This window comes from Serratia sp. CY52157 (genome assembly GCF_052168495.1).
GTDB lineage: Bacteria > Pseudomonadota > Gammaproteobacteria > Enterobacterales > Enterobacteriaceae > Serratia > Serratia ureilytica.
Genome location: NZ_JBJNMO010000005.1, coordinates 396097 through 439898 on the forward strand (window position 1 = coordinate 396097; position 43802 = coordinate 439898).

General features: G+C 61.8%; 29 protein-coding genes, 1 tRNA gene, 2 rRNA genes and 1 riboswitch (1 of these 33 running past the window's edge). Of the genes, 15 read left to right on the top strand and 17 right to left on the bottom strand.

The genetic code is table 11. The features are described from left to right. Positions 1-322: the 5' end (the start) of an alpha-amylase family glycosyl hydrolase gene (locus tag ACJ8IP_RS18490; protein WP_033651344.1), read on the bottom strand. Its footprint begins 650 nt before the window's first position; the window shows 322 of its 972 coding nt (coding positions 1-322); it begins with the start codon at positions 320-322; its stop codon lies beyond the left edge, outside the window. 358 nt (positions 323-680) lie between these two features. On the opposite strand from ACJ8IP_RS18490, the gene malE reads away from it, so the two are divergent. The 3 genes from malE to malG are packed head-to-tail and all read left to right on the top strand — an operon-like array spanning position 681 to position 4411. Further along, on the top strand, positions 681-1874 hold the full coding sequence (malE, locus tag ACJ8IP_RS18495) for a maltose/maltodextrin ABC transporter substrate-binding protein MalE (protein ID WP_033651209.1): 1194 nt from the start codon (positions 681-683) through the stop codon (positions 1872-1874). 57 nt (positions 1875-1931) lie between these two features. Then, a complete protein-coding gene (gene malF / locus ACJ8IP_RS18500) occupies positions 1932-3509 on the top strand; it encodes a maltose ABC transporter permease MalF (RefSeq protein ID WP_042785469.1) in 1578 nt (525 codons plus the stop codon). 11 nt (positions 3510-3520) lie between these two features. Further along, entirely contained in the window at positions 3521-4411 is an 891-nt protein-coding gene (malG, locus tag ACJ8IP_RS18505; RefSeq protein WP_033651207.1) for a maltose ABC transporter permease MalG, read from the top strand. A gap of 208 nt (positions 4412-4619) precedes the next feature. On the opposite strand, the gene psiE is transcribed toward malG, so the two are convergent. Next, positions 4620-5027 (bottom strand): phosphate-starvation-inducible protein PsiE, encoded by a 408-nt coding sequence (gene psiE, locus ACJ8IP_RS18510; RefSeq protein ID WP_273974400.1) that lies wholly within the window; start codon positions 5025-5027, stop codon positions 4620-4622. A gap of 225 nt (positions 5028-5252) precedes the next feature. Here psiE and ACJ8IP_RS18515 point away from each other — a divergent pair, with 225 nt between their 5' ends. Continuing rightward, positions 5253-6686: a capsule assembly Wzi family protein gene (locus tag ACJ8IP_RS18515; protein WP_273974399.1), complete on the top strand. Its 1434-nt coding sequence runs from the start codon at positions 5253-5255 to the stop codon at positions 6684-6686. A 61-nt stretch (positions 6687-6747) separates the two neighbouring features. Here ACJ8IP_RS18515 and pgi read toward each other — a convergent pair whose 3' ends face one another. Next, positions 6748-8394 carry a glucose-6-phosphate isomerase gene (gene pgi / locus ACJ8IP_RS18520; protein WP_273974398.1) on the bottom strand — a complete coding sequence of 549 codons (1647 nt, stop codon included), beginning with the start codon at positions 8392-8394 and terminating at the stop codon, positions 6748-6750. A 229-nt stretch (positions 8395-8623) separates the two neighbouring features. On the opposite strand from pgi, the gene ACJ8IP_RS18525 reads away from it, so the two are divergent. From ACJ8IP_RS18525 to ACJ8IP_RS18545, 5 genes are all read left to right on the top strand, one after another. Then, complete coding sequence (locus tag ACJ8IP_RS18525; RefSeq protein ID WP_004936687.1) at positions 8624-10432, top strand: cation:proton antiporter; 1809 nt, start codon at positions 8624-8626, stop codon at positions 10430-10432. A 52-nt stretch (positions 10433-10484) separates the two neighbouring features. Then, a riboswitch (Lysine riboswitch) is annotated at positions 10485-10679 on the top strand. Positions 10680-10787: 108 nt separating this feature from the next. Further along, positions 10788-12155: a lysine-sensitive aspartokinase 3 gene (gene lysC / locus ACJ8IP_RS18530; RefSeq protein ID WP_042785471.1), complete on the top strand. Its 1368-nt coding sequence runs from the start codon at positions 10788-10790 to the stop codon at positions 12153-12155. 143 nt (positions 12156-12298) lie between these two features. Next, the gene (gene panS / locus ACJ8IP_RS18535) at positions 12299-13216 is read left to right on the top strand and encodes a ketopantoate/pantoate/pantothenate transporter PanS (protein ID WP_033644388.1); all 918 of its coding nucleotides are present in this window, start codon (positions 12299-12301) and stop codon (positions 13214-13216) included. A gap of 385 nt (positions 13217-13601) precedes the next feature. Further along, positions 13602-15281: a ShlB/FhaC/HecB family hemolysin secretion/activation protein gene (locus ACJ8IP_RS18540; RefSeq protein ID WP_033651202.1), complete on the top strand. Its 1680-nt coding sequence runs from the start codon at positions 13602-13604 to the stop codon at positions 15279-15281. Between the two features lie 45 nt (positions 15282-15326). Next, positions 15327-20153, top strand: a complete 4827-nt coding sequence (locus tag ACJ8IP_RS18545; protein WP_442524485.1) for a hemagglutinin repeat-containing protein — start codon at positions 15327-15329, stop codon at positions 20151-20153. A 45-nt stretch (positions 20154-20198) separates the two neighbouring features. On the opposite strand, the gene ACJ8IP_RS18550 is transcribed toward ACJ8IP_RS18545, so the two are convergent. The 6 genes from ACJ8IP_RS18550 to ACJ8IP_RS18575 all read right to left on the bottom strand — a co-directional run bounded on the left by ACJ8IP_RS18550 (position 20199) and on the right by ACJ8IP_RS18575 (position 26580). After that, positions 20199-21848, bottom strand: a complete 1650-nt coding sequence (locus tag ACJ8IP_RS18550) for a Na/Pi cotransporter family protein (RefSeq protein ID WP_047573490.1) — start codon at positions 21846-21848, stop codon at positions 20199-20201. A gap of 207 nt (positions 21849-22055) precedes the next feature. After that, a complete protein-coding gene (locus tag ACJ8IP_RS18555; RefSeq protein ID WP_033651200.1) occupies positions 22056-23048 on the bottom strand; it encodes an ABC transporter ATP-binding protein in 993 nt (330 codons plus the stop codon). A gap of 4 nt (positions 23049-23052) precedes the next feature. After that, a complete protein-coding gene (locus tag ACJ8IP_RS18560; protein ID WP_033644383.1) occupies positions 23053-23838 on the bottom strand; it encodes an ABC transporter permease in 786 nt (261 codons plus the stop codon). Positions 23839-23855: 17 nt separating this feature from the next. Next, on the bottom strand, positions 23856-24701 hold the full coding sequence (locus ACJ8IP_RS18565; RefSeq protein ID WP_033651199.1) for an ABC transporter permease: 846 nt from the start codon (positions 24699-24701) through the stop codon (positions 23856-23858). Continuing rightward, the gene (locus ACJ8IP_RS18570) at positions 24698-25507 is read right to left on the bottom strand and encodes an alkaline phosphatase family protein (protein ID WP_016930299.1); all 810 of its coding nucleotides are present in this window, start codon (positions 25505-25507) and stop codon (positions 24698-24700) included. Before ACJ8IP_RS18570 ends, ACJ8IP_RS18565 begins: the two co-directional genes overlap by 4 nt. 11 nt (positions 25508-25518) lie before the next feature. Continuing rightward, positions 25519-26580: an ABC transporter substrate-binding protein gene (locus ACJ8IP_RS18575; protein ID WP_033644381.1), complete on the bottom strand. Its 1062-nt coding sequence runs from the start codon at positions 26578-26580 to the stop codon at positions 25519-25521. Positions 26581-26773: 193 nt separating this feature from the next. On the opposite strand from ACJ8IP_RS18575, the gene ACJ8IP_RS18580 reads away from it, so the two are divergent. Continuing rightward, positions 26774-27484 (top strand): UTRA domain-containing protein, encoded by a 711-nt coding sequence (locus ACJ8IP_RS18580; protein WP_015379250.1) that lies wholly within the window; start codon positions 26774-26776, stop codon positions 27482-27484. A gap of 38 nt (positions 27485-27522) precedes the next feature. Here the strand turns inward: ACJ8IP_RS18580 and metH are convergent, their stop codons facing one another. Beyond that, entirely contained in the window at positions 27523-31218 is a 3696-nt protein-coding gene (metH, locus tag ACJ8IP_RS18585; RefSeq protein WP_442524486.1) for a methionine synthase, read from the bottom strand. Between the two features lie 196 nt (positions 31219-31414). Here metH and iclR point away from each other — a divergent pair, with 196 nt between their 5' ends. From iclR to ACJ8IP_RS18610, 5 genes are all read left to right on the top strand, one after another. Then, positions 31415-32245 carry a glyoxylate bypass operon transcriptional repressor IclR gene (gene iclR / locus ACJ8IP_RS18590; RefSeq protein ID WP_004936648.1) on the top strand — a complete coding sequence of 277 codons (831 nt, stop codon included), beginning with the start codon at positions 31415-31417 and terminating at the stop codon, positions 32243-32245. Positions 32246-32497: 252 nt separating this feature from the next. Continuing rightward, positions 32498-33037: a gluconokinase gene (gene gntK, locus ACJ8IP_RS18595; protein ID WP_004936645.1), complete on the top strand. Its 540-nt coding sequence runs from the start codon at positions 32498-32500 to the stop codon at positions 33035-33037. Then, the gene (gntU, locus tag ACJ8IP_RS18600) at positions 33034-34371 is read left to right on the top strand and encodes a gluconate transporter (RefSeq protein WP_042785806.1); all 1338 of its coding nucleotides are present in this window, start codon (positions 33034-33036) and stop codon (positions 34369-34371) included. Before gntK ends, gntU begins: the two co-directional genes overlap by 4 nt. Before the next feature lie 98 nt (positions 34372-34469). Then, positions 34470-36284: a phosphogluconate dehydratase gene (gene edd / locus ACJ8IP_RS18605; RefSeq protein ID WP_442524487.1), complete on the top strand. Its 1815-nt coding sequence runs from the start codon at positions 34470-34472 to the stop codon at positions 36282-36284. Positions 36285-36338: 54 nt separating this feature from the next. Then, complete coding sequence (locus ACJ8IP_RS18610) at positions 36339-36980, top strand: bifunctional 4-hydroxy-2-oxoglutarate aldolase/2-dehydro-3-deoxy-phosphogluconate aldolase (protein ID WP_187048443.1); 642 nt, start codon at positions 36339-36341, stop codon at positions 36978-36980. Between the two features lies 1 nt (position 36981). Here ACJ8IP_RS18610 and aceK read toward each other — a convergent pair whose 3' ends face one another. The 7 genes from aceK to rrf (ACJ8IP_RS18645) form a co-directional block, all read right to left on the bottom strand. Continuing rightward, positions 36982-38736: a bifunctional isocitrate dehydrogenase kinase/phosphatase gene (gene aceK, locus ACJ8IP_RS18615; protein WP_033651196.1), complete on the bottom strand. Its 1755-nt coding sequence runs from the start codon at positions 38734-38736 to the stop codon at positions 36982-36984. 69 nt (positions 38737-38805) lie between these two features. Next, positions 38806-40113: an isocitrate lyase gene (gene aceA / locus ACJ8IP_RS18620; protein ID WP_033639246.1), complete on the bottom strand. Its 1308-nt coding sequence runs from the start codon at positions 40111-40113 to the stop codon at positions 38806-38808. Positions 40114-40154: 41 nt separating this feature from the next. Then, positions 40155-41753, bottom strand: coding sequence for a malate synthase A (gene aceB / locus ACJ8IP_RS18625; RefSeq protein WP_187048445.1), 1599 nt, complete (start codon positions 41751-41753; stop codon positions 40155-40157). A gap of 374 nt (positions 41754-42127) precedes the next feature. After that, complete coding sequence (gene metA, locus ACJ8IP_RS18630) at positions 42128-43057, bottom strand: homoserine O-succinyltransferase MetA (RefSeq protein ID WP_442524488.1); 930 nt, start codon at positions 43055-43057, stop codon at positions 42128-42130. 382 nt (positions 43058-43439) lie between these two features. Further along, positions 43440-43555 (bottom strand): 5S ribosomal RNA (gene rrf, locus ACJ8IP_RS18635). A gap of 45 nt (positions 43556-43600) precedes the next feature. Beyond that, positions 43601-43676: transfer RNA gene (locus tag ACJ8IP_RS18640), tRNA-Thr, on the bottom strand. Positions 43677-43690: 14 nt separating this feature from the next. Then, positions 43691-43802 (bottom strand): 5S ribosomal RNA (gene rrf, locus ACJ8IP_RS18645); the annotation flags it as partial.

The window sequence follows — 43802 nt, forward strand, 5'->3', positions numbered from 1 at the left end:
CCGCCACCAGCTTTTCCGCGCTGAACGGCATCACGTCGAGCGCCAGCGCGCCGTGGGCGAACCGCTGCACGTCGGCGGCATGACGAACGCGATGGGCTTCGTCGGCGTACCACAGCGTCAGCCCTTCGCCCGTCACCGCCGTTTCGGCCTCCGGCGCCAGCGTCTGCGGCAGCAACAGACCGTCGATCGACAGCGCTTTCAGGTACGGCAGCGCCGCCAGCATGCCGTGCGCGTCGCCCACGCCGTCCCCGTTTCCGTCACGGAAACTGGCCGGATGGATCCGGTACAGGGTGGGCTGAGTGGCGATAGGCATTGACGACATAAATCCGGTATCCCTGCTGCGCGTGGCGTTAAAAATCAATGGGCCGATAGTGCGGGAGTCGCCGGAAAGGGTAATCATCCGTAACAGGATTTTTCATGGGGGAGGAGACGGGAGGATGAGAGAACGACCGCGGCGATGAGAAGTTCCGCGCTTAAGGCAAATCTGTGATCAAGCCGGCAAAAATCGCCCCCCTATTTTGTGCCTGACGCCACAGAATAGAGCGCAACGTTAACTGGATCACACTCCTCATCTCAGGGGCGTAGAGGGGGGGAGGATGAGAATATGTCGCGTTGTGACCCACTATGATCGCGAAACGTCTCTCCTTGATTTATGTGCCCACAAAAAGAAGGACTGGATTATGACTCGCAGCATTACCCTCGCCCGTACGCTGGCGCTCTCGGCACTGGCTACTCTGGTGCTCTCTTCTTCCGCCTTCGCCAAGATAGAGGAAGGCAAACTGGTTATCTGGATCAACGGCGACAAGGGCTATAACGGCCTGGCCGAAGTCGGCAAGAAATTCGAAAAAGACACCGGCATCAAAGTCACCGTCGAGCATCCCGACAAGCTGGAAGAGAAATATCCGCAGGTGGCCGCCACCGGCGACGGCCCAGACATCATCCTCTGGGCCCACGATCGCTTCGGCGGCTATGCGCAGTCCGGCCTGCTGGCCGAAGTCCACCCGTCCAAAGCCTTCCAGGACAAGCTGTTCCCGTTCACCTGGGACGCCGTGCGCTATGACGGCAAGCTGATCGGCTACCCGATCGCCGTCGAAGCGCTGTCGCTGATTTACAATAAAGACCTGGTCAAACAGCCGCCGAAGACCTGGGAAGAGATCCCGGCGCTGGACAAACAGCTGCGCGCCAGCGGCAAAAGCGCCATCATGTGGAACCTGCAGGAACCCTACTTCACCTGGCCTATCATCGCCGCCGACGGCGGTTATGCCTTCAAGTATGAGAACGGCAAATACAACATCAAGGATGTCGGCGTCGCCAACGCCGGTTCGCAGGCCGGCCTGCAGTTCATCGTCGATCTGGTGAAAAACAAACACATCAACGCCGATACCGATTACTCGATCGCCGAAGCCGCGTTCAACAAAGGCCAGACCGCGATGACCATCAACGGCCCGTGGGCCTGGAACAACATCGAGCAGAGCAAAATCAACTACGGCGTGACGCTGCTACCGACCTTCAAAGGCAAACCGTCCAAACCGTTCGTCGGCGTGCTGACCGCCGGTATCAACGCCGCCAGCCCGAATAAAGAACTGGCGACCGAGTTCCTCGAGAACTATCTGCTGACCAACGAAGGGCTGGCGGACGTCAACAAAGACAAACCGCTGGGCGCGGTGGCGCTGAAGTCCTACCAGGAAACGCTGGCCAAAGATCCGAAGATCGCCGCCACCATGCAGAACTCGCAAAACGGGGAGATCATGCCGAACATTCCGCAGATGAGCGCTTTCTGGTACGCCGAACGCAGCGCGGTGCTCAACGCCGTCAGCGGCCGCCAAACGGTGAAAGCCGCGTTGGACGATGTGCAGACCCGTATCACCAAGTAATGTCGTCGTGCGGGGCGCCGTGGCGCCCCGCCGTTGCTTCACAGAAAGGAACGCCCTATGCAATTCGCTCACGCCGGGACGCCCGCGCGTAAAAAATCGAAGTGGTGGCAAAGCGACGCGCTGAAATGGCTGGTGGTCGGCCTGTTCAGCCTGGTGACCTGCTACCTGATTGTGTTGATGTATGCACAGGGTGAATACCTGTTCGCCATCCTGACGCTGATCCTGGTCAGCGCCGGGCTTTACGTCTTCGCCAACCGCCGCGCCTACGCCTGGCGCTATGTGTATCCCGGCGTCGCCGGCATGGGATTGTTCGTCCTGTTCCCGCTGATCTGCACCATCGCCATCGCCTTTACCAACTACAGCAGCACCAACCAGCTGACGTTTGAGCGCGCGCAATCGGTATTGATGCAGCGTCAGTTCCAAAGCGGCAAAACGTTCACCTTCGGCCTCTACCCGGCGGAAAACCAGCAGTGGCGCCTGCAGCTGACCTCGCCGGACAGTGAACAGCCGCTGATTTCCGAGCCTTTCCGCCTCGACGCGACGCCGCCGCTCCCCCTGAAATTGACGGCCCAGAGCGCCGCGCCGCAGGGCGAACCCGCCACGCTGCGGGTGATCACCCAGAACCGGCAGGCGCTGAGCCAACTGGTGGCGCAGCTGCCGGACGGCGATGAATTGCGCATGAGCTCCCTGCGCCAGTTCTCCGGCACCCGCCCGCTGTATGCGCTGGACCAAGACGGCAGCACGCTGACCAATAACCAGACTCAGGTGCGCTACCGGCCGAACGGCGACATCGGCTTCTATCAGGCGATCAACGCCGACGGCGGCTGGGCGCAGGAAACCCTGAGCCCAGGCTATACCGTCACCACCGGCTGGAAAAACTTCCTGCGGGTGCTGCAGGACGAGGGCATCAAAAAACCGTTCGTGTCGATCTTCATCTGGACCCTCGTGTTCTCGGTGATGACGGTGATCCTTACCGTGGCGGTCGGCATGGTGCTGGCCTGCGTGGTGCAGTGGGAGGCGCTGAAAGGCAAGGCTATCTACCGCGTGCTGCTGATCCTGCCCTATGCGGTACCGTCGTTCATCTCGATCCTGATCTTCAAAGGCTTGTTCAACCAGAGCTTCGGCGAGATCAACATGATGCTCAGCCACCTGTTCGGCATCAAACCGGCCTGGTTCAGCGATCCGCTCACCGCCAAGAGCATGATCCTGATCGTCAACACCTGGCTCGGCTACCCGTACATGATGATCCTGTGCATGGGGCTGCTGAAGGCAATCCCGGACGATCTGTACGAGGCCTCGGCGATGGACGGCGCCAACCCGTGGCAAAACTTCTTCCGCATCACCTTCCCGCTGCTGATCAAGCCGCTGACGCCGCTGATGATCGCCAGCTTCGCCTTCAACTTTAACAACTTCGTGCTGATCCAGCTGCTGACCAACGGCGGCCCGGACATGATCGGCACCACCACGCCGGCCGGCTATACCGATCTGCTGGTCAGCTACACCTACCGCATCGCCTTCGAAGGCGGCGGCGGGCAAGACTTCGGGCTGGCGGCCGCCATCGCCACGTTGATCTTCCTGTTGGTGGGCGCGCTGGCGATCCTGAATTTGAAAGCCAGCAAGATGAACTTCGATTAGGGAGAATAACGATGGCCATGGTTCAACCCAAATCCCAGCGCCTGCGCCTGTGGATGACCCACATTTTGATGCTGTGCTTTATCGCCCTGATCATGTTCCCGCTGCTGATGGTGGTGGCCATCTCGCTGCGCGCCGGCAACTTCGCCACCGGCAGCCTGATACCGGAAACCCTCTCCTGGGATCACTGGCGGCTGGCGCTCGGCTTCAGCGTCACCCACGCCGACGGCAGCGTGACGCCGCCGCCGTTCCCGGTGCTGCTGTGGCTGTGGAACTCAGTCAAGATCGCGGCGATCACCGCCATCGGCATCGTGACGCTGTCCACCACCTGCGCCTACGCCTTCGCCCGCATGCGTTTTCGCGGCAAGAGCACGCTGCTGAAAAGCATGCTGATCTTCCAGATGTTTCCAGCGGTGCTGTCGCTGGTGGCGCTGTACGCCTTGTTCGATCGCCTGGGCCAGTACATTCCGTTTATCGGCCTCAACACCCACGGCGGCGTGATCTTCGCCTATATGGGCGGCATCGCGCTGCATGTCTGGACCATCAAGGGCTATTTCGAAACCATCGACAATTCGCTGGAAGAGGCGGCGGCGCTGGACGGCGCCACGCCGTGGCAGGCGTTCCGGCTGGTGCTCCTGCCGCTGTCGGTGCCGATTCTGGCGGTGGTGTTCATTCTGTCGTTTATCGCCGCCATCACCGAGGTGCCGGTGGCGTCGCTGCTGCTGCGCGATGTAAACAGCTACACGCTGGCGGTGGGCATGCAGCAATATCTCAACCCGCAGAACTACCTGTGGGGCGATTTCGCCGCCGCCGCGGTGCTGTCGGCGATACCGATTACCGCCGTGTTCCTGCTGGCGCAGCGCTGGTTGGTGGGCGGCCTGACGGCCGGCGGCGTGAAGGGGTAATTTGTGCCACTGCAGTGCGTTTGATGTTTTTCCTTATCTTTTACCCTATGGATTTCAAGTTACAGCCAGGCGACCAGCTCGCTAAGCCCAGGCGCTTACTTCAGTAAGTAACTGGGGTTAGCGAGTGCAGTCAACAACGCTGTCGCTTGAAAGACGACGGGTAATGATATCCTGTGTCTTTGGCGGCCTTTGGCCGCCATTTTTATCGCTACTCCCGTTTCAGCCGATCGGTGTTGGCCAGATAGAGCGTCACCACCAGCACCAATATCGCCGCCGAGTAGATCAGGGTGTCGATGGGATTTTTGTGATCCACGATAATCAAACGAATAATCGCGGTAATGCCGATATAAATAAAATAGCGCAGCGGGAAATGATAACCCGACTCAAAATACTTGACGATCAAGGCGATAAATTCAAAGTACAGAAAATAAATCACGATGCCTTCAATCAACAGGTAAGAGGACGACTCTTCACTGTTGATAAATAACACCTTCGCCAGATGGATGGTTTCCTTAACCAGAAACACCACCAGAATTGCCGCCAGCAGCAACAGGCCCACGTTCAGCACTCGCTGCAGCCCTTTCGCTATCATTATCGAACGCGACGTTTTTGCCATAAAACCTCTCTCTGAATACCGCTTATATGATTCAACCTTGCCAATATAGGCATTGTCCTAAAAATTACGCCCTTCGCGAAAGCACTTTAAACCCCATTTAATTCATAAAGTTATAATAAGATGTTTCTGGCTTATAGATTTGTAGCAAATCGAAATGTCAACTATCATGGGTCACAGAGATCTTTACATAAAACCAATAACCTCGAATTAACAAGGGAATTCTTTATGCGCGCTAAACTTAACGGACTGGTCGCTGCGGGCCTGTTTACCTGTGCATTGTCCGGCCACGCCGCCGGCCTGGTAGCCCCTGACAACGATCTGCGTAACGATCTCGCCTGGTTGTCTGACCGCGGCGTCATCAACGTCAGCCTGTCCACCTGGCCGCTGAGTCAGGAAGAGATCAGTTCCGTTATCGCGCAGGCCAAACCGGTCACCAATACCGAGAAAAACGTCATCGACCGCGTGCAACGCCGCGTTGACGCCCTCAAAGCCAACATCCGCGTCAGCGGTTACGCCTCGACCGATAAACCCGGCACCCCGCAGGGCTTCGGCCAAAACGAGTACGCCGACGATCGCCTGACCATCGGCGCCGGCGCCAACGGCGAGTTCTGGGACGTGCGTCTGCAGGGCTCGGTGGAAGGCGACCAGCGCGTCAGCGACGGCTCCAAATTCAATATGAACGGCTCCTACGGCGCGGTGAAAATCTGGAACCAATGGCTCTCCTTCGGCGAGGTCTCCCAGTGGTGGGGCCCGGGTTACGACGGCAGCCTGATCCGCTCCGACGCCGCGCGCCCGGTCGCCGGCTTTATGCTGCAGCGCGCCGACCAATCGCCGTTTGAAACGCCGTGGCTGTCGTGGATCGGCCGCTGGCAATACCAGTTGTCCGCCGGTCAGCTGTCGCAGTACGCTGCCGTGCCGGATACCAAACTGATCGGCGGTCGCCTGACCATGATGCCGACCGATTTCCTGGAGCTGGGCGCTTCGCGCGTCATGATGTGGGGCGGTGATGGCCGTCCGCACTCCTGGCGTTCCTTCTGGGATGGCGTAACCGGCAACGACAATACCGGCGATCCGAAAAACGATCCGGGCAACCAGTTGGGCGGTTTTGACTTCAAACTCAAACTGCAGCCGCTAGTCGGCATGCCGGTCAGCCTTTATGGCCAAATCACCGGCGAAGATGAAGCCGGCATGTTGCCTTCGCATAATGCCTATATGTTGGGGCTTGAAGGCCATCCGGAATGGGGTCCGACCACCATCAACTGGCATATCGAAGGTTCTGATACCCGTTCTAACGGCAACGCCAACAACGTGATGTACAACCACTACGTCTATCGGGGCGGTTACTACCAGCAAGGTTACCCGCTGGGCCATGCGATGGGCGGCGACGGCCAGATGCTGTCCGGTCGCGTCGAGCTGGTGCTGGACGACAGCCAGCGTTGGAGCACCCGCTTGGTATACGCCAAGGTGAATCCGAACAACCAAACCATCAACCGGGCATTCCCGCGTTCCGATACGCTGAAAGGCATTCAGCTCGGCTGGGGTTACACCTTCCCGTCACAGGTTAAGTTCGACACCAGCCTGTGGTACACCGACAGCGATCACAGCACCGCCGATGACGTGGGCGCCGGCGTCAGCTTCGAAGTGCCGATCAACCTGTAACTTTTCGCAGACGTAAAAAAACCCGCCGCGGCGGGTTTTTTTATTGGCTCAGATCAGGCGATTAGCGCCATTCCTTGAAGCGGTTGATCAGCGCATTGGTCGAGCTGTCGTGGCTGCTGATTTTCTCGCTGCCCGCCAGTTCCGGCAGGATGCGGTTGGCCAGCTGTTTGCCCAACTCCACGCCCCACTGATCGAAGGTGAAGATGTTCAGGATTGCGCCCTGGGTGAAGATCTTGTGCTCGTACAACGCAATCAGGCTGCCCAGGCTGAACGGGGTGATTTCACGCAGCAGGATCGAGTTGGTCGGACGGTTGCCTTCAAACACTTTGAACGGCGCCACGTGTTTGACCTGCTCAGGGGTTTTACCCTGCGCCGCGAACTCGGCTTCCACCACTTCCAGCGACTTGCCGAACGCCAACGCTTCGGTCTGGGCGAAGAAGTTGGACAGCAGTTTGGCGTGGTGATCGCCCAGCGGGTTATGGCTGATGGCCGGCGCGATGAAATCGCACGGCACCAGCTTGGTGCCCTGGTGGATCAGTTGGTAGAACGCGTGCTGACCGTTAGTGCCCGGCTCGCCCCAGATGATCGGGCCGGTCTGGTAATCCACCGGATTGCCGTTGCGATCGACATACTTGCCGTTGGATTCCATGTTGCCCTGCTGGAAGTAAGCGGCAAAACGGTGCATGTACTGATCGTACGGCAGAATGGCTTCGGTTTCGGCGCCGAAGAAGTTGTTGTACCAAATACCGATCAGCGCCAGCAGCACCGGCAGGTTTTTCTCCGCCGGCGTTTCGGCGAAGTGCTTATCCATGGCGTGCGCGCCGCTCAGCAGCTGCTCGAAGTTGTCGTAACCGATGGACAACGCGATCGACAGACCGATCGCCGACCACAGCGAGTAACGGCCGCCGACCCAGTCCCAGAATTCGAACATGTTGTCGGTATCGATGCCGAACTCGGCCACCGCTTTGCCGTTGGTGGACAACGCAGCGAAGTGCTTGGCCACGTGTTGTTGATCGACGGCGCTGCTCAGGAACCAGTCGCGCGCGCTGTGGGCGTTGGTCATGGTTTCCTGAGTGGTGAAGGTTTTGGACGCCACCAGGAACAGCGTGGTTTCCGGGTTCAGCGGCTGCAGCGTTTCGGCGATGTGGGTGCCGTCAACGTTGGAGACGAAGTGCATGTTCAGGCGGTTTTTATAAGGGCGCAGCGCTTCGGTCACCATGTAAGGGCCGAGATCCGAACCGCCGATGCCGATGTTCACCACGTCGGTGATCGGCTTGCCGGTGTAGCCTTTCCACTCGCCGCCGATGACGCGCGCGCAGAACTGTTTGATCTTGGCCAGCACCGCGTTCACTTCCGGCATCACGTCTTTGCCGTCGACCAGGATCGGGCTGTTGCTGCGGTTGCGCAGGGCAATGTGCAGCACCGCGCGATCTTCGGTGCGGTTGATCTTCTCACCGGCGAACATCGATTTGATGGCGCCTTGCAGATCGGTTTCTTTCGCCAACGCCTGCAGCTTCTCCAGGGTTTCCTGCGTGATGCGGTTCTTGGAATAGTCCACCAACATTTGATCGTTGAAGGTCGCGGAGAACCTGGAGAAACGATCGCTGTCCTCGGCGAACAGGTCGGCGATCCGTACGTCTTTCATCTGTGCATAATGTTGCTGCAGGGCTTGCCAAGCAGCGGTTTGACTAGGATTGATATTTTTCATAGCAACACTCTTAGGCTTGAGAATAAAAATGACGCGTTTGTCCGATTGTAGCCTGTTCGACTGTGATTATGATCGCTTTTCTTGCGATAGGCGCTAACTGTCAACGCATTGCCGCCTCGTTTCAGCTTTCACTCTATACTTTTGGCTAACGGCCTGTTATCGGGGTTGCCGAATTGTCATCAGGCTGTGTCATCGTCGCTTATTTCGTCATTTGAAAGGGATCTCGCTTATGGAATTATCCGCCCCACTCATGTTGGTGCTTATCGGCCTGGCGTCGCTGCTGGCGCAGTGGCTGGCCTGGCTGCTGCGCCTGCCGGCCATCTTGCCGCTGCTGCTGTTCGGCATCGTGCTCGGCCCGACGGTGCATCTGGTGCAGCCGGATCTGCTGTTTGGCGATCTGCTGTTTCCGCTGGTGTCGCTGTCGGTGGCGATCATCCTGTTCGAAGGGGCGCTGACGCTGCGTTTCGAGGAAATTCGCGGCCTTGGCGGCGTGGTGCGCAATCTGGTCACCGTCGGCATGCTGGTCACCTTTCTGGTCATCAGCCTCGCCAGCTGGTGGCTGCTGGATTTCCCGCCGGAGCTGGCGGCGTTGATCGGCGCGGTGACAGTGGTGACCGGGCCGACGGTGATCGCCCCGCTGATGCGCGTCGTGCGGCCGAACGCCAATATCAACCAGGTGCTGCGCTGGGAAGGGATCGTCATCGATCCGGTCGGCGCCATCTTCACCCTGCTGGTGTTCGAGTTCATCGTGCTGAAGCAGAATGCGGAATCCTATACCCACCTGTTTTGGACGCTGGGCGTGACCGCCGCCGTCGGCCTGATCGCCGGCGCGCTGTTCGGCTACCTGCTCGGCCTGGCGCTGCGCCGCGTCTGGCTGCCGCGCTACCTGCAGAACCTGGCGGTGCTGGCTATTATGCTGACCGCCTTCGGCGTGTCCAACGCCATCGCCGACGAATCCGGTTTGCTGACCGTCACGGTCATGGGCATCTGGCTGGCCAACATGCGCGACGTGGACACCAGCGATATTCTGGCGTTCAAAGAGGAGCTGTCGGCGATCCTGATCTCGGCGCTGTTCATCATTCTGGCGGCGCGGCTCGACATCCAGGCGCTGTGGAACATGGGCTGGCCGCTGCTCCTGCTGCTGCTGGCGGTGCAGTTCATCGCCCGGCCGCTGTGCATCGCGGTGTCGACCTGGCGCTCTTCCCTGCACTGGCGCGATCGGCTGCTGCTGTGCTGGATCGCCCCGCGCGGCATCGTCGCCGCGGCGGTCAGCTCGCTGTTCGCGCTGACGCTGCAGCGCAGCGGTTATCAAGGCGCCGACCGGCTGGTGACCGTGGTGTTCGCCATCATCATCGGCACCGTGGTGCTGCAAAGCCTGACCAGCGGCATGATGGCGCGCTGGCTGCGGGTGCAGCAGCAGAAACCGCGCGGCGTGCTGATCGTCGGCGCCAACAGCGTAGCGCGCATGCTGGCGCAGGCGCTGATCAAGCTGAACGTGCCGGTGATCGTCACCGACAGCAGCTGGGAATACTACCGTCAGGCGCGCATGGACGGCATTCCAGCCTACTATGGCCACGCCTACTCCGAACACGCCGAGAACTATCTTGACCTGAGCAATATCGCCCAGGTGCTGGCGCTGTCGCCCAATCGTCACCAAAACGCGCTGGCCGTCTATCACTTCGGCCACCTCTTCGGCGAGGATCACGTGTTCGCCATCCGTTCGGGGGCGCCATTGAAAGGACGCGGCGCCAGCGCGGAAAGTTCGCGTTTCCGCCGACATGAAATTTTATTTAATCAGGAAGCCACCTACGGCCGCCTGAGCAGCCTGCTCGCCAGAGGCGCCACCATCAAGGCAACCAAATTGAACGAAAATTTCGGTTGGTTGGAGTATTTGGAAAAACATCAGGGCGTTATCCCGTTATTCAGCCAAAAGGAAGACGGTTCTCTGCAACCGATTGGCGCCGGTTCCACGCCCGCGATGCCCTGTACGCTTATCGCGCTGGTGCAAGATGAAAATCCCTCACCGTCTGTACGTTGACAGAATGACGATAACCGGCTATTCCTAACAGCCTACTTGCGCACCCGGTGCGCAAGCCAGAAGAGGCGCGTCGCCCAGGTAGAGTGTCAGAGGAGCCGTTTCTCCGTTGACGGCACCCGAGGGGGAGCGACGCCGAGGTAGGGTAATGGCCGGCCATTATCGTATCGACTACAGGGGCTGAATCCCCTGGGTTGTCACCAGGGGATCGCCCGCAGGGCGATCGACAAGGTGGGGCGCTTCTGGGTGTATCGTAGCCTGACCTCTACGCCTGCCCCCTGTTTACCGCTCTCCCCTTGTGCCAAGGCTATGGAATTACAGTGCCCCCAAACGGGCATCCCTGACACGAGGTTTCTACATGAACCAAGCAGTACCCCAGAATTCCACCGTGGTAGCCAAGTTCGGCGGCACCAGCGTCGCCGACTTTGAAGCCATGAACCGCAGCGCCGACGTCGTGCTGGCCAACCCGCAGGTCCGCCTGGTGGTGTTGTCCGCCTCGGCGGGCGTCACCAACCTGTTGGTCGCCCTGGCCGAAGGTTGCGAGGCCGAGAAGCGCAACTACCAGCTTGATGAAATTCGCCGCATTCAGTACGCCATCCTCGATCGCCTCGCGGCACCTGCGGTGATCCGCGACGAGATAGACCGCCTGCTGGAAAACATCGCCATGCTGTCGGAGGCCGCGTCGCTGGCCACCTCGACGGCGTTGACCGACGAGCTGGTCAGCCATGGGGAGCTGATGTCCACCCTGCTGTTCGTTGAAATCCTGCGCGCCCGCAACGTGCAGGCCGAATGGTTCGACGTGCGTAAAGTGATGCGCACCGACGATCACTTCGGCCGCGCCGTGCCGGACAGCGCCGCGCTCAGCGAACTGGCGCAGGCGCAGTTGCGGCCGCGTCTGCAAGAGGCGCTGGTGGTCACCCAGGGCTTTATCGGCAGCGAACCGAAAGGCCGCACCACCACGCTCGGCCGCGGCGGCAGCGACTATACCGCCGCGCTGCTCGGCGAGGCGCTCGGCGTCGGCCGGGTGGATATCTGGACCGACGTGCCGGGCATCTACACCACCGATCCGCGCGTGGTGCCGGCAGCCAAGCGCATCGATAAAATCGGTTTCGAAGAGGCGGCGGAAATGGCCACCTTCGGCGCCAAAGTGCTGCATCCGGCCACCCTGCTGCCGGCAGTGCGCAGCGATATTCCGGTGTTCGTCGGCTCCAGCAAGGATCCGGCGGCCGGCGGCACGCTGGTGTGCAACACCACCGAGAACCCGCCGCTGTTCCGCGCGCTGGCGCTGCGCCGCAAGCAAACGCTGCTGACGCTGCACAGCCTGAACATGTTGCACGCGCGCGGCTTCCTGGCCGAGGTGTTCAATATTCTGGCGCGCCACAATATCTCCGTCGATCTGATCACCACCTCGGAAGTCAGCATCGCGCTGACCATGGACACCACCGGCGCCACCTCCGTCGGCGGCAGCCTGCTGACCACCTCGCTGTTGACCGAGCTGTCGTCGCTGTGCCGGGTGGAGGTGGAAGAAAACCTGGCGCTGGTGGCGATCATCGGCAACCAGCTGTCGCGGGCCTGCGGCGTGGGCAAAGAGGTGTTCGGCGTGCTCGATCCGTTCAACATCCGCCTGATCTGCTACGGCGCCAGCAGCTATAACCTGTGCTTCCTGGTGCCGGGCGAAGAAGCCGAGCAGGTGGTGCGCACCCTGCACCACAACCTGTTCGAATAAGTCATTATCCCTGATTGCGGGCGCAGCATGCTGCGCCCCTGCGTCTAAAAAATCCGTTCAAAACCGGCAGGGGTTCAGCTTGTTGAACCCGCAAAAAAACACAACCACACCCACCGTTCTCAATCTGGCTAAGGAAAACCTGCATGCTGGCAATACTCACGCGCTTATTCCCCCTCTGGGCGATACTGCTGTCCGTCGCCGCCTATTACACGCCGAGCACCTTTACCGGCATCGGCCCCTACGTCAGCCCGCTGCTGATGCTGATCATGTTCGCCATGGGCGTCACGCTGCGGCTCGACGACTTCAAACGCGTGCTGGCGCGCCCCGGCCCGGTGGCGGCAGGCATCTTCCTGCATTATCTGATCATGCCGCTGGCGGCCTGGATCCTGGCGATGCTGTTCCGCATGCCGCCGGATCTGTCCGCCGGCATGGTGCTGGTGGGCAGCGTGGCCAGCGGCACCGCGTCCAACGTGATGATCTACCTGGCCAAGGGGGACGTGGCGCTGTCGGTGACCATCTCGGCGGTCTCGACGCTGGTGGGGGTGTTCGCCACGCCGCTGTTGACCCGCCTGTACGTCGATGCCGAAATCAGCGTCGATATCATGGGCATGCTGCTCAGCATCCTGCAGATCGTGGTGATCCCGATCGGCCTGGGCCTGATCGTCCACCATACCCTGACCCAAACGGTGAAGCGCATTGAGCCGCTGCTGCCGGCGCTGTCGATGGTGTGCATCCTGGCGATCATCAGCGCGGTGGTGGCGGGCAGCCAAAGCCACATCGCCTCGGTCGGCCTGGTGGTGATCGTCGCGGTGATCCTGCACAACGGCATCGGTCTGTTGAGCGGCTACTGGGGCGGCAAGCTGTTCGGCTTCGACGAATCCACCTGCCGCACGCTGGCGATTGAAGTCGGCATGCAGAACTCCGGGCTGGCGGCCACGCTGGGCAAAATCTACTTCTCGCCGCTGGCCGCGCTGCCGGGCGCGCTGTTCTCGGTCTGGCACAATCTCTCCGGCTCGCTGCTGGCGGGTTATTGGTCCGGACGCCCCATCAAGAAAAAATAAACCGCCTGCGGGGACGCAAACATTTGCGTCCCCGTTCTTCTCTGCGAAATTTCGTATTTCCCACTGGTCGGATTGTCATAATTCCCCCCATCCTCTATCATCCGTGAAAAATAAAAATTCAGATTCTTCCTATCCATGCCGATAATGTTGGCAAGGGGGAGAGACGCTCCACTTTTTTTAATTAATTAAGTCACCAGGGTTGCCCGCCAAAAAAGAAGCAGCCTAATTATTATTTAGATCTATACCCACCGTCTTATTTGCTGCGGCAAATCGAGATACCTCGCAATGTGCATGTCGCTCATTATTTCGGGCCGGCCGTCGGTCGCCCGTGGTTAACCTCATGGGTTGGGCTGGCTGCCCCGGCAGCCTCTCATAATGGATTACAATGATAAAAAAAATCACCGCCTTGATGCTGCTGGTCAGCACGGCCCTTTCCGCTGAAACCCTGCCGGATTCCCACATGATGCGGGATATGTCGATGGGGGAATCACGCCGCGCGCTGCAAGACAGCACGCGTGAAGTCAACCAGCTGATTGAACAGCGCCGCTATCAGCAACTGAAGCAACAGCGCCTGCTGGCGGAACCGGAACCGGCCGCGCCCGCCCTGCCGCAATCCGCGCAGTGCCTGCCGATCGCCGGCGTTTACCTGCAAGGCATTACCCTGCTCTCGCCGGCCGATTTGTCGGCCCTGAGCGCGCTGCCGGAAAACTGCATCAGCAGCAACGATATCAATCGCCTGACCCGCGAATTAACGCGCCTTTATGTGCAAAAAGGCTATATCACCGCGCGCGTGCAAATTGTTCGCCCTAATTCGCAGGGGGAATTGGGGCTGAGCGTGACCGAAGGATTTATCGAGAAAATAGAAGGCGGCGATCGCTGGGTCAACAGCCGATTATTATTTCCTGGGCTGGAAGGCAAGCCGCTGAAATTAACCGAACTCGATCAAGGATTGGATCAGGCCAATCGTTTGCAATCGAATACCACCAAGCTGGATATATTACCCGGCCGCCAGGTTGGCGGTTCGGTCATTCGTTTGCGCAATCAGCACGCCAAGCCCTGGCTGATTACCGCCGGCACGGATAATTACGGCCAGAAAAGCACCGGCCAGTGGCTGGCGCGCGCCACCGCCACGCTGGACAGCCCGTTCGGCCTGTCGGACTTCGTCAGCCTGAACGCCAACAGCACGTTGGAAAACCCGGCTCACCGCTACAATCGCGCCTACACCCTGCTCTATTCGCTGCCGTACGGCGCGTTCACCTTCAGCGGGTTCGCCAGCTTCTCGTCCTATGAGAACCACCAGCAGTTGCCGCATAACGTGGTCAAACTGCACGGTCAGACTCAACAGTACGGGCTGCGCAGCGACTACGTGTTTTATCGCGACCACGATCAGATAGACAGCCTGAGCGGCCAGTTGACCTACAAGCGCATCGACAACTACTTCGAAAGCGTGCGTCTTGAGGTCAGCAGCCCAACGCTGACCCTGGCCGAGCTGAGCGCCAGCCACCTGCAAATTCTGCCCCATGGGGTATTCAGCGCCAACCTCAGCGTCGAGCAGGGCCTGCCCTGGCTGGGCGCCGATCGCCACCCGAGTTCGGTGCACCTCGACAGTCAATTCACCAAGGGCAAGCTGTTCGCCAACCTGAGCCAGCGCCTCAAGCTGGGTGACGCCACCTATCAGCTCAACAACCTGTTCTACGGCCAATACAGCCGCGACCCGCTGCCTGGCGTGGAGTGGCTTAGCCTTACCGATCGCAGCGCCGTGCGCGGCTTCAGCCGCAGCACCCAGTCCGGCGACAACGGCTGGTATCTGCAGAACACGCTGTCGCGCAGCTTCAATTTAGGCGCCGCCACGCTGACGCCGCGCCTTGGCGCCGACGTCGGCCGCATTCTGCCGCGTCAGGACAACTCGGGCTGGCGCAGCAGCGCCGGGGTGAGCAGCGGCGCCACGTTACGCTACCGGCAGGCGCTGGTCGATCTGGAGGTCAGCCGCGGCTGGATTTTGTCGAACCACGCCACGCCTGAAGATCCCGTTCAGGTGCTGGCGCGCTTTTCTTACACCTTTTAATCAGCAGTTTTGCAGGACCCCACGGCAATATACGGAGATACATGGATGAAAAATAATAACTTCAGACTTTCGGCGGCAGGCAAACTGGCCGCCGCGCTGGCGATAATTCTCGCCGCTTCCGCCGGCGCCTACGCCGGTGAGATCGTCGCGGCCAACGGCGCCAACGGCCCCGGCGTTTCCACCGCCGCCACCGGCGCCCAGGTGGTCGACATCGTCGCGCCGAACGGCAACGGGCTGTCGCATAACCAATATCAGGACTTCAACGTCAACCAGCCCGGCGCGGTGCTGAACAACTCCCGCGAGGCGGGGCTGTCGCAGTTGGCCGGCCAACTGGGCGCCAACCCCAATCTGGGCGGGCGCGAAGCCAGCGTGATCCTCAATGAAGTGATCGGCCGCAATCCGTCGCTGTTGCACGGCCAGCAAGAGATCTTCGGCATGGCGGCCGACTACGTGCTGGCCAACCCGAACGGCATCAGTTGCCAGGGCTGCGGGTTCATCAACACCAGCCGCTCCTCGCTGGTGGTCGGCAACCCGCTGGTGGAAAACGGCCTGCTGCAGGGCTACAGCACCCTGGGCAACCGCAATACCCTGAGCCTCAACGGCACCCTGAACGCCGGCGGCGTGCTGGATCTGATCGCGCCGAAGATAGACAGCCGCGGCGACGTCATCGTACAAGACTTCACCCACCGCAACGGCAAAGTGACGCCGGCGGCGATCAACGCCATCAGCGGCCTTAACCGCGTGGCGCGCGACGGCAAGGTGCTGGCCAGCGAGCAACCAACGACCGCGCTGGACAGCTACTACCTCGGCAGCATGCAGGCCGGGCGCATCAACATCATCAACACCGCGCAAGGCAGCGGCGTGAAGCTGGCCGGCTCGTTGAACGCCGGCGATGAACTCAAGGTGAAAGCCTATGATATCCGCAGCGAAAGCCGCGTCGACGACGCCAGCAGCAACAAAAACGGCGGCGATAACTATCAAAATTACCGCGGCGGCATCTACGTCAACGATCGCAGCAGCAGCCAGAAGCTGACCCGCACCGAGCTGAAAGGCAAGAACATCAGCCTGGTGGCGGATAATCACGCGCACCTTACCGCCACCGATATTCGCGGCGAAGACATTACGCTGCAGGGCGGCAAGCTGACGCTCGACGGCCAACAGCTGAAGCAAACCCAAGGTCACACCGACAACCGCTGGTTCTACTCCTGGCAATACGACGTCACCCGCGAGCGCGAGCAGCAGCAGCAGGCGGGCAGCACCGTCGCCGCCAGCGGCAACGCCAAACTCGTCAGCACACGGGAGGACGTGACGCTGCTGGGCGCCAACGTCAGCGCCGACCACGCGCTGAGCGTCAAAGCGGCGCGCGACGCGCACCTCGCCGGGCTGGTGGAGAAGGATAAGTCCAGCGAACGCGGCTACCAGCGCAACCACACCTCCAGCCTGCGCACCGGCAGTTGGAGCAGCAGCGACGAAAGCGAAAGCCTGAAGGCCAGCGAACTGCGCAGCCAGGGCGAACTGACGTTGAAAGCCGGCCGCAATGTCGCAACCCAGGGCGCCAGGGTCCACGCCCAGCGCGATCTGACGATCGACGCAGACAACCAGATCCAGATCGGGGTGCAGAAAACCGCCAACGCCAAAGCGGTGCGCGATGACAAAACCTCCTGGGGCGGCATCGGCGGCGGCGACAACAAGAACAACAGCAACCGCCGCGAAGTCAGCCACGCTTCCGAACTGACCAGCGGCGGCACGCTGCGCCTGAACGGCCAGCAGGGCGTTACCATCACCGGCAGCAAGGCGCGCGGCCAGAAAGGCGGCGAAGTCACCGCCACCCACGGCGGCCTGCGCATCGACAACGCGCTGAGCACCACCGTGGACAAAATCGACGCGCGCACCGGCACCGTGTTCAACATCACCAGCAGCTCGCACAAGGCCGACAACAGCTACCAGAGCAGCACCGCCAGCGAGCTGAAGTCCGACACCAACCTGAAGCTGGTCAGCCGTAAGGATACCGACGTGATCGGCAGCCAGGTCGCCAGCGGCGGCGAACTGAACGTCACCTCACAGACCGGCAACATCAACGTGAAGGCCGCCGAGCAGCGGCAGAACATCGACGAGCAGAAGACCGCGCTTACCGTCAACGGCTACGCCAAAGAAGCCGGCGACAAGCAATACCGCGCCGGTGTACGCATCGAACACACCCGCGACAGCGAGAAAACTACCCGCACCGAGAACCGCGGCGCCACCCTCAGCGGCGGCAGCGTGAAGCTCGAAGCGGATAAGGACGTGACCTTCAGCGGCTCCAAATTGGTCGCCGACAAAGGCGACGCCAGCGTCAGCGGCAATAAGGTTTCGTTCCTGGCGGCCGACGACAAAACCACCTCGAACACCGAGCAGACCAAGGTCGGCGGCGGTTTCTACTACACCGGCGGCATCGACAAGCTCGGCAGCGGCGTAGAGGCCGGTTACGAGAACAGCAAAACGCAGGCGCAGAGCAGCAAGGCCGTCACCTCCGGCAGCGACGTCAAAGGCAACCTGACTGTCAACGCCCGTGACAAATTGACCCAGCAAGGCGCGCAACACAGCGTCGGCGGCGCCTATCAAGAAAACGCCGCGGGCGTCGATCATCTGGCCGCCGCCGACACTACCAGCAGCAGCACCACCAAAACCGACGTCGGCGTGAACATCGGCGCCAACGTCGATTACAGCGCCGTCACTCGTCCGGTCGAGCGTGCGGTCGGCAAGGCGGCCAAGCTGGACGCCACCGGCGTCATCAACGACATCGGCGGCATCGGCGCGCCTAACGTCGGCCTGGATATCGGCGCACAGGGCGGCAGCAGCGAAAAACGCAGCAGCAGCTCGCAGGCGGTGGTCAGCTCGGTGAAAGCCGGCAGCATCGACATCAACGCCAAAGGCGAAGTGCGCGATCAGGGCACGCAATATCAAGCTGACAAAGGCGCGGTCACGCTGACGGCGGACAGCCACCGCAGCGAAGCCGCGGCGAACCGTCAGGACGAGCAGAGCCGCGACACCCGCGGCAGCGCCGGCGTGCGCGTCTACACCACCACCGGCAGCGATCTGACCGTGGACGCCAAGGGCGAAGGCGGCACTCAGCGCAGCAACAGCAGCGCGAGTCAGGCGGTGACCGGCTCGATCGACGCGGCCAACGGCATCAACGTCAACGTGAAAAAAGACGCGGTCTATCAGGGCACCGCGCTGAACGGGGGCAGCGGTAAAACCGCCGTCAACGCCGGCGGCGATATCCGTCTTGATCAGGCCAGCGACAAACAGAGCGAAAGCCACAGCGGCTTTAACGTCAAAGCCTCCGCCAAGGGCGGTTTCACCGCCGACAGTAAAAACTTCGGCGCCGGGTTCGGCGGCGGCACCCACAACAGCGAAAGCAGCAGCAGCACCGCGCAGGTCGGCAACGTCAGCGGCCAACAGGGCGTTGAGCTGAAGGCGGGCCGCGATCTGACGCTGCAGGGCACCGACGTCAAGAGCCGGGGCGACGTCACTCTGAGCGCGGGCAACCAGGTCGCGCTGCGGGCGGCGGAATCGACCCAAACGCGTAAGGAGAGCAAGCTGTCCGGCAATATCGATCTGGGCGCCGGCAGCAGCGACAGCAAGGAAAAAACCGGCGGCAGCCTCTCCGCCGGCGGCGCGTTCGACATCGCCAAGGTGAATGAGTCCGCGACAGAACGCCAGGGCGCCACTCTCGCCTCAGACGGCAAGGTCACCCTGTCCGCCAACGGCAAAGGCGATGACGCGCTGCATCTGCAGGGCGCCAAAGTCAGCGGCGGCAGCGCCGCGCTCGAGGCGAAAAACGGCGGCATCCTGCTGGGATCCGCCAAAAACGAGCAGCATAAGGACAACTGGAGCCTGGGCATCAAAGCCAACGCCAAAGGCGGCCAAACCTTCAACAAGGACGCCGGCGGCAAGGTCGATCCGAACACCGGCAAAGATACCCACACGCTGGGCGCCGGTCTGAAAGTCGGCGTGGAGCAGCAGGATAAAACCACCCACGCCAACGCCGGCATCACCGCGGGCGACGTGGCGATCAACAGCGGCAAGGACACCCGTCTCGCCGGGGCGCGCGTCGATGCCGACAGCGTCCAGGGCAAGGTGGGCGGCGATCTGCGCATTGAAAGCCGCAAAGACGTTGAGAAAGGCGTGAAGGTGGATGTGGATGCCGGCCTGAGCCACAGCAACGATCCGGGCAGCAGCGTCACCTCCAAGCTGTCGAAGGTGGGCACGCCGCGCTACGCCGGTAAGGTGAAAGAGAAACTGGAGGCCGGGGTAAACAAAGTGGCCGACGCCACCACCGACAAGTACAACAGCGTGGCGCGTCGCCTCGATCCGCAGCAGGACACCACCGGCGCGGTCAGCTTCAGCAAGGCCGACGGCAAAGTCACGCTGCCGGCAACGCCGGCCGGTGAAAAACCGCAAGGCCCGCTGTGGGATCGCGGCGCACGCACCGTCGGCGGCGCGGTGAAAGACAGCATCACCGGTCCGGCCGGTCGCCAGGGGCACCTCAAGGTCAATGCCGACGTGGTGAACAACAACGCGGTTGGCGAGCAGTCGGCGATTACCGGCAAGAACGGCGTGGCGCTGCAGGTCGGCGGCCAAACCCAACTGACCGGCGGCGAGATCCGCAGCCAGCAGGGCAAGGTGGAACTGGGCGGCGGCAAGGTCAGCCAGCAGGACGTCAGCGGCCAGCGCTATCAGGGCGGCGGCCGCGTCGATGCGGCCGCCACGATCGGCGGGCTGTTAGGCGGCGCGGCGAAGCAAAGCGTCGGCGGCAACGTGCCGATCGCCAGCGGCCATGCTTCAACTCAGCAAGCGGACGCCAAAGCCGGGGTGTTCAGCGGCAAATAACACTCCCCAACGCAACGCCCCCGGTTAAAACCGGGGGCGTTTTTTTTACAGCGTGCTCGGGGTGTCTTCCCAGTCGCGATCGTCGTCCTTGGCATCCTGATCCAACACGTTGTAAGCCACTGCGCAGAACAGCGAGTTCAGGCGCTTCATGTCCCCCAACAATCCCAAATGCAACGAACTGGTCTCGATGCTCTGCACGTTTTGCTGGTGCAAACGATCGACGTGCGCGTGCGCGTAGCGGCGATCCAAAATGCGGAAGCGGTGCTTGGAACGGCGCAGGCGCTTGGCGCTGGTGACGTCGCCGGACAGGAACACCGACAGCCCCAGGCGCAGATTGCCGATCAGCCGTTCGTGCAGCCCGTCCAGCTCCGCCAACCCTTCCGCCGAGAAGGCGCGGCGCGCGGCGTGCGACTTGGCGCCCACGTCGCCGGCCATTCGCTCGATGATGTCGCCCGCCTGTTCCAGGTTGAGCGCCATTTCGATGATCTCCGCCCAGCGGCGCGAGTCTTCCTCGCCCAGATCTTCCTTCTGGATCTGCGCCAGATACAGCTTGATGGCGGTGTACAGCACGTCGACGTCATCGTCGAGGCGCCGCACCTCTTTATCGCCCCCCTGCTTACCGTGCAGCACCTCACGTTGCAGGATCATCATGTGTTCCACCACGTCGCCCATGCGCAGCGTTTCGCGCGCCGCGTTGGCCAACGCCAGCGTCGGCGTGTCCAGCGCGCTGGCGTCCAGATGGCGCGGCCGCATGCGCGGATCGTCGGCCGCTTCGTCGACGATCAGCCGTTCGCACAGCGTCGCCATCGGCCCGGCCAGCGGGATCATCACCAGGCAGCGGATCAGGTTGTAGAACACGTGGAAATAGATCACCAGCTCTTCGCTGCCGCCCGGCAGTTGAGCCATCAAATCCGCCAGATAGGAGACGAACGGCAGCACCAGTATGCAGCCCACCAGCTTGAACAGCAGGCTGCCGAGCGCCACGCGCCGCCCCGCGGCGTTCTGGCCGCTGGCGTTGATCATCGCCAGCAGGCCGCTGCCGAGGTTGGCGCCGATCACCAGACAGAGCGCCACCTTCAGCGAAATCACGCCGGATGCGGTCAGGGTGGCGGTCAGCAGCACCGCCGCCAGGCTGGAATAGCTGACGATGGCGAACAGCGCGCCGGTCAGGGCATCCAGCATCACGTCGCCGGTCAGCGACGAGAACAGCACTTTCACCCCGGCCGCCTGGGTGATCGGCGTGGCGGCGGCGACGATCAGCTCCAGCGCCAGCACGATCAGCCCAAGGCCGATCAGGACGCGCCCGATCTGGCCGATCCGCATCTGTTTGCGGCTGAGGAACAGGAAGACGCCGACCAGGATCAGCAGCGGCGACAGCCAGGAAAGATCGAAGGTCAGCACGCGCGCCATCAGCGCGGTGCCGACGTCGGCGCCCAGCATGATCACCAGCGCAGGCGCCAGCCCCACCAGCCCCTGCGCGACGAAAGAGGTCACCAGCAGCGCGGTGGCGTTGCTGCTTTGCACCAGCGCGGTCACGCCGATGCCGGAAACGAACGCCAGCGGTTTTTTCTCAACGCTGTCGCTCAACACGCGCCGCAGATTGGCGCCGTAAACCCGCATGATCCCGGTGCGCACGATGTGGGTGCCCCACACCAACAGCGCCACGGACGAAAGCAGGTGAAGAAGGGTCAGCACGGAAGATACGCTCCATTAACGCCCGGCCAAAGGAGGCTGATACCCGATGCTTGTCACGCGACGCAGAGAGGCGAGCCAAAGGATGACGGATACAGCGCGCGGTCCCGCCTGCCGGGCGTGGGTCTGGCAGGACAGCGGGCGGGCGGCAGACCGCAGAAGAGAAGGGTTAATGCGGCGGCGGGAAGGCCCCGGCGCCGCGCTGCGAAGTCATGCAACTTCCCGCAATACAACAGGTTCCAAGTGTAGCCCAATTTCCGCGCCGTCGGGCCGCAGGTCGGCCACCGAACGGTTGAGCACGTCAACCAGCAATTCTACCTCGCAAACCTGAATCCGATACCGTACCACATTCCCGAGCAAACTGTGACCCAGGATCACCCCGCCGATCCCCTGTCCGGCCGGCAACAGGCCGATCGATTCGGGGCGGATCGCCACCTTGCCGACATAGCTGCGCCCGGTCAAGCGGCCGGCCTGTTCGGCGCTCAGCAGGTTGTAGTTGCCGATAAACCCGGCGGCGAAGGCATCCGCCGGCTGGGTATACAGGGTTTCCGCATCGCCGCTCTGCACGATCTGCCCCTTGTTCATCAGCACGATGCGATCCGACAGGGTCAGCGCCTCTTCCTGATCGTGGGTGACGAAGATCGCCGTCAGGTTCAGCTCGCGCTGAATGCGCCGGATCTGCTCGCGCAGGTGTTTGCGAATACGCGCATCCAGCGCCGACAGCGGTTCGTCGAGCAGCAGCAGACGCGGGCGAGTGACCAGCGATCGCGCCAACGCTACGCGCTGACACTGGCCGCCCGACAGCTGATGCGGATAGCGCTTCGCCAAATCGCTCAGCTCCACCAGCGCCAGCGCCTCCTGCACCCGCTGTCCGATCTGTCCGGCCGCCAGCTTCTGCATTTTCAGGCCGAAGGCCACGTTGCCTTCCACCGTCATATTGGGAAACAGCGCATAACTTTGAAACACCATGCCGATGCCGCGCTTTTGCGGCGCCAGCGGCACCAGATCCTGGCCCTGCAGCAAAATTTGCCCGCTGTCGACCGGGGTCAGGCCGGCCAGACAGCGCAGCAGCGTCGATTTGCCGCAGCCGCTAGGCCCCAGCAGGGTGACGAACTCCCCCTCTTCGGCGGTGAAATCGATATCCTGAAACACTTGGGTCTGGCCATAGTGTTTGTTCAGGCGGGTGACGTTGAGATAAGCCATCGGGTTAGCCCTTGTTTTTATTCAGCAGGTTCGCCAGCCAGGTGACGAGCAGCACCACGGCGAAATAGGAGATGACCAGCGCGCTGGTAAAATGCCCGCTGCCGTTGCGCATATTGAACAGATAGACCTGCAGCGTTTCATACTGGCTGCCCACCAGCAGGTTGGCGAACACGAACTCGCCGATCAGGAACGAAAACGACAGCAGCACGGCGATCGTTCCGCCCTTGCGCAGGTTCGGCAGCACCACCCACAGCGCCGCCTGCCAGGTGCTGGCGCCGAGCAGGTGCGCGGCGTCCATCAGATCGCGCAGGTTGATCGCCTGCATGTTGTTGCTGATGGCGCGGTAGATAAACGGCAGCGCGATGGTGAAATAGCAGCCCACCAAAATCCAGGGGGTGCCGAGCAGCGGCAGCGGATCGGCGGCGAACAGCTGCATCAGCCCCACCGCCGACACCACCGGCGGCACGGCGAACGGCAGCAGGATCAGCACGTTCATCACCGCGTCCAGCTTGGGGAAGTAGTAAGCGATCACAAACATCGCCGGCAGGATCACCACCACCGACAGCAGCAACGTGCCAAAGCAGATCAGCAGCGAGTGCCACAGCGCCAGCAAAAAGCGCGAATCGCTCCACAACGCCGTCAGCCATTTCAGGGTAAAACCGTCCGGCAAAATGGTGGCGCCCCACTGGGTGGCCAGCGCGTAAACCAGCGTCGCCGCCAGCGGCAGCAGCAGAATCAACAGCAGCAGGCCGGTCACCGTGCGGTGGTACAGGCGTTCAACACGCGACATGAGCATTCTCCATCCGATTATGAGCGCGCATTGAGGTAGCTCCTGCGCAGCATCCATTGGTGGATCACCGTGATAAACGCCATCATCGCCACCAGCAGCATCGCCAACGCGCTGGCCAGGTTCGGATCGAGGGAGATGTCCCCCGCCACCAGCGCCGAGATGCGGATCGGGATCACGTTGAAGTTGCCGGTGGTCAGCGCGTACACCGTGGCGTAGGCGCCCAGCGCGTTGGCCAGCAGGATGACGAAGGTGCCCATCAGCGCCGGCGCCAACACCGGCAGGCCGATATGCCGCCAGTAGCGCCAGGGGCCGGCGCCGAGCAGCGCCGCCGACTCGCGCCAATCGGCGCGCAGCGCATCGAACGCCGGATACAGCAACAGCACGCCCAACGGGATCTGGAAGTAGGTATACAGCACGATCAGGCCGCTCTTGGAATAGAGGTTGAAGCTCTCCATCAAACCGTATTTGCGCAGCAGCAGCGTCAGGCAGCCGTTCAACCCCAACAGAATGACGAAGGCGAACGCCAGCGGCACCCCGGCGAAGTTGCTGGTCATGTTGGTGAACGACATCACGAAGTCATGAAAGCGGGTCTGGCCGAGCTGGCGAAGTGAGTAACTGCCCACTAATGCAATCAGCAAGCCGTAGACGCTCGACCACAGCGAGATCTCCAGCGAGAACTGAAAGGCCTGCAGGTAGAACGGCGACGTAAGGATATCGACATAGTTGCCCCATCCCCAGCCGCTGCTCTCGCTGAAAAAGCTGTGAACCGCGATCCACACCAGCGGGGCGATCTGAAACGCGCCGAACAGCACGATAAACGGCAGCAGGCACAGCGCGGCGATCCATTTGGTTTTGCTGTTCATCGCGCATCCTGCGCCAGAAGCGCCCGACAGCGCGGCTTGTCGTGCGGCGCCTGCAGCAGATCGCAGATCGTGCCGCACAGCTCGGTTTGCTGCGGATCGGCGTCGTCCAGGCTGAAGCCCGCGCCGAACACGAACAGCGGCACCTGGCGCTCTTCCGGCAACACCCCGCCGTGGCTGCGATCGTCGTTCATGCCGTGGTCGGCGGTGACCAGCACCTGATAACCGGCCGCCAGCCACTCGGGCAGGTAGCGCGACAGCGAGCCGTCGGCGCGGCGCGCCGCGTTGCGGTACTGCGGCGAAGAGAGGCCGAAGCGGTGCCCGGCGTCGTCGATGTTCATCGGGTGGATCAGCAGGAAATCCGGCTGATGACGCTGGCGCAGGCTTTCGGCGTCGTCGAACAGATGGCTGTCGGGATAGCCGTCGTCGTAATAGAAATGGCCGTGCTGAATCGGCAGCTCGGGAGCGTCGGTGTGGCGGTCGCGCGCGGCGTCGAACGGCGTGCGGTTATACAATTCGCTGAACCAATGATACGCGGCGGCGGCGGTGGTCAGCCCGGCGGCGCGCGCGTAATGAAACACGCTTTGTTGATGAGAAAGGCGCGAGACGTGGTTGTGCACCACACCGCTCTCCACCGGCGTGACGCCGGTGAGGATGCATTCATACAGCGGCCGGGAGAGCGAGGGCAACTCGCTCTCCAGCAGGTACAACCGCCCGCGTCCCGCCGCGCATTCGGCCTGCAGATACCCCATGGCGTCATGCGCCACCCGGTAGTTGAGGCCGTCCAGCAGCACGAGGATCGTTTTCATGGTGCGTTAACTCACTGCTGCATAAACATAATGACGTTTTCCTGCCACAAACGCGGCAGCGCTTTGGCGCTCTGTTCCCAGGCCGCCGGATCGGCGATCGGGTGCGCGTTCTTGTACTGCTCGGCCGGCAGCAGCTTGGCCTTGACGTCGTCCGGCAGCGTCAGATGTTCGGCGCGGATCGGGCGGGCATAGCCGCGCGCCAGGTTGATCTGGCCGGCGTCGGAGAAGATGTATTCGCGCGCCAGCTTGGCGGCGTTCGGGTGCTTGGCGTATTTGTTGATGATGGTGGTGTAGCCGGAGGTGATCGAGCCGTCCGACGGGATCAGCACTTCAAAACGGGTTTTGTCGATCTGATCGCGATAGTTCAGGCCGTTGAAGTCCCACACCACGCCAACCTGCACTTCCCCTTTCTCCAACGATGCGATCACCGGGTTACTCAGGCTCAGGCGGCCGGCCTTGGCCAGCTTGCCGAAGAATTCCAGGCCCGGCTTGAGGTTTTTCTCGTTGCCGCCCATGGCGTAGGTCGCCGCCAGCACGCCGCTGGCCGCCTGCGACGCGGTGCCGACGTCGCCGATGGTGACCTGATAGCTGCCCTTGAGCAGATCGGCCCAGCTGCGCGGGATGTCTTTCACCTGCTGCTTGTTGATGATGAAGGCGATGGTGCCGGTGTAAGCCAGCGCCCAGTGCCCGTCTTTGTCTTTCGCCCACTCCGGCACCTGATCCCAGGTAGACGGTTTGTACGGCTGCGTTACACCCTTCTGCACCGCCACCGGGCCGAAGGCCGCGCCGACGTCACCGATGTCCGCCGTGGCGTTGTTCTTTTCCGCATCAAATTTGGCGATCTCCTGCGCGGAGCTCATGTCGGTATCGACATGCTTCAGGCCGTACTTGCTCAACAGATCTTGCCAGGTGCCTTTCCAGTTGGCCCAGCTGTCCGGCATGCCGACGCTGTTGACTTCGCCTTCTTTCTTCGCGGCCTGCTCCAGCGCCGCCAGATCGGTATCCGCGGCCCAGCTCATCTGGCTGGATAACACGATGGCACTGGTTAACACAGAAGCGCACAAACGTTTCATAACTGATGCTCCAGGTGGTAGTGTGGGGATGGCTGGACTAGTCCAGCAAGGACCAAACCAATCTAACGGACGAATGTGATAATTATATGTCAGCTTAAAAAAGCGACAGTTTTATCACCCATTGCAACGGCGAAAACGCGACGCTGGTCTACCTTAAGGAAGGCCAAACGCACTGAAACGGGACACCCGCTGTATGAGTGAAGCACCGACGACCGTCGCCACCATCTGCCAAACGCTGAGCGCCCGCATCACCGCCGGCGAGTTCGCCGCGGGCGGCAAGCTGCCCTCCGAACGCGCCCTGAGCGAGCAATTCGCCACCACCCGCATTACCTTGCAGGAGGCGCTCGGCCAGTTGGAGGCGCAGGGCGTCATCTACCGCCAGGTGCGGCGCGGCTGGTTCATCTCGCCGCCACGTTTGATCTACAACCCGCTGCAGCGCAGCCATTTTCACGCCATGGCGCAGCAGCAGGGGCGCGCCGCGCATACCGAAGCGATCGACAGCGCGGTCGTCACGCTCGACGCGCCGCTCGCCGGCCGCCTGGCGCTGCCTCCCGGCGCGCAGGCCTATCGCATTCGCCGGCTGCGCTACATCGACGGACGCGCGGTGCTGTACTGCGAGCACTACCTCAATCCGGCCTATTTCCCCGGCATTCTGGACGAAGATCTCACCCAGTCGCTGACCGCGCTGTACGCCGCGCGCTACGGCATTCACTACGGCCGGGTGCGTTTCGACATGCTGCCCACCCTGCTGCCGCAGCAGGCCGCCGCCATGCTGAAGGTGACCTACGGCAGCCCGGCGCTGTTCATTACGCGGGTGAATCGCGATCAGCACGACAGGGTGATCGATTGCGACCTGGAGTATTGGCGGTACGACGCGCTGCACATCGATGTGGAAGCGCTGTAAATGACAAGGGCGCATCGCTGCGCCCTTAAAGAGGAAAGTCAGTCGGCGTCGTAGCCGAGGTTTGGCGCCAGCCAGCGCTCGACCTCGCTCACGCTCATCCCTTTACGCGCCGCGTAGTCTTCCACCTGATCGCGCTGGATCTGCGCCACCGCGAAGTACTTGCTCTCGGGGTGGCTGAAGTACCAGCCGGACACCGCCGCCCCCGGCCACATGGCGAAGGACTCCGTCAGTTCCATACCGGTGTGGCGGTTGACGTCCAACAGCTGCCAGATGGTCGCTTTTTCGGTGTGCTCCGGGCAGGCCGGGTAACCCGGCGCCGGCCGGATGCCCTGATAGTTTTCCCGGATCAGCTCCTCGTTGCTCAGGCTCTCGTCGGCGGCATAGCCCCAGTGCAGCTTGCGCACCTGTTCGTGCAGGTATTCGGCGAAGGCCTCCGCCAAACGATCCGCCAGCGCCTTGACCATGATTTTGTTGTAATCGTCATGCTGCGCGTCGTACGCCGCCGCCAGCGCGTCTTCCTCCAGCCCGCCGGTCACCGCGAAGGCGCCGAAGTAGTCGGCTTTGCCGCTGCTTTTCGGCGCCACAAAGTCCGCCAGGCAGTAGTTCGGGAAGTCGGTTTTTTCCGTCTGTTGCCGCAGGTGGCGGCTCACCGCCAGCACCTCGTCACGCCGTTCGTCGCGGTATACCTCCACGTCGTCGCCGACGCGGTTGGCCGGGAACAGGCCGTAAACGCCGCGCGGGTTAAGGCTGCGCTCGGCGGCCAACCGATCCAGCATCTGATTGGCGTCATGGAACAGGCGCTTGGCCTCTTCCCCCACCACCTCATCCTCGAGGATGCGCGGGTATTTGCCCGCCAGCGACCAGGTCATGAAGAACGGCGTCCAGTCGATATAGTGGCGCAGCGTCTCGATGCCGGCCGACACCGGAAACACGCCAAGCTGCCGCGGCGCCGGCGGCTGATAGTCGGCCCAGTTCAGCGCCATGGCGTTGGCGCGCGCCTTGTGCAAATCGACCGGCGGCGTGCGCGGCTTTTTGCGCGCGTGTTGAATGCGCACCGTTTCATACTCTTTGCGGGTGCGCGCCACAAACTCGTCGCGCTGGGTGGCGGACAGCAGCGCCGACACCACGCCCACGGTGCGCGAGGCGTTTTGCACGTAGGTGGTCGGGCCGCTGTAGTTCTGCTCGATTTTCACCGCGGTGTGCGCCTTGGAGGTGGTGGCGCCGCCGATTAGCAGCGGCAGCGTAAAGCCCTGGCGCTCCATCTCTTTGGCCACGTTGACCATCTCGTCGAGCGACGGCGTGATCAGCCCCGACAGGCCGATGATGTCGACATTCTCCTCGCGCGCGGTGCGCAGGATTTTCTCCGTCGGCACCATCACGCCAAGATCGACGATTTCATAGTTGTTGCACTGCAGCACCACGCCGACGATGTTCTTGCCGATGTCGTGCACGTCGCCTTTCACCGTCGCCAACAGGATTTTCCCCGCGGAGGTGCCCTGCTGCTTGCTGGCCTCGATGTACGGTTCCAGGTAGGCCACCGCCTGCTTCATCACGCGGGCGGATTTCACCACCTGCGGCAGGAACATCTTGCCCTCGCCGAACAGATCGCCGACCACGTTCATCCCGGCCATCAGCGGCCCTTCGATCACTTCGATCGGGCGTTCGGCCTGCTGCCGCGCTTCTTCGGTGTCCAGTTCGATAAACTCGGTGATGCCCTTCACCAGCGAGTATTCCAGCCGCTTCTCCACCGGCCAGCCGCGCCATTCCGCCTGCTGCACCGCCGCTTCGCCGTCTTTGCTGCCGCGGTACTTTTCCGCCAGTTCCAGCAGGCGTTCGGTGCCGTCCTCGCGACGGTTGAGGATCACGTCTTCTACCGCCTCGCGCAGCTCGCCAGGCAGATCGTCGTAAATCGCCAGCTGCCCGGCGTTGACGATGCCCATGTCCATGCCGTTGCGAATGGCGTGATACAGGAATACCGCGTGGATCGCTTCACGCACCGGATCGTTGCCGCGGAACGAGAACGACACGTTGGACACCCCGCCGGAGATCATCGCGTGCGGCAGGTGGGTTTTGATGTCGGCGCAGGCTTCGATAAAGTCGACGGCGTAGTTGTTGTGCTCGTCGATGCCGGTGGCGACGGCGAAGATGTTCGGGTCGAAAATGATGTCTTCCGGCGGGAAACCGACGCGTTCGGTCAAAATTTTATAGGCGCGGCGACAGATCTCGAACTTGCGCTCGCGGGTGTCCGCCTGGCCCACTTCGTCGAACGCCATCACCACCACCGCGGCGCCATAGCGGCGCACCAGCCTGGCGTGGTGGATAAAGGCCTCTTCGCCCTCCTTCATCGAGATCGAGTTGACGATGCCCTTGCCCTGAATGCACTTCAGGCCTTTCTCGATAACGGACCACTTGGAGGAGTCGATCATGATCGGCACCCGGGCGATATCCGGCTCGCCGGCGATCAGGTTGAGGAAGCGCACCATCGCCGCTTCGGCGTCGAGCATCCCCTCATCCATGTTGATGTCGATGATCTGCGCGCCGCTCTCGACCTGCTGACGCGCCACCTCGAGCGCCTCGTTGTATTTCTCTTCTTTGATCAAGCGTTTGAAACGCGCCGAGCCGGTGACGTTGGTGCGCTCGCCGACGTTGACGAACAGGGTGTTGGCGTCGATGGTCAACGGCTCCAGACCGGCCAGGCGGCAGGCGACCGGGATATCCGGCAGCCGGCGCGGCGGCACGCCCTCGACCGCCTTGGCCATCGCGGCGATATGTTCCGGCGTGGTGCCGCAGCAGCCGCCGATAATATTGAGGAAGCCGGCCTGCGCCCACTCCCCGACCTGGCGCGCCATCTCGGCCGCATCCAGATCGTACTCGCCAAAGGCGTTCGGCAAACCGGCGTTCGGGTGTGCGGTGACGTAGGTCTCCGAGATGCGCGCCAGCTCGGCGACGTACTGACGCAGCTCATCCGGCCCCAGGGCGCAGTTCAGGCCGAAGGTCAGCGGCTTGACGTGGCGCAGCGAATTGTAAAACGCTTCGGTGGTCTGGCCGGACAGGGTGCGGCCGGAAGCGTCGGTGATGGTGCCGGAAATCATGATCGGCAGTTCCACCCCCAGCGCTTCGAATTCGGTTTCCACCGCAAAAGCGGCGGCCTTGGCGTTGAGGGTGTCGAAGATGGTTTCGATCATGATCAGATCGACGCCGCCTTCCACCAGCGCGCGGGTCGATTCGCGGTAAGCCGCCACCAGTTCATCGAACGAGATGTTGCGGAACGCCGGATCGTTGACGTTCGGCGAGATGGACGCGGTGCGGTTGGTCGGCCCCAACACCCCGGCGACGTAGCGCGGTTTTTCCGGCGTGCGCGCCGTCCATTCGTCGGCGCTGGCGCGCGCCAGGCAGGCGGCCTGATAGTTAATCTCGGCGGACAGCGACTCCATATGGTAGTCGGCCATGGCGATGGAGGTGGAGTTGAAGGTATTGGTCTCAAGGATATCGGCGCCCGCCTCGAGATAGGCGTAATGAATGGCGGTGATCACTTCCGGCTTGGTCAGCACCAGCAGATCGTTATTGCCTTTCAGATCGCTGCGCCAGTCGGCGAAACGCTCACCGCGGAAATCGCGCTCATCCAGACGGTAGCTCTGGATCATGGTGCCCATGCCGCCGTCCAACACCAAAATGCGCTGCGCTAACTGGCGGCGCAGTTGTTCTACTCGATTCGTCACTGTAACCCCTTCCATTGCCATCCAGCCCATTGCTCAACTGCCGCAAAAACCAACGAGTCATCCTAGCACAGCTTGTAAGGACAAAGGGCCAGGCGACAATTGAGAGTTTTTCAGGTTGTGCGCCAACACCTCCGATGAGCTGACGGCGGCTTGCAATTCATCGACAAAAAACGAAAATGAATTCCATCATACGGAAAAAGGAATCTCACCCATGGCCACCCCTGCTCCCGCCAAGCGCGGCAAGAAGCCCCGCGCAGCAGCCCCCGCCGCCAGTGCGGCGACCGGTCAGGTACAATCGTTGACCCGTGGCCTGAAACTGTTGGAATACATTTCGGAAGCCCAGGGCAACGTGGCGCTGACCGATCTGGCCCAGCAGGCCGGCCTGCCGAACTCCACCACTCACCGCCTGCTCACCACCATGCAGCAGCAGGGATTCGTGCGCCAGGTCGGCGATCTCGGCCTGTGGACCATCGGCTCGCACGCCTTTGTGGTCGGCAGCAGCTTCCTGCAAAGCCGCAACCTGCTGGCGATGGTGCATCCAACGCTGCGCCGCCTGATGGAGGAGTCCGGCGAAACCGTCAACCTGGCGGTGCTGGATACCAGCGAGTACCAGGCGATCATCATCGATCAGGTGCAGTGCACGGCGCTGATGCGCATGTCGGCGCCGATCGGCGGCAAACTGCCGATGCACGCCTCCGGCGCCGGCAAAGCGTTCCTCGCCACCCTGCCGGACGATCAGGTGACCAAACTGCTGCACAAGAAAGGCATGCACACCTACACGCCGCATACCCTGACGCCGCACAACCTGAAAGAGGGGCTGGCGCAGATCCGCAAACAGGGCTTCTCCTTTGACGACGAAGAGCACGCGCTCGGCCTGCGCTGCGTGGCGGCCTGCATCTTCGACGAGCACCGCGAAGCCTTCGCCGCCATTTCCATCTCCGGCCCGGTGTCGCGCATCACCGACGATCGCGTGATCGAGCTGGGCGCGCTGGTGATCCACGCGGCGAAAGAGATCAGCCTGGCCTACGGCGGCGTGCGCTAATCCTGCTCATCCGAGGGGCGCCCCAGTGCGCCCCTGCTCCCCTGCCATGCTCTGTTGTCAGCATGTAACAGGCTGTCGGCATCCTGTTTAGCGCACAGGAAAAAAGCTTGAAGCCGATCACAGTTAACGATCCTCACGGCGAAAGCCCATTGCAACCGCTCAAACTTCCTTCGACAATGTTACCGATAACATGTTACCGGTAACAATCAAACTGAACGAAGGTAACGTCACCCGGTGTTTTGGAGCCAAGCCATGACCAACAATCAAAATCGCATTTACGTCGTTATGGGCGTTTCCGGCAGCGGCAAGTCCGCCGTCGCCGCCGCCGCGGCCCGCCAACTCTCCGCCGGCTTCCTCGACGGCGACTTCCTGCACCCGCGCAGCAACATCCTGAAGATGGCCGCCGGCGAAGCGTTGAACGACGACGATCGCGCGCCGTGGCTAGCCGCGCTCAACGACGCCGCCTTCGCCATGCAGCGCACCAACAACGTGTCGATCATCGTCTGCTCGGCGTTGAAAAAGCAGTATCGCGACCGCCTGCGCGCCGGCAACGGCAACCTGTCATTCATCTATCTGCACGGTGAGTTCCCGGTGATCGAATCCCGCCTGGCGGCGCGCAACGGCCACTTCTTCAAGCCGCAGATGCTGGTCACCCAGTTCGCCGCGCTGGAGCAACCGGGCGCCGACGAGAACGACGTGATGGCGATCGACATCAATCAGCCGCTGGACGCGGTGATCGCCGATACCGTGCGCCATATCCAGAGCTTCCTGCCGCAGGACGTGTGCGCGTGAGTACCGTAACGCTGGTCGGTACCGCAGTCGGCTCGGTTTTACTGCTGTTATTCCTGGTGATGAAGGCGCGCATGCACGCCTTCGTCGCGCTGATGCTGGTGTCCATCGCCGCCGGCATTTTCTCCGGCATGCCGCTGGAACACATCGCCGACACCATGCAAAAAGGCATGGGCGACACGCTGGGCTTCCTGGCGATCGTGGTGGCGCTCGGGGCGATGTTCGGCAAGATCCTGCATGAGGTCGGCGCGCTCGATCAAATTGCGGCGCAATTGCTGAAACGATTCGGACAAAGCAAGGCGCACTACGCGCTCGGCATCGCCGGGCTGATCTGCGCACTGCCGCTGTTCTTCGACGTGGCGGTGGTGCTGCTGATCGGCATCGTGTTCGCCGTGGCGCGCCGCACCGACGGCAATATCGTCAAGCTGGCGATCCCGCTGTTCGCCGGCGTGGCCGCCGCCGCCTCCTTCCTGCTGCCGGGGCCGGTGCCGATGCTGCTGGCGTCGCAGATGAAGGCCGATTTCGGCTGGATGATCGCCATCGGCCTGGTGGCGGCGGTGATCGGCATGCTGATCGCCGGCCCGCTGTACGGCAGCTTTATCAGCCGTTTCGTCAACTGGCCGATGCCGCCGGAAGAGAATGAGCCGACGCTGACCAAGGGCAATCTGCCGTCGTTCGGCTTCAGCCTGGCGCTGGTGCTGTGCCCGCTGGTGCTGGTCGGCATGAAAACCATCGGCGCGCGGCTGGTCCCCCCCGGCTCGCAGCTGCAGCAGTGGCTGGAGTTTATCGGCCACCCGTTCACCGCCATCCTGCTGGCCTGCCTGATCGTGATTTACGGTCTGGCGAAACCGCGCGGCATGAGCAACGAACAGACCCTGGCCATCTGTTCCGCTGCGGTGCAGCCGGCCGGGATCATCCTGCTGATGACCGGCGCCGGCGGGGTGTTCAAGCAGATCCTGGTGGATTCCGGCGTCGGGCCGGCGCTGGGTGACGCCATGATCGGCGCCGGCCTGCCGATCGCCGTGGCCGCCTTCGCGCTGTCCGCCATGGTGCGGGTGATTCAGGGCTCGGCCACCGTCGCCTGCCTGACCACCGTCGGTCTGGTGCTGCCGGTCACCAGTCAGCTCGGTCTGAACGGCGGGCAACTGGCCGCGCTGGCCATCTGCATCGCCGGCGGCTCCATCGTGCTGAGCCACGTCAACGACGCCGGCTTCTGGCTGTTCGGCAAATTCACCGGCGCCAACGAACTGCAAACGCTGAAAACCTGGACGGTGATGGAAACCATTCTGGGCAGCGTCGGCGGCGCCATCGGTATGATTGCATTCACGATGTTTTAAATCCTAAATCGCCCCCGGCCTTGCACACCAGGGCTGCAAATCACCCCCGGGGGCACCGCCACAGGCGGCGACTATAACAACAGCAATGTGAGGAAGGCATGATTAATCCAACCTTGTCCCGTGTCACACAGCGCATCATCGACCGTTCCCAGGCCAGCCGCGCCGCCTATCTGGCGCGTATCGAGGCGGCCCGCTCCCAAACCGTCCACCGCGCGCAGCTCGCCTGCGGCAACCTGGCCCACGGCTTCGCCGCCTGTCAGCCCGATGACAAGGCGTCGCTGAAAAACATGGTGCGCAGCGATATCGCCATCATCACCGCTTACAATGACATGCTGTCGGCCCACCAGCCGTACGAACACTACCCGCAGCGGCTGAAGCAGGCGCTGAAGGCGGTCGGCGCCGTGGGCCAGGTGGCCGGCGGCGTGCCGGCGATGTGCGACGGGGTGACGCAGGGGCAGGACGGCATGGAGCTGTCGCTGATGAGCCGCGACGTGATCGCCATGTCGGCCGCCGTCGGCCTGTCGCACAATATGTTCGACGGCGCGCTGTTCCTCGGCATCTGCGACAAGATCGTGCCGGGGCTGGTGATGGCCGCCCTCTCCTTCGGCCACCTGCCCGCGCTGTTCGTGCCGGCCGGCCCGATGAGCAGCGGCCTGCCGAACAAGGAAAAAGTGCGCGTACGCCAGCTGTACGCCGAGGGCAAAGCCGACCGTTTGGCGCTGCTGGAGGCCGAGGCGGCCTCTTATCACGGCATCGGCACCTGCACCTTCTACGGCACCGCCAACACCAACCAGATGGTGATGGAAGTGATGGGTCTGCATCTGCCGGGCGCCTCCTTCGTCCATCCGGACACGCCGCTGCGCGACGCGCTGAACGACGCCGCCGCGCGCCAGGTGACCCGACTGACCGATACCGCCGGCAACTACCTGCCGATCGGCCGCCTGGTGGACGAGAAAGTGGTGGTGAACGGCATCGTCTCGCTGCTGGCCACCGGCGGCTCCACCAACCTGACCATGCATCTGGTGGCGATGGCGCGGGCGGCGGGTATCATCATCACCTGGGACGATTTCTCGGAGCTGTCGGAGGCGGTGCCGCTGCTGTGCCGCATCTACCCGAACGGCCCGGCCGACATCAACCAATTCCAGGCCGCCGGCGGCGTGCCGCTGGTGGTGCGCGAGCTGCTGCAACACGGCCTGCTGCACGAAGACGTGCACACCGTGGCCGGTTTCGGCCTGCGCCGCTACACCCAGGAACCGTGGCTGGACAACGGCCAATTGGTATGGCGCGAAGGCGTGGCCGGCTCGCTCGACGCCAGCGTGATCGCCAGCGTGGCCCAGCCGTTCGAACATCATGGCGGCACCAAAGTGATGGCCGGCAATCTGGGCCGCGCGGTGATGAAAACCTCGGCGGTGCCCGCCGATAACCAGATCATCGAAGCGCCGGCGGTGGTGTTCGACAGCCAGCACGATATCGTGCCGGCGTTCGAAGCCGGCAAGCTGGATCGCGATTGCGTGGTGGTGGTGCGCTTCCAGGGGCCGCAGGCCAACGGCATGCCGGAGCTGCATAAGCTGATGCCGCCGCTGGGCGTGCTGATGGATCGCGGCTTCAAAGTGGCGCTGGTGACCGACGGCCGCCTGTCCGGCGCCTCCGGCAAGGTGCCTTCCGCCATTCACGTCACCCCGGAAGCCTATACCGGCGGCCTGCTGGCGAAAGTGCGCGACGGCGATCCGATCCGCGTCAACGGCCGCAACGGCGAGCTGCAGGTGCTGGTCGACGCCGACGAGTTGGCGCAGCGCACGCCTTGCCAACCCGATCTGAGCGCCGAACACATCGGCTGCGGCCGCGAGCTGTTCGGCGCGCTGCGCAGCCAGCTGTCAGGCGCCGAGCAGGGCGCCTGCTGCATCAAATTTTAATCGATAGCCTGGCCGCATCGCCGCCTGGCGGCGGCCACAGAGGAGAACGTCAGCATGAACAAGTGGACAACAAGCGCCGAGCATATCCTGACGGCGGGGCCGGTGGTGCCGGTCATCGTGATCAACAAGCTGGAACATGCGGTGCCGTTGGCGAAAGCGCTGGTCGCCGGCGGCGTGCGGGTGCTGGAGGTGACGCTGCGCACCGCCTGCGCCATGGACGCCATTCGCGCCATCGCCCAAGAGGTGCCGGAAGCGATCATCGGCGCCGGTACGGTGATCAATCCGCAGCAGCTGCGGGAAGTGACCGAGGCCGGCGCGCAGTTCGCCATCAGCCCGGGGTTGACCGACGAGCTGCTCAAAGCCGCCACCGCCGGTTCCATTCCCCTTATACCGGGCATCAGCACCGTTTCCGAGCTGATGCAGGGCATGGATTACGGCCTGCGCGAATTTAAATTCTTCCCGGCGGAAGCCAACGGCGGCGTAAAAGCGCTGCAGGCGATCGGCGGCCCATTCCCGCAGGTGCGTTTCTGCCCGACCGGCGGCATCTCGCCGGACAATTACCGCAGCTATCTGGCGCTGAAAAGCGTGCTGTGCATCGGCGGCTCCTGGCTGGTGCCGGCGGACGCGCTCGAAAGCGGCGACTACGCGCGCATTACCGAACTGGCGCGCGCCGCCGTCGCGGGCGCCCAGGCCTGATTTACATCGCAGCGGTGGCGGCCGGCAGCGCCGCCCCGCTGCGCTGGCTGAACCGCTGCTTCTTGCGATAAGCGAACACGTCTTCCACATGCCCCTCGCGGATGCGCTGCTGCAACCCGCGCCAATACTCCGCAGTAAACAGATCGCTGTGCAACTCTTCAAACACCTGTCGAATGCGCCGATCGCCGCACAGGAAGTGGCGGAACTCTTCCGGGAACACATCGTTGGGCGCGATGCTGTACCACGGCTCGCTGGCCAGCTCGTCCTCCGGATAACGCGGCGGCGGAATGTCGCGGAAGTTGACCTCGGTCATGTAGCAAATCTCGTCGTAGTCGTAGAACACCACACGCCCGTGGCGCGTCACGCCGAAGTTCTTGAACAGCATATCGCCGGGGAAAATATTGGCGGCGGCCAACTGCTTGATCGCGTTGCCGTACTCTTCAATCGCATCGCGCATTTGCTGGTCGTTGGCCTGCTCCAGATACAGGTTCAGCGGCGTCATGCGCCGTTCCATATACAAATGTTTGATCACGATGCGATCGCCGAGATCTTCCAGCTTGCCCGGCACTTCACGCCGCAGCTCCGCCAACAGCTCAGGGCTGAGACGCGCCTTGTCGACGACGAAATTTTCGTACTCCTGGGTATCCGCCATGCGCCCGACGCGATCGTGCTCTTTCACCAGCTGATAGCAAGCCATCACCTGCGCCTGCGTCACCTCTTTCTGCGGGGCGAACTCATCCTTGATCACTTTAAACACCCGATCGAAGGACGGCAGGGTGAACACCAGCATCACCATGCCTTTCACGCCCGGCGCGATGATGAACTGTTCCTGTGAGTGCGCCATAAAGGTCAGGTATTCGCGATAGCATTCGGTTTTGCCGTGTTTTTGGCAGCCGATCGCCATGTACAGCTCGGCGGTGGTCTTGCCCGGCAGGATCTCGCGCAGCCACTCCACCATCGCCGCCGGCAGCGGTGCGTAGACCATGAAATAAGAGCGGGCGAAACCGAAGACGATGCTGGCCTCGGCCTTGCCGGTCAGGCAGGCGTCGATAAACAGCGCGCCCGATTCGCTGTGGTGAATCGGCAACAGGAACGGGTAAACGCCGTCGGCCAGGCGCAACTTGCCGACCAGCCAGGCGGCCTTGTTGCGATAGAACAGCTCGTTGGCGATCTGGAAGGTCGCCCCCGTCAGTTGCTGTGGGCTGAAGGCGCGTTGCAGCGCCTGAGTGATGTAGCGAATATCGCGTGTCAGATCCTCCCACGGCAACCGCAGCGGCAGATCGCTCAATACGCTGCGCAGCATCGCCGGCAGATCGCCATTGGGGGTAAAATCGCGCGCCAGCGGACGCGGAATGTCGCGAAAACGCCGTTCCGGCTGCGAACTGAAGACGAACAGCTTGTCCGGCGTCAGATCGCGATGCTTGAACAACCGGCAATAGACCGAGTTGAAGAAGCTTTCGGCGATCTCAAAACGCGGGTAGTCCGGCAGCAGATCGATATAGACCGCTTTGACCCGGCTGGGGAAGTCGGCGTCGAAATATTTCTGCCCGGTGATGCATTTAAGCTGCTCCACCACCAGACCGACGTGATGGTCGTACAGATGGATGCGCTTTTTCATCGCCTGCTGCACCGCCGGCCAGTCCGCCTGCTCAAAGCGCTGCTGCGCGCCGGCGGTCACTTCCAGAAAGCGGCCGTACTGCGCATCGAAGCCCTGCAGGATCGTCTGTGCGATCAACAACTCCAGTTTTGCCGCCATCCTTACCCCCGCCAGAAAAAGAAGCCTGCGCATGCAGGCTCCGGGTGAAACGTCTTCAAGCTTGCCGCATCAGAACTGCTGTTCTTCCGTCGAACCGGTCAGCGCGGTGACCGAAGAGGCGCCGCCCTGAATGATGGTGGTGACCTTGTCGAAGTAGCCAGTGCCCACCTCTTGCTGGTGCGACGCGAAGGTGTAACCGCGCTCCACCGCGGCGAACTCCGCCTGCTGCACCTTCTCGACGTAGTGTTTCATCCCTTCGCCCTGCGCATAGGCGTGCGCCAGGTCGAACATGTTGAACCACATGCTGTGGATGCCCGCCAGCGTGATGAACTGATACTTGTAGCCCATGTCCGACAGCGCCTGCTGGAAGCGGGCGATGGTCTGGTCGTCGAGGTTCTTCTTCCAGTTGAACGACGGCGAGCAGTTGTAGGCCAGCAGCTTGCCTGGGTATTTGGCGTGGATGGCGTCGGCGAAGCGCTGGGCGGCATCCAGATCCGGCGTTGAGGTTTCGCACCACACCATATCGGCGTAAGGGGCATAAGCCAGACCGCGGCTGATCGCCTGCTCGACGCCGGCATGGGTGCGGAAGAAGCCTTCCGCCGTACGCTCGCCGGTGACGAAGGCGCTGTCATACGGATCGCAGTCAGAGGTCAGCAGGTCGGCCGCATCGGCGTCGGTACGGGCGATCACCAGCGTCGGCACGCCGAGCACGTCGGCCGCCAGGCGCGCGGCGACCAGTTTCTGGATCGCTTCTTGCGTCGGCACCAGCACTTTGCCGCCCATATGGCCGCATTTCTTCACCGCCGCCAGCTGATCTTCGAAGTGCACCCCGGCGGCCCCGGCGGTAATCATCGCTTTCATCAGCTCAAAGGCGTTCAATACGCCGCCGAAGCCGGCTTCCGCATCGGCGACGATCGGCAGGAAATAATCGGTGTACCCTTTGCTGCCCGGCTCAATCTGGTTCGCCCATTGGATCTGATCGGCGCGGCGGAAGGTGTTGTTGATGCGCTCGACCACCTTCGGCACCGAGTCCACCGGATACAGCGATTGGTCAGGGTACATGGCGGCCGCGCTGTTGGCGTCGGCCGCCACCTGCCAACCGGACAAGTAGATGGCCTCGACGCCGGCTTTGGCCTGCTGCAGCGCCTGGCCGCCGGTCAGCGCGCCCAGGCAGTTCACGTAGCCTTTGCGCGCCTTGCCATTCAGCAACGCCCACAGTTTGGCGGCGCCGTTTTGCGCCAGGGTGCATTCCGGGTTGACCGAACCGCGCAGATTGATCACGTCTTCAGCGCTGTAAGGGCGGGTAATGCCTTCCCAACGGGCCGATTTCCATTCCTGTTCCAGCTGCTGGATCTGTTGAGAGCGAGAGGTAGACATAATTTTTATCCTTTCAGTCATGTAGGGTTGATTGGGAAAGTTCAGGCCAGCAGCGCATAGCCGGGCAACGTCAGGAAGTCGATTAATTCATCTTGCGTGGTGATGCGCTCCATCAGGCGCGCCGCCTCTTCGAACCGGCCGGCGTTAAAGCGCGCTTCCCCTACTTCTTCACGCACCACCAACATCTCTTCTTGCAACATCTGGCGGAACAGCGCCTTGGTGACCGGGCGCCCGTCGTTCAGGCTCTTCTCATGGTGGATCCACTGCCAGATAGAGGTACGGGAGATCTCCGCCGTCGCGGCATCTTCCATCAACCCATAGATAGGCACGCAGCCGTTGCCGGAGATCCAGGCTTCGATGTACTGCACCGCCACGCGGATATTGGCGCGCATCCCCGCTTCGGTGCGTTCGCCGTCGCACGGTTCCAGCAGTTGCGCGGCGCTGATCGGCGCATCCTGCTCACGCAGCACGTCCAGCTGGTTCTGGCGATCGCCCAATGCGTTGCCGAACACCTCCATCACCGTGTCCGCCAAGCCCGGGTGCGCCACCCAGGTGCCGTCGTGGCCATTGTTGGCTTCCAGCTCTTTGTCCGCCCGCACCTTGTTCAGCACCCAGGCGTTTTTCTCAGCGTCTTTGCTCGGGATAAACGCCGCCATGCCGCCCATGGCGAACGCGCCGCGCTTATGACAGGTTTTGATCAACAGGCGCGAATAGGCGCTGAGGAAAGGTTTTTCCATGGTCACCGACTGACGATCCGGCAGCACGCGATCGCCGTGGTTCTTCAGCGTTTTGATGTAGCTGAAGATGTAATCCCAGCGGCCGCAGTTCAGACCAACGATGTGATCGCGCAGGTGATACAGGATCTCGTCCATCTGAAACACCGCCGGCAAGGTTTCGATCAGCACGGTCGCCTTGATGGTGCCGCGCGGCAGATCGAAACGATCCTCGGTAAAGCTGAAGACATCGCTCCACCAGGCCGCTTCCTCCCAGGACTGGGTTTTCGGCAGGTAGAAATACGGGCCGCTGCCCTTGGCCAACAGCTGGCGATAGTTGTGGTAGAAGTACAGCGCGAAATCGAACAGGCCGCCGGGAATGGCCTCATCACGCCACAGCACGTGCTTCTCCGGCAGATGCAGACCGCGTACGCGAGCGATCAATACCGCCGGATTCGGTTTCAGCTGGTAGATCTTGCCGGCTTCATTGGTGTAGGAGATGGTGCCGTTGACCGCATCGTGCAGGTTGATTTGACCGTCGATGACTTTGTCCCAGCTTGGCGCCAGCGAGTCTTCGAAGTCCGCCATAAACACTTTTACGTTGGCGTTTAGCGCATTGATCACCATCTTACGCTCGACCGGCCCGGTGATCTCTACCCGGCGATCGCGCAGGTCTTGCGGAATGCCGCGGATCTGCCAATTGCCTTCACGAATGGAATTGGTTTCCGAAATAAACCCAGGCAATTCGCCGCGATCGATATTTTGTTGCCAGCGGGCACGCGCCGCCAGCAGTTCGTTGCGCCGCGGCGTGAATTTCCCCACCAGTTCCGCCAGAAATTCAACCGCTTCATCCGTTAACACCTGGCGCTCCGCAGCGGCGAAACCCTGCGTAAATCTTAACTCCGTGCCTGCTATCTGTTGCGTCATGACCTTGCTCCTTCCCATCGTTGCGCCCGAGCGACCGGCGCATTTTCATCAGAAATCACTGTGGATCAGGGCGGATGAAACGATCCTAAACTGGTCAGATCTCATCCCGATAGCGTTAAGAATACCCAACAAAAAATAAAAATCAAAAACCATTTCCATTTTATTATTAAATATTTTATTAACACTTTATTATCAATTGGTTAGGATAAATAACACGATCAACAGGTAAGGAAATCGGTTCCAATAGAATTGCAAAGACGGACTAACGCGTTGTTAGGCAATGGTTTTTTGGGAGAATTGACGGGTAAAAAGAGGATCGTGCAGAGGATGAGCAGTGCGGCGGCCTCGATTCAGCCGCCGGCAGGCAGAAAAGATCAGTCGAGAGTCGGATTCATATGGCGCAGATCGTAAGGCGTGATCTGGTAGACATAATAGTTGAGCCAATTGGAAAACAGCAGGTGGCCATGGCTGCGCCAGGTGGCTTTCGGTGTCAGTGTGGGGTTGTCATCGGGGAAGTAGTTGAGCGGTACGGCAGGATCGAGGCCGGCATCGTTGTCGCGACAATACTCTCCCGCCAGCGTCATTGTATCGTATTCCGGATGGCCGGTAACGAACGCCAGGCGCTTATCCCTGCTGGCGAACAGGTAGGCGCCGGCCTGCTCGGATTCGGCCAGGATGTCCAGGTCGGTATATTGGCGAATCACCTCGGTCGGGAAATCGGCATAGCGTGAATGCGGCGCCAGGAAGCTTTCGTCGAAGCCGCGCGTCAGCAACGCATGCTGCTGCAGCGTTTGGTGCGGATAAACGCCGGAGAGCTTCACTTCGCGCGTCATCTTGGGAATGCCGTACAGGATATTCAACGCCGCTTGTACCGCCCAGCACACGAACAGCGTGGAGGTAACGTGGTGCTTAGCCCAGTCGATCACACGCTCGATCTGCGGCCAGTAGGCAACGTCGCAGAAATCGACCAGCCCCAGCGGCGCGCCGGTGACGATCAGGCCATCGAAGTTCTCGTTCTGGATATCCTCGAAGTCGCAGTAGAAGTTGTTCAGATGCTCGGCCGGCGTGTTCTTCGATTCGCGGCTGTCGATGCGCAGCAGCTGGATATCAATCTGCAGCGGCGAGTTGGAAAGCAGGCGCAGAAACTGGTTTTCCGTTTCGATCTTCTTTGGCATCAGGTTGAGGATCAGCACTTTCAGCGGCCTGATTTCCTGTGTTTTTGCCCGCGAGGATGTCATCACGAAGACATTCTCACCGCGCAAGAAATTGACCGCAGGTAACTCATCAGGAACACGAATCGGCATTGCTTAACCCTCACACATCCATTTATACGTTTAGACTTCTAGATGCCCGAAGATAGCGTTTTTTTCCGTCGATGTCGAGCGTTCAGCGGAAAGGTGAAAATGTTTCATTGCGCGAGCTGCGTCAGGATCTTGGCAGGGAGGATGAGAGGTACTGAAAGCAAAAAGGCCATCCTTTCGGATGGCCTCTTGGCTTATTTGATGCTTGGCAGTGTCCTACAGTATTCGTCTCATCCTGAGACTCTCCCCTGCGGGGGCCGCCGCAAGCGGCGTTAAGGCCCGTTCCCGACGGGCCTTTCGCATGCCCATGCTCGAGCAGAACGCCAGATAACAGACAAAACAAAAAGCCCCATGCTTTCGCATGAGGCTTGTTGTTTTATTTGATGCTTGGCAGTGTCCTACTCTCGCATGGGGAGACCCCACACTACCATCGGCGCTACGGCGTTTCACTTCTGAGTTCGGCATGGGGTCAGGTGGGACCACCGCGCTATTGCCGCCAAGCAAATTCTTTTTTCTGCCGAACTTCTAAACCCACTTTAAATAAAGTGGTGCTGATACCCAGAGTCGAACTGGGGACCTCACCCTTACCAAGGGTGCGCTCTACCAACTGAGCCATATCAGCACGCTTAATTTGATGCCTGGCAGTGTCCTACTCTCGCATGGGGAGACCCCACACTACCATCGGCGCTACGGCGTTTCACTTCTGAGTTCGGCATGGGGTCAGGTGGGACCACCGCGCTATTGCCGC

What these genes read in the sequence shown, in the direction of transcription:
- ACJ8IP_RS18565 (WP_033651199.1), bottom strand. Translation starts at nt 24,701, where the DNA reads ATGAACAGCAAAACCAAATGGATCGCCGCGCTGTGCCTGCTGCCGTTT.
- metA (WP_442524488.1), bottom strand. Translation starts at nt 43,057, where the DNA reads ATGCCGATTCGTGTTCCTGATGAGTTACCTGCGGTCAATTTCTTGCGC.
- pgi (WP_273974398.1), bottom strand. Translation starts at nt 8,394, where the DNA reads ATGAAAAATATCAATCCTAGTCAAACCGCTGCTTGGCAAGCCCTGCAG.
- malG (WP_033651207.1), top strand. Translation starts at nt 3,521, where the DNA reads ATGGCCATGGTTCAACCCAAATCCCAGCGCCTGCGCCTGTGGATGACC.
- ACJ8IP_RS18545 (WP_442524485.1), top strand. Translation starts at nt 15,327, where the DNA reads ATGAAAAATAATAACTTCAGACTTTCGGCGGCAGGCAAACTGGCCGCC.
- ACJ8IP_RS18575 (WP_033644381.1), bottom strand. Translation starts at nt 26,580, where the DNA reads ATGAAACGTTTGTGCGCTTCTGTGTTAACCAGTGCCATCGTGTTATCC.
- panS (WP_033644388.1), top strand. Translation starts at nt 12,299, where the DNA reads ATGCTGGCAATACTCACGCGCTTATTCCCCCTCTGGGCGATACTGCTG.
- aceA (WP_033639246.1), bottom strand. Translation starts at nt 40,113, where the DNA reads ATGTCTACCTCTCGCTCTCAACAGATCCAGCAGCTGGAACAGGAATGG.
- aceB (WP_187048445.1), bottom strand. Translation starts at nt 41,753, where the DNA reads ATGACGCAACAGATAGCAGGCACGGAGTTAAGATTTACGCAGGGTTTC.
- gntK (WP_004936645.1), top strand. Translation starts at nt 32,498, where the DNA reads ATGACCAACAATCAAAATCGCATTTACGTCGTTATGGGCGTTTCCGGC.
- lysC (WP_042785471.1), top strand. Translation starts at nt 10,788, where the DNA reads ATGAACCAAGCAGTACCCCAGAATTCCACCGTGGTAGCCAAGTTCGGC.
- metH (WP_442524486.1), bottom strand. Translation starts at nt 31,218, where the DNA reads ATGGAAGGGGTTACAGTGACGAATCGAGTAGAACAACTGCGCCGCCAG.
- ACJ8IP_RS18540 (WP_033651202.1), top strand. Translation starts at nt 13,602, where the DNA reads ATGATAAAAAAAATCACCGCCTTGATGCTGCTGGTCAGCACGGCCCTT.
- ACJ8IP_RS18525 (WP_004936687.1), top strand. Translation starts at nt 8,624, where the DNA reads ATGGAATTATCCGCCCCACTCATGTTGGTGCTTATCGGCCTGGCGTCG.
- ACJ8IP_RS18560 (WP_033644383.1), bottom strand. Translation starts at nt 23,838, where the DNA reads ATGTCGCGTGTTGAACGCCTGTACCACCGCACGGTGACCGGCCTGCTG.
- psiE (WP_273974400.1), bottom strand. Translation starts at nt 5,027, where the DNA reads ATGGCAAAAACGTCGCGTTCGATAATGATAGCGAAAGGGCTGCAGCGA.
- ACJ8IP_RS18610 (WP_187048443.1), top strand. Translation starts at nt 36,339, where the DNA reads ATGAACAAGTGGACAACAAGCGCCGAGCATATCCTGACGGCGGGGCCG.
- iclR (WP_004936648.1), top strand. Translation starts at nt 31,415, where the DNA reads ATGGCCACCCCTGCTCCCGCCAAGCGCGGCAAGAAGCCCCGCGCAGCA.
- ACJ8IP_RS18555 (WP_033651200.1), bottom strand. Translation starts at nt 23,048, where the DNA reads ATGGCTTATCTCAACGTCACCCGCCTGAACAAACACTATGGCCAGACC.
- ACJ8IP_RS18580 (WP_015379250.1), top strand. Translation starts at nt 26,774, where the DNA reads ATGAGTGAAGCACCGACGACCGTCGCCACCATCTGCCAAACGCTGAGC.
- malE (WP_033651209.1), top strand. Translation starts at nt 681, where the DNA reads ATGACTCGCAGCATTACCCTCGCCCGTACGCTGGCGCTCTCGGCACTG.
- aceK (WP_033651196.1), bottom strand. Translation starts at nt 38,736, where the DNA reads ATGGCGGCAAAACTGGAGTTGTTGATCGCACAGACGATCCTGCAGGGC.
- ACJ8IP_RS18515 (WP_273974399.1), top strand. Translation starts at nt 5,253, where the DNA reads ATGCGCGCTAAACTTAACGGACTGGTCGCTGCGGGCCTGTTTACCTGT.
- malF (WP_042785469.1), top strand. Translation starts at nt 1,932, where the DNA reads ATGCAATTCGCTCACGCCGGGACGCCCGCGCGTAAAAAATCGAAGTGG.
- edd (WP_442524487.1), top strand. Translation starts at nt 34,470, where the DNA reads ATGATTAATCCAACCTTGTCCCGTGTCACACAGCGCATCATCGACCGT.
- ACJ8IP_RS18570 (WP_016930299.1), bottom strand. Translation starts at nt 25,507, where the DNA reads ATGAAAACGATCCTCGTGCTGCTGGACGGCCTCAACTACCGGGTGGCG.